The sequence below is a fragment of the Kribbella sp. NPDC050281 genome, assembly GCF_040655855.1.
Lineage (GTDB): Bacteria > Actinomycetota > Actinomycetes > Propionibacteriales > Kribbellaceae > Kribbella.
The window spans coordinates 111,349-152,311 of record NZ_JBFAKS010000022.1; the positions used below are offsets into that span (position 1 = coordinate 111,349).

Annotated in this window: 41 protein-coding genes and 1 pseudogene (1 of these 42 cut by a window edge); 21 read left to right on the top strand and 21 right to left on the bottom strand. The window is 67.9% G+C overall.

What is annotated here, in order from left to right; genetic code table 11:
* Together AB0I34_RS23895 and AB0I34_RS23900 are read left to right on the top strand one after the other, a co-directional pair.
* A protein-coding gene (locus AB0I34_RS23895; protein WP_360448510.1) for an ANTAR domain-containing protein crosses the window boundary here: on the top strand, positions 1-655 show its 3' portion. Its footprint begins 56 nt before the window's first position; the window shows 655 of its 711 coding nt (coding positions 57-711); its start codon lies beyond the left edge, outside the window; its stop codon occupies positions 653-655.
* Positions 652-1,353 (top strand): GAF and ANTAR domain-containing protein, encoded by a 702-nt coding sequence (locus tag AB0I34_RS23900; RefSeq protein WP_360448513.1) that lies wholly within the window; start codon positions 652-654, stop codon positions 1,351-1,353. Before AB0I34_RS23895 ends, AB0I34_RS23900 begins: the two co-directional genes overlap by 4 nt.
* A gap of 214 nt (positions 1,354-1,567) precedes the next feature.
* Here AB0I34_RS23900 and AB0I34_RS23905 read toward each other — a convergent pair whose 3' ends face one another.
* Both AB0I34_RS23905 and AB0I34_RS23910 read right to left on the bottom strand, forming a co-directional pair.
* Positions 1,568-3,934, bottom strand: coding sequence for a phosphoketolase family protein (locus AB0I34_RS23905; RefSeq protein ID WP_360448617.1), 2,367 nt, complete (start codon positions 3,932-3,934; stop codon positions 1,568-1,570).
* 2 nt (positions 3,935-3,936) lie between these two features.
* On the bottom strand, positions 3,937-5,733 hold the full coding sequence (locus tag AB0I34_RS23910) for a thiamine pyrophosphate-requiring protein (RefSeq protein WP_360448516.1): 1,797 nt from the start codon (positions 5,731-5,733) through the stop codon (positions 3,937-3,939).
* Between the two features lie 121 nt (positions 5,734-5,854).
* Between AB0I34_RS23910 and AB0I34_RS23915 the strand changes: the two genes are divergently transcribed.
* The 3 genes from AB0I34_RS23915 to AB0I34_RS23925 are packed head-to-tail and all read left to right on the top strand — an operon-like array spanning position 5,855 to position 7,573.
* Positions 5,855-6,343, top strand: a complete 489-nt coding sequence (locus tag AB0I34_RS23915; protein WP_360448519.1) for a hypothetical protein — start codon at positions 5,855-5,857, stop codon at positions 6,341-6,343.
* Positions 6,307-7,167 carry a cytochrome P450 gene (locus AB0I34_RS23920; protein WP_360448522.1) on the top strand — a complete coding sequence of 287 codons (861 nt, stop codon included), beginning with the start codon at positions 6,307-6,309 and terminating at the stop codon, positions 7,165-7,167. Before AB0I34_RS23915 ends, AB0I34_RS23920 begins: the two co-directional genes overlap by 37 nt.
* Before the next feature lie 43 nt (positions 7,168-7,210).
* Positions 7,211-7,573: a hypothetical protein gene (locus AB0I34_RS23925; protein WP_360448524.1), complete on the top strand. Its 363-nt coding sequence runs from the start codon at positions 7,211-7,213 to the stop codon at positions 7,571-7,573.
* A 240-nt stretch (positions 7,574-7,813) separates the two neighbouring features.
* Here AB0I34_RS23925 and AB0I34_RS23930 read toward each other — a convergent pair whose 3' ends face one another.
* Positions 7,814-8,074: a hypothetical protein gene (locus AB0I34_RS23930; RefSeq protein WP_360448527.1), complete on the bottom strand. Its 261-nt coding sequence runs from the start codon at positions 8,072-8,074 to the stop codon at positions 7,814-7,816.
* A gap of 11 nt (positions 8,075-8,085) precedes the next feature.
* Positions 8,086-8,271, bottom strand: a complete 186-nt coding sequence (locus AB0I34_RS23935) for a hypothetical protein (protein WP_360448529.1) — start codon at positions 8,269-8,271, stop codon at positions 8,086-8,088.
* A gap of 158 nt (positions 8,272-8,429) precedes the next feature.
* Between AB0I34_RS23935 and AB0I34_RS23940 the strand changes: the two genes are divergently transcribed.
* Entirely contained in the window at positions 8,430-8,903 is a 474-nt protein-coding gene (locus AB0I34_RS23940) for a pyridoxamine 5'-phosphate oxidase family protein (RefSeq protein WP_360448532.1), read from the top strand.
* A 94-nt stretch (positions 8,904-8,997) separates the two neighbouring features.
* Here AB0I34_RS23940 and AB0I34_RS23945 read toward each other — a convergent pair whose 3' ends face one another.
* Entirely contained in the window at positions 8,998-9,336 is a 339-nt protein-coding gene (locus AB0I34_RS23945) for a metalloregulator ArsR/SmtB family transcription factor (RefSeq protein ID WP_360448534.1), read from the bottom strand.
* Positions 9,337-9,423: 87 nt separating this feature from the next.
* Here AB0I34_RS23945 and AB0I34_RS23950 point away from each other — a divergent pair, with 87 nt between their 5' ends.
* Positions 9,424-10,551: a cation diffusion facilitator family transporter gene (locus tag AB0I34_RS23950; RefSeq protein ID WP_360448536.1), complete on the top strand. Its 1,128-nt coding sequence runs from the start codon at positions 9,424-9,426 to the stop codon at positions 10,549-10,551.
* 8 nt (positions 10,552-10,559) lie between these two features.
* On the opposite strand, the gene AB0I34_RS23955 is transcribed toward AB0I34_RS23950, so the two are convergent.
* On the bottom strand, positions 10,560-11,240 hold the full coding sequence (locus AB0I34_RS23955; protein WP_360448538.1) for a hypothetical protein: 681 nt from the start codon (positions 11,238-11,240) through the stop codon (positions 10,560-10,562).
* Between the two features lie 209 nt (positions 11,241-11,449).
* Here AB0I34_RS23955 and AB0I34_RS23960 point away from each other — a divergent pair, with 209 nt between their 5' ends.
* From AB0I34_RS23960 to AB0I34_RS23985, 6 genes and pseudogenes are all read left to right on the top strand, one after another.
* Positions 11,450-12,565 carry a sensor histidine kinase gene (locus AB0I34_RS23960; RefSeq protein WP_360448541.1) on the top strand — a complete coding sequence of 372 codons (1,116 nt, stop codon included), beginning with the start codon at positions 11,450-11,452 and terminating at the stop codon, positions 12,563-12,565.
* Positions 12,562-13,281 carry a response regulator transcription factor gene (locus AB0I34_RS23965; RefSeq protein ID WP_360448543.1) on the top strand — a complete coding sequence of 240 codons (720 nt, stop codon included), beginning with the start codon at positions 12,562-12,564 and terminating at the stop codon, positions 13,279-13,281. The genes AB0I34_RS23960 and AB0I34_RS23965 overlap by 4 nt, the downstream gene beginning before the upstream one ends.
* A 309-nt stretch (positions 13,282-13,590) precedes the next feature.
* Positions 13,591-14,019 carry an ester cyclase gene (locus tag AB0I34_RS23970; RefSeq protein WP_360448546.1) on the top strand — a complete coding sequence of 143 codons (429 nt, stop codon included), beginning with the start codon at positions 13,591-13,593 and terminating at the stop codon, positions 14,017-14,019.
* Positions 14,016-14,486: a hypothetical protein gene (locus AB0I34_RS23975; RefSeq protein ID WP_360448548.1), complete on the top strand. Its 471-nt coding sequence runs from the start codon at positions 14,016-14,018 to the stop codon at positions 14,484-14,486. The genes AB0I34_RS23970 and AB0I34_RS23975 overlap by 4 nt, the downstream gene beginning before the upstream one ends.
* Positions 14,487-14,534: 48 nt before the next feature.
* The gene (locus AB0I34_RS23980; RefSeq protein WP_360448551.1) at positions 14,535-14,852 is read left to right on the top strand and encodes an NIPSNAP family protein; all 318 of its coding nucleotides are present in this window, start codon (positions 14,535-14,537) and stop codon (positions 14,850-14,852) included.
* 79 nt (positions 14,853-14,931) lie between these two features.
* Positions 14,932-15,030, top strand: a pseudogene (locus AB0I34_RS23985) (hypothetical protein); the annotation flags it as partial.
* 97 nt (positions 15,031-15,127) lie between these two features.
* Here the strand turns inward: AB0I34_RS23985 and AB0I34_RS23990 are convergent.
* The 4 genes from AB0I34_RS23990 to AB0I34_RS24005 form a co-directional block, all read right to left on the bottom strand.
* Positions 15,128-16,255 carry an FAD-dependent monooxygenase gene (locus tag AB0I34_RS23990; protein WP_360448553.1) on the bottom strand — a complete coding sequence of 376 codons (1,128 nt, stop codon included), beginning with the start codon at positions 16,253-16,255 and terminating at the stop codon, positions 15,128-15,130.
* Positions 16,252-17,307: a ScyD/ScyE family protein gene (locus AB0I34_RS23995; protein WP_360448556.1), complete on the bottom strand. Its 1,056-nt coding sequence runs from the start codon at positions 17,305-17,307 to the stop codon at positions 16,252-16,254. The genes AB0I34_RS23990 and AB0I34_RS23995 overlap by 4 nt, the downstream gene beginning before the upstream one ends.
* Positions 17,308-17,339: 32 nt before the next feature.
* On the bottom strand, positions 17,340-18,746 hold the full coding sequence (locus AB0I34_RS24000) for an FAD-binding oxidoreductase (RefSeq protein ID WP_360448559.1): 1,407 nt from the start codon (positions 18,744-18,746) through the stop codon (positions 17,340-17,342).
* Positions 18,747-18,911: 165 nt separating this feature from the next.
* Positions 18,912-19,646: a BTAD domain-containing putative transcriptional regulator gene (locus tag AB0I34_RS24005; protein WP_360448561.1), complete on the bottom strand. Its 735-nt coding sequence runs from the start codon at positions 19,644-19,646 to the stop codon at positions 18,912-18,914.
* Positions 19,647-19,721: 75 nt separating this feature from the next.
* Here AB0I34_RS24005 and AB0I34_RS24010 point away from each other — a divergent pair, with 75 nt between their 5' ends.
* Together AB0I34_RS24010 and AB0I34_RS24015 are read left to right on the top strand one after the other, a co-directional pair.
* Positions 19,722-19,889, top strand: coding sequence for a DUF1059 domain-containing protein (locus AB0I34_RS24010; RefSeq protein WP_360448564.1), 168 nt, complete (start codon positions 19,722-19,724; stop codon positions 19,887-19,889).
* Positions 19,890-20,050: 161 nt separating this feature from the next.
* Positions 20,051-21,289: a cytochrome P450 gene (locus AB0I34_RS24015; protein WP_360448567.1), complete on the top strand. Its 1,239-nt coding sequence runs from the start codon at positions 20,051-20,053 to the stop codon at positions 21,287-21,289.
* Between the two features lie 80 nt (positions 21,290-21,369).
* Here the strand turns inward: AB0I34_RS24015 and AB0I34_RS24020 are convergent, their stop codons facing one another.
* From AB0I34_RS24020 to AB0I34_RS24030, 3 genes are all read right to left on the bottom strand, one after another.
* Positions 21,370-21,627: a hypothetical protein gene (locus AB0I34_RS24020; protein WP_360448570.1), complete on the bottom strand. Its 258-nt coding sequence runs from the start codon at positions 21,625-21,627 to the stop codon at positions 21,370-21,372.
* Positions 21,628-21,747: 120 nt separating this feature from the next.
* Positions 21,748-22,587 carry an SDR family NAD(P)-dependent oxidoreductase gene (locus AB0I34_RS24025; RefSeq protein ID WP_360448572.1) on the bottom strand — a complete coding sequence of 280 codons (840 nt, stop codon included), beginning with the start codon at positions 22,585-22,587 and terminating at the stop codon, positions 21,748-21,750.
* Entirely contained in the window at positions 22,584-23,528 is a 945-nt protein-coding gene (locus AB0I34_RS24030) for an SDR family NAD(P)-dependent oxidoreductase (protein ID WP_360448573.1), read from the bottom strand. Before AB0I34_RS24030 ends, AB0I34_RS24025 begins: the two co-directional genes overlap by 4 nt.
* A gap of 70 nt (positions 23,529-23,598) precedes the next feature.
* On the opposite strand from AB0I34_RS24030, the gene AB0I34_RS24035 reads away from it, so the two are divergent.
* Entirely contained in the window at positions 23,599-24,519 is a 921-nt protein-coding gene (locus AB0I34_RS24035) for a LysR family transcriptional regulator (RefSeq protein ID WP_360448576.1), read from the top strand.
* Here AB0I34_RS24035 and AB0I34_RS24040 read toward each other — a convergent pair.
* On the bottom strand, positions 24,478-24,843 hold the full coding sequence (locus AB0I34_RS24040) for a hypothetical protein (RefSeq protein WP_360448578.1): 366 nt from the start codon (positions 24,841-24,843) through the stop codon (positions 24,478-24,480). The two genes, AB0I34_RS24035 and AB0I34_RS24040, sit on opposite strands and share 42 nt — an antisense overlap.
* Positions 24,844-25,003: 160 nt before the next feature.
* Here AB0I34_RS24040 and AB0I34_RS24045 point away from each other — a divergent pair, with 160 nt between their 5' ends.
* Positions 25,004-25,456 (top strand): GNAT family N-acetyltransferase, encoded by a 453-nt coding sequence (locus AB0I34_RS24045; RefSeq protein WP_360448581.1) that lies wholly within the window; start codon positions 25,004-25,006, stop codon positions 25,454-25,456.
* A 7-nt stretch (positions 25,457-25,463) separates the two neighbouring features.
* Complete coding sequence (locus tag AB0I34_RS24050) at positions 25,464-26,333, top strand: GNAT family N-acetyltransferase (RefSeq protein WP_360448584.1); 870 nt, start codon at positions 25,464-25,466, stop codon at positions 26,331-26,333.
* Between the two features lie 123 nt (positions 26,334-26,456).
* Here the strand turns inward: AB0I34_RS24050 and AB0I34_RS24055 are convergent, their stop codons facing one another.
* On the bottom strand, positions 26,457-27,407 hold the full coding sequence (locus AB0I34_RS24055; protein ID WP_360448587.1) for a lysylphosphatidylglycerol synthase transmembrane domain-containing protein: 951 nt from the start codon (positions 27,405-27,407) through the stop codon (positions 26,457-26,459).
* A gap of 229 nt (positions 27,408-27,636) precedes the next feature.
* Here AB0I34_RS24055 and AB0I34_RS24060 point away from each other — a divergent pair, with 229 nt between their 5' ends.
* The 3 genes from AB0I34_RS24060 (at position 27,637) to AB0I34_RS24070 (ending at position 33,000) form a co-directional block, all read left to right on the top strand.
* Positions 27,637-29,937, top strand: coding sequence for a CDP-alcohol phosphatidyltransferase family protein (locus AB0I34_RS24060; RefSeq protein WP_360448589.1), 2,301 nt, complete (start codon positions 27,637-27,639; stop codon positions 29,935-29,937).
* 145 nt (positions 29,938-30,082) lie between these two features.
* Complete coding sequence (locus AB0I34_RS24065) at positions 30,083-30,721, top strand: TIGR03085 family metal-binding protein (protein ID WP_360448591.1); 639 nt, start codon at positions 30,083-30,085, stop codon at positions 30,719-30,721.
* Between the two features lie 143 nt (positions 30,722-30,864).
* Positions 30,865-33,000 carry an MMPL family transporter gene (locus tag AB0I34_RS24070; RefSeq protein WP_360448594.1) on the top strand — a complete coding sequence of 712 codons (2,136 nt, stop codon included), beginning with the start codon at positions 30,865-30,867 and terminating at the stop codon, positions 32,998-33,000.
* Positions 33,001-33,084: 84 nt separating this feature from the next.
* Here the strand turns inward: AB0I34_RS24070 and AB0I34_RS24075 are convergent, their stop codons facing one another.
* From AB0I34_RS24075 to AB0I34_RS24100, 6 genes are all read right to left on the bottom strand, one after another.
* Positions 33,085-34,167 (bottom strand): LacI family DNA-binding transcriptional regulator, encoded by a 1,083-nt coding sequence (locus AB0I34_RS24075; RefSeq protein ID WP_360448597.1) that lies wholly within the window; start codon positions 34,165-34,167, stop codon positions 33,085-33,087.
* Positions 34,168-34,177: 10 nt separating this feature from the next.
* Positions 34,178-36,142, bottom strand: a complete 1,965-nt coding sequence (locus AB0I34_RS24080; RefSeq protein ID WP_360448600.1) for a DUF2264 domain-containing protein — start codon at positions 36,140-36,142, stop codon at positions 34,178-34,180.
* A 46-nt stretch (positions 36,143-36,188) separates the two neighbouring features.
* On the bottom strand, positions 36,189-37,097 hold the full coding sequence (locus tag AB0I34_RS24085; RefSeq protein ID WP_360448603.1) for a carbohydrate ABC transporter permease: 909 nt from the start codon (positions 37,095-37,097) through the stop codon (positions 36,189-36,191).
* On the bottom strand, positions 37,094-38,026 hold the full coding sequence (locus AB0I34_RS24090) for a sugar ABC transporter permease (RefSeq protein ID WP_360448606.1): 933 nt from the start codon (positions 38,024-38,026) through the stop codon (positions 37,094-37,096). The genes AB0I34_RS24085 and AB0I34_RS24090 overlap by 4 nt, the downstream gene beginning before the upstream one ends.
* Positions 38,023-39,315, bottom strand: a complete 1,293-nt coding sequence (locus AB0I34_RS24095; RefSeq protein ID WP_360448609.1) for an extracellular solute-binding protein — start codon at positions 39,313-39,315, stop codon at positions 38,023-38,025. The genes AB0I34_RS24090 and AB0I34_RS24095 overlap by 4 nt, the downstream gene beginning before the upstream one ends.
* A gap of 121 nt (positions 39,316-39,436) precedes the next feature.
* Positions 39,437-40,429 (bottom strand): hydroxyacid dehydrogenase, encoded by a 993-nt coding sequence (locus AB0I34_RS24100; RefSeq protein WP_360448611.1) that lies wholly within the window; start codon positions 40,427-40,429, stop codon positions 39,437-39,439.
* Positions 40,430-40,963: the final 534 nt, after the last annotated feature.

The window sequence follows — 40,963 nt, forward strand, 5'->3', positions numbered from 1 at the left end:
GACCGGCGCCGACCAGCCGCTCGAGCGGCGCCTGTGCCGCGCGTACCTGACGATCATGGGTGGGGACGGCGCGGCGATCACCCTGTCTTATACCGACCCCAGCCGAGTCACTTTGTGCACCACCGACGACGTCGCCTCCCGCTTGGAGGATCTCCAAGACGTCCTCGGAGAGGGCCCTGGACCGACCGCCTACCAGACCGAGGCGATCACCTCCGCCGACCTCCGCCAGCGCCCTGGGCGATGGCCGCTGTTCACCGAGGCCGCCCGCGACATCCCGGGCCCGGCCATCCTGTACGCCGTGCCGATGCGTCCGGGTCCGAGCGTGATCGGAGTCCTGACCGTGCATCAGGACGCGGCCGCGGGCCTCCCCGACTATGAGCAGGCACAGTTCCTGGCCGACGCGATCGGCGCGGCGCTGCTCAAGGAATCTCCGTCCTCGGAGTCCCAGCTCCAGTCCGGCCCCTGGTCGACCCGGGCAGAAATCCATCAGGCAACCGGGATGGTGGTGGTACAGCTTCGCGTCGGGCCTGACGACGCCATCGCACTGATGCGATCACACGCCTTCTCCCACAATATCGCCCTGGCCGAGGTGGCCAACCGGATCACCAGCCGCCGATTGCGCTTCTCCGACGGCGCTGAAAGCGAGACCTCATGACTGCCAAGACCGCCTCGCAAGCATTCGTCGATGCCCTCGCGGCCGTCGTACAGGAAGAAGACCTCACCGACACTGTGGCCAATCTTCTGGACAGCTGTGCCGAGCAGACCGGCGCAGCAGCGGTCGGGCTGCTGGTGAAGGACGGGCGCGGCCGGCTGGAGGTGCTGAGCGCCACCTCGCACCAAGTGGCCGAGCTCGAGCTGTACCAGCTGCAGCACGACGCCGGACCGTGCGTCGACGCGGCGCGTGAAGGGACCGCGCTCTCGGCGTACTCCGATGACGACATCACCGAACGCTGGGACACGGTCGGCATAGCGATCGTCGCCGCGGGATATCACGCCGTCCAAGCCGTCCCGTTGCGCTGGCACGGCTTGTTGATCGGTGCGATGAACGCGTTCCACACCAGCCAGGGTTCTCTCGACGACGAGAGCCTCCGGCTGACGCAGGCGTTCGCCGACATCGCGACCGTGGTGATCGTCCACGCGGCCGCGCTGACCAGTTCCGAGCTCGACGAGCGAGTCCAGACGGCTCTCGCCGGACGGACAGTGATCGAGCAGGCCAAGGGAGTCCTGGCCGAGACCACCGGCGCCGACATGGCCACGGCGTACCAGCTCCTCGTCCAACAAGCCCAGCAGAGGCACGCCAGCCTGACCGACGCCGCGATCGAGATCCTCCGAGAGGCCCAAGAACGCCGCTGACGCAGCGCAGCCGGCACTACTCGAGCAGCTGCCGTGCCTGCGCTGCCATGGTCAGGTCCTCACGCGCAGGTACGACGTACGCCTCGACCGGCGATCCAGGTGCCGTGATGACCTGGTCGTCGGCCTCATTGGCCTTGGCGTCCAGCGCGATTCCGAGCCAGTCGAGCCGGCGACAGGACCCGGAGCTTCAGGCTGGACTACCCTGCGTTGACGATCAGGAGGTCCATCGCCACTCACGAACCTCCGGCAGGTCCTCGCCGTACTGGGTGACGTACGCGCGGTGCCGGGTGCGCTGGTCGGCGAAGTACTGCCGGGTTGCCACCGCCCGCGTCCCGAGCGACGGCACCCGGTCGATCACGTCCATGGCCAGGTGGTAGCGGTCGAGATTGTTCAGCACGACCATGTCGAACGGCGTGGTCGTCGTCCCCTCCTCGACGTACCCGCGCACGTGCAGGTTGTCGTGCCCGTGCCGCCGGTAGGTCAACCGATGAATCAGCCACGGATAGCCGTGGTACGCGAAGATCACCGGCTTGTCCGTCGTGAACAACGCGTCGAACTCCACGTCCGGCAACCCGTGCGGATGCTCGGCCGCGTCCTGCAGCCGCATCAGATCGACCACATTCACCACCCGGATCCGCAACTCCGGCAGGTGCTCGCGCAACAGGCTGACCGCGGCGAGGGTCTCCATCGTCGGTACGTCGCCCGCACAGGCCATCACGACGTCCGGATCACCGTGGTCGTTGCTGGCGAAGTCCCACACGCCGACCCCCCGCGCGCAGTGCAGGGCGGCCGACGCCCAGTCCAGCCAGTTGGGCTGCGGTTGCTTGCCTGCGACAACGACGTTGATGTAGTTCCGGGTCCGCAGGCAGTGGTCCATCGTGGACAGCAAGGTGTTCGTGTCCGGCGGCAGGTAGACCCGGACGACCTCCGCCTTCTTGTTCACCACGTGGTCGATGAACCCGGGGTCCTGGTGCGAGAAGCCGTTGTGGTCCTGCCGCCACACATGCGAGGTGAGCAGGTAGTTCAGCGACGGGACCGGCCGGCGCCAGTCGAGCCGATTGATCGTCTTCAGCCACTTCGCGTGCTGGTTCACCATCGAGTCGACGATGTGCACGAAGGCTTCGTACGACGAGAACACGCCATGGCGGCCGGTCAGCAGGTACCCCTCCAGCCAGCCCTGGCAGGTGTGCTCACTGAGGATCTCGAACACCCGCCCGTCCGGAGCAAGGTGCCGATCGGTGTCCCGCCGGCCCGCCAGCCACGCCTTGTCCGTCACGTCGTAGACCGCGTTCAGCCGATTCGACTCGGTCTCGTCCGGTCCGAAGAGGCGCAGATTGTCGGCATTCCGATCGAAGACATCCCGCAGGAACGCACCGAACACCTTCGTCGGCTCGCCGTCCTCCGCGCCCGGCGCCTTCACCGCTACGGCGTACTCATCGACCTGCGGCAGCTCCAGATCCCGGGTCAGCAACCCACCGTTGGCGTGTGGCGACGACCCCATCCGCAGCTGCGGTCCGGGCGCGAGCTCGAGCAAACCGTCAACCGGCCGGCCCGTATCGTCGAACAGCTCCTCCGGCCGGTAGCTGCGTAACCACGACTCCAACTGCCGCAGGTGTTCCTCGTTCGTCCGTACGCCGGACAACGGGACCTGATGTGAACGCCAGGTGTCCTCGACCGGCTCACCGTCGACCGTCCGCGGACCCGTCCAGCCCTTCGGGGTCCGCAGTACGATCATCGGCCACGCGGCCCGGTCCACCGGCTCGGCCGCCGTCCGCGCCTCGCGCTGGATCTCGTCGATCCGATCCATGCAACTGTCGAGCGCCGCCGCCATCGCCTGATGCACCGACGCCGGGTCGGAGCCCTCGACGAAGTACGGCTCGTGACCGTACCCCCGTAGCAGGGCCGTCAGTTCCTCCGCGCCGATCCGTGCCAGCAGCGCCGGGTTGGCGATCTTGTAGCCGTTCAGGTGCAGGATCGGCAGCACAGCGCCGTCCCGCGCCGGGTTGAGGAACTTGTTCGAGTGCCACGACGCCGCCAGCGGCCCGGTCTCCGCCTCGCCGTCCCCGATCACACACGCCACCACGAGATCCGGGTTGTCCGCGGCAGCGCCGTACGCGTGACTCAGCGAGTAGCCGAGCTCGCCGCCCTCGTTGATCGACCCCGGTACATCGGCCGCCACGTGGCTGGGGACGCCGCCGGGGAACGAGAACTGCTTGAACAGCCGGGTCATCCCGTGCTCGTCCCGCGTGGTCGTCGGGTACGCCGCCGTCCAACTCCCCTCGAGCCACGTGTTGGCAACGATCGCCGGACCGCCATGACCAGGCCCGATCACCGACATCATCTGACGTTCCCGCTGCCGGATCACCCGGTTCAGGTGCGTGTAGATCAGGTTGAGGCCGGGCGTCGTACCCCAGTGCCCGAGCAGCCGCGGCTTGATGTGCTCCGGCCGCAGTGGCTCCCGGAGCAACGGGTTCGCCAGCAGGTAGATCTGGCCGACCGAGAGGTAGTTGGCCGCTCGCCAGTAGGCGTCGAGGCCCTCCAACTCCTCGTCGCTCAACGGACGGACGTCGACCTCTGGCATCGTCACGAATCTCCTCCTCGACCGGGCAGGAACTCCTGGACCTTGGATTTCACGCCTTCCTTGATCACGTCGACGCGGTCGGAGTCGCCGCGGACGATCGACTCCAGGGCCTTCTCCAGCTGATCCCAGGTGGCGTGCGGCGGGATCGGCGGTACGGCGGGATCGGTCAAGAACTCGACCACACACGGCCGGTCCGCGGCCAGCGCCTCCTCCCACGCCGGCGCGACCTCGTCGGGCTTGGCCGCCAGGACCCCGGCCAGGCCGAGGCTGCGCGCGTACGCGGCGTATGGGAAGTCCGGCAGTTCCTGCGACGGCAGGAACTGCGGCGAACCGCCCATCGCCCGCAGCTCCCAGGTCACCTGGTTGAGGTCGTTGTTGTGCAGGACCGCGACGATCAGCCGGGGATCGTCCCAGTCATGCCAGTACTTCGCGATCGTGATCAGCTCGTTGATGCCGTTCATCTGCATCGCGCCGTCCCCGACCAGCGCGATACACGGCCGCCCGAGCCGACCGAACTTGGCACCGATCACATACGGCACGCCCGGTCCCATCGTCGCCAGCGTCCCTGACAGCGATCCACGCATATCATCACGGAAGCGAAGGTGACGCGCGTACCAGTTCGCGACCGAGCCCGAGTCGGCCGCCACGATCGCGTCCTCGGGCAAGCGGGGTGACAGCTCGTGGAAGACCAGCTCGGGATTGATCGGGTCCGCCGAGGTGTGCGCTCGGCGCTCCATCACCTGCCACCAGCGGTCGACCTTGCTCTCGATGTCCTCGCGCCAGAACCGGTCGTCCTTGCGCTCGAGCAGCGGGATCAGCCGGCGCAGCGTCTCGGCCGCATCACCGACCAGGTTCACCTCGAACGGGTAGCGCAGCCCGACCATCGTCGGGTCGACGTCGATCTGCACCGCACGCGCCGCGCCGTACTCCGGCAGGAACTGGCTGTACGGGAAGTTGGAGCCCACCACCAGCAACGTGTCGCACCCGGTCATCAATTCGTACGACGGCCGCGTGCCGAGCAACCCGATCGACCCGGTCACCCACGGCAGCTCGTCGGACAGCACATCCTTGCCGAGCAACGCCTTCGCCACACCTGCACCGAGGAGATCGGCGACGGTGGTGACTTCCTCGCAGGCCCCGCGTGCGCCCTGGCCGACGAGGACCGCGACCTTCTCCCCCGCGTTCAGCAGGTCCGCCGCCCGGCGCAGGTCGCCCTCGCCCGGCACCGGCGCCGCCCAGGTCAGATCGAGACTCGACGGGACCATCTTGAACCCGTGCGACGGTCCGACGTACTCGAGCTCCTGCACGTCCGCCGGCACGACCAGCGCCGTGACGGTACGCCGGGACGCCGCGATCCGGATCGCCCGATCCAGAACGTTCGGCAGCTGCTCGGGGACCATCACCGTCTCGCAGTAGTCGGAGGCCACGTCCTTGAAGAGTGTGTGCAGGTCGACCTCCTGCTGATAACTGCCACCCATCGCGCTGCGGGCGGTCTGTCCCACGATCGCCACCACCGGCACGTGATCCAGCTTGGCGTCGTACAGGCCGTTCAGCAGATGGATCGCACCCGGACCACTGGTCGCCGTACACACGCCCACGCGGCCGGTGAACTTCGCGTACCCGACCGCCTCGAACGCCGACATCTCCTCGTGCCGCGCCTGCACGAACCTGGGCTCGTCACCGCCTCGTTCCCAGGCCGACAAGAGTCCGTTGATCCCGTCACCGGCGTACCCGAAGACATGATCGACTCCCCAGTCCCGCAGCCGTTGCAGCATCACATCGGCGACCGTGCTCGTCATCGTGCCGCTTCCCTTCTGTTGGCTCGGTCCCGCCCGGTGCCCGGTGCGCCGCACTTCATTCAGCATGCGCAACGGAGGCCGGGGCACACCGGCGCAGGTAACCCGGCGTTTGCCTCCACCGATGCCGGGACACCGGTCGGCCATGGTGATCCCGCTACCGACGGCCTCGATCCTGGACACCGGCCTGGCCGTGCAGGACGTCCTGCTGCCTGTGGTGGCCGAAGGCGTGATCCTCCGGCGACCGCGGCTGACCCACCTCGCCGAGCGCCTGCACGTCGACGACCGCGCGCTGCGCCGCGTCCGACGCTTGCGTGACCGGTACGGCGACAGCCCGGTGCTGCTCCGGCTGCCGGGCCGGACGGTGGCCCTGGTAACCGCACCCGAGGATGTCCGCCGGCTGCTCGACGAGACACCCGAGCCGTTCTCCGCCGCCACCGCCGAGAAGGTCGGGGCACTCCGCCACTTCCAGCCACACGCCGTGCTCGTCACCGATCCCCCGCTGCGGACTCTCCGCCGCGAGCTCAACGAACACGCACTCGACACCCACCAGCCGTGCATCGGCACGGCCGTCAGATGCTCGGTGTCGTTCGCGAGGAGCTCGACTCCCTGACCGGGACCGTCGGCTGGAACGACTTCCGGGACGTCTGGTCACGCGTCGTACGACGGATCGTGCTCGGCGACGCCGCCCGCGACGACACCGAAGTCACCGCACACCTCGACAATCTCCGCGGCGACGCGAACTGGGCCGAGTTCCGTCCCCGGCGGGGCGCCGTACGCCGGGAGTTCACCCGAGACCTCGAACGGTACGTCGACAAGCGCGAGCCAGGATCACTGGTCGAACTGTTGCCACCAGCAGCCGATGCGTCAGGTCAGGTACCGCACTGGCTGTTCGCCTTCGACGCGGCCGGGATCGCGCTGTGGCGGCTGTTCGCCGTACTCGCGACCCGCCAGGCAATCCGGGAACGGATCGCCACCGAAGCCAAGCACCCCGAGTCCTCGCCACTGCTGTCCGAGGCCGGGGCCGCTGTCCAGGAGTCACTGCGGCTCTGGCCGACCACTCTCGTCATACTGCGGGAGTCGCGAACAGACACCGAATGGAGCGGGCGCTGGGCTCCGGCCGGCACCGAGTTCGCGATCGTGAGTTCGGTGTTCCACCGCGACAGTCAGGCACTGGACTTCGCGGACCGGTTCGAACCGGACGCCTGGCTCGACGGCCGGACCGACGGCGACTGGCCGATCATCCCGTTCAGCGCGGGGCCGGCAACGTGTCCCGGGCAGAACGTCGTACTGCTCACCACCAGTGCCGCCGTCAGCCACGTGGCCGAACACTACGAGCTCGATGCCGACCCTGATACCCGCAGCAGACTCGCCGGGCCGATGCCCACGACCTTCGACCACACCCGCATCCGGATCGGATTCTGGAGGAACTCATGAGCGAACCGCCCCGCCGAGGTCGGCGATCCACCACCGTAAGGAGATGACGACTATGACGGTGAAGCTGAACAAGATCGCGTTCGACCACGCGAAGAGCCTGATCGGGAAGTCGCAGACCGTTCGGGACGAGCGAGACGACTGGAGCGAGCACGCACCGACCGCCAAGCAGGAGAACTCGTACCTCGACAAGCACGGATGGAGCGAATACGGCCAGTGGCATCTCGGAGTCGACACCGAGATGGGTGACGAGACCAAGGGCCACTACAAGTTCCCGTACGGCGACTTCCACCGCGTGCACCGCTGCGGCCTCATCAGCGCCGAATCCCGCGCCGCCCAGAACCACTACGACGACATCACCGAAGCGATCGCGGAACTCCATGAACTCCTCGACGGCGACCACGCCTGACAAAACCACCGCCCTTGTCCGCCGAGCTGATCCCCCGCCGCTCGCGCTCCGGGCCTACGTCGGCCCAACCGGCAAATCCACCAGCGTGAGGTGCCGCGGCTGGGGTGTGTAATCGTTATCCAGCGTCTGGTCGTTCGAGCGCGGAACAGTCTTACGCTGAATGTGGTCGCCTTCACCTCGAAGCCTTCCCCCCGGCTCGGTGAAGGTGGCTCAGCGGGGCCGACCGGTCGCTGGCGATACTCAGGCGAGTGGTTCGTGCCGGAAGGTCCCGCTGTCCTCGACCAGCAGGACTCCTTCGCCCTTGCCCGCAGCCTTGACGGCGTCGCGCCACCGGTCTTCGACCAAGGACCGCAGGCCGATCGCCTCCATGATCGGTACGTCGTCCTGATCGGCGGCGGCCCGCAGGATCTTCAACATCTCGGTGCAACGAACCGCTTCGGTCGAGACGAACGCCGCATACGGCGGCCGCACCCGGTCACCGATCGCCTCGGCATCCGCCACGCCCCTCGGCGTCAGGCGATCACCATCGTTCTCCGTGTGGCGGCGCAACTCGACGTACCGCAGGCCTTCAGTCTGCCCGAGCCGGCCACGACTGCGACACGCCTGCTGTAGACCGTCACCGAGCTGCGTCCGCTCTCAGCGGACACCGCTTCCACGAGCCGATCAGCGGCCAGCTCGTTGATCGATGCAACATCCATCAACCGATGGTCGCACGGCGGCCGTCGGCCGTCATCGATAGGGACTACCCGGGCTCGGCGGGTGACATTGTGGATCGTCGTGCCGAACGCGCCTGGGCGACGATCACGGGTTGCCAGGAGTTGTCGACGTTGAAGCGATCGGCAGCTAGCTTTCCGGGATGGAACCTGTCGCGTTGGCCAAGCACCTGATCGACAGCAATCGATACATGGTTCTGGGAACCGTGGACCCGGACGGTCGCCCGCGAGTGTCGCCGGTGTACTTCTCGCCGGATGGCTACTCAGTCGTCTATTGGGTGTCGTCGCTCGAATCACATCACTCGCGCAACATTGCCGAGCGGCCCGAGGTCAGCATGGTGGTGTTCGACTCCGCGGCGGAGATCGGCAGTGGGCAGGCGGTCTACTTGATCGCCCGGGCAGAGGTGGTCCCGGACGACGAGTTGGAGGGATGTCTCGACACCGTGACCTGGACGCGGTTTCCGGGACTCAGGCAGTTCGCCGCGGCGGAACTGCGTGACCCAGAGGTGCGGCGGCTGTATCGGGCGCGGATCAGTGAGCACTCCATCCACATATCCGGCCGGCACCCGGAGTACGGCACGGGCACTGACCGGCGGATGATCGTGGACCTCTGCTAGACGCCGCTGGTCGAGCGGCACCTCCACCACATGGGCGCATCCAGTAGGGCACCGAAGCCAATCGCGGTGTCGGGTCGGGCACCGCACGTCCTTGTCAGTTGTGCGGTGGTTCGCCGGTCACAGTGTGATCGGCGTGGAACAGGGCCTCCGCGATGACCCGGCGCAAGTGGACACCGCGGATGGAATACAGCGAACGACGACCATCCCGCCGTACGTCGACGGCACCGGACAACCGCAGCCGGGCAAGATGCTGCGAGGTCGCGGGCTGCGACATCCCCACCCGTTCAGCCAGTGTGCTCACATCCAACTCGGCCCCCTCCGCGAGGGCCCACAGCAGCCGCAGCCGGGTCTGGTCCGCCAACAGGCGGAACGTGTCCACGGCCACGACGACCTGGTCGTCCGTCGGAGCGGCCAGCTCCTCGTCCGACTTCATGAATGCATCCATGCGCACATGCGCATACGAGATGGTAACTTGGAGTGTCGGCGCTCCACACCGCGACATTCACTTCGCGAGGTCTTCATGACGCACTCCCATCCCGAGCAGGGCCATGGTCACGGGCATGGCCACGGTCACCACGATGATGCCGGAAACACGCCCGAAAACACCCATGGGCACGGACATGGACACGAGCACGCGGGCGGGCATGGTCACCCGCGCGGGATCCGTTGGCTCCTGCTCTCGATCTTCAAGCCGCACAGCCACGACGCCGCCGACTCCATCGACTCCGCACTCGAGGCGAGCAGCCAGGGCATCCGCGCCCTCAAGATCAGCCTGCTCGGTCTCGGCATCACCGCCATCGCACAGCTCGTCGTCGTCATCCTGACCGGCTCGACCGCGCTGCTCGCCGACACCATCCACAACTTCTCCGACGCACTCACCGCCGTACCACTCTGGATCGCGTTCGTCCTCGGGCGCAGAGTCGCCACCAAGCGCTACACCTACGGCTTCGGCAGGGCCGAGGATCTGGCCGGCGTCTTCATCGTCGCGATGATCGCGCTGTCCGCGATCGTCGCGGGCTACGAGTCGATTCGCCGCCTGATCGAGCCCCAGCCGATCACCAACACCGGCGTCGTACTCGCCGCCGGCCTGATCGGCTTCGCCGGCAACGAACTCGTCGCCGTCTACCGGATCCGGGTCGGCCGGAAGATCGGCTCTGCCGCGCTCGTCGCCGACGGCCTGCACGCCCGGACCGACGGATTCACCTCACTCGCGGTCGTCATCGCCGCGCTCGGCGTCATGGCCGGCTTCCCGCTCGCCGACCCGATCATCGGCCTGCTGATCACCGTCGCCATCCTGGTCGTCCTCAAAGGCGCCGCTACCGACATCTACCGCCGGCTGATGGACGCCGTGGAGCCCGAACTGGTCGAGGCCGCAGACCGCTCACTGCGGGGTGTGGCGGGTGTCCGGGAGATCACCAACCTCCAGCTGCGCTGGACCGGCCACCGCTTGCGCGCCGAGACCAGCGTCACCGTCGACCCCGCCCTCGACATCGTCACCGCCCACGCCGTCGCGGTCGACGCCGAGCACGCGCTCCTGCACGGCGTACCCCGGCTGATCTCAGCCACCGTGCACGTGAGCCCGGCCGGCCACACCGGCGACAAACAGCACAGCACCCTCGACCACCACCGCGAGGCCGTCGGACAGTAGCGGCGTGATCATCCCGGTGACGCTCCCGTCGGCGCGGACATCGGATGCGGTTGACGCTCCCCGACACCGACGACGTGGTGGGCGGCTAGCGCCCAGCCCCACATGAGCGGCAGCAGCGCGTTGCCCATTGACGTCACGTCCGTGATCACGAAGAAGAATGGCAGGAACAGGATCAGCAGCCAGGCCGTCGTTCGCGGCCGGAATCCGCTGCGCACCAGCATGATTCCCAGTACGGCGCCGCCGAGCGCGATGAGCGCCAGGGCCACCAGTCCGGCTCCGAAGAACTGCTCTGTCCACGGCGTGTAGTAGTCACCGACGACCGAAAGCGTCAGGATCGCGTAGGCCGCGAGTTGGACCCGCCAGGCCCACTTCTCGGCGCCCTTGGGCTGGCGGCGCCGGTAGACCAGGTACGCCGCGGCGGCGAAGGCGAGACAGATCGGCAGCCAGATCTTGCCGTAGGTCCAGTAGACGAAGTACGGGTCTGACCAGTCGAGCAGCGGCCGCAATGCGTCCATGGCTGGCACAGCCCAGGCACGGGTGAGCGGATACGCGAGGTCGTTGGGGTGGCTGTTGATCCGGGCCAGCGCGTGCAGCTCACCGGCAACTGTGCCGAAGGCGGCCATTGTCCAGGCGACGAGGCTGATCCGCCGCGCCATGGTCGGGGTGATGGTGGTTCCTGCGTGGTGCATGTTCGTCCTCCCTCAGTCGGCCGGTTCGCCCGACCTCGCTTGCGAACGTACGGACCACGGCCGCTCGCAGTCGTCGTGCGTGCGCAGGACTACCGGTGGACTGGAGCAGGATTTTCGAGTCCTCCGCAGGTAGGACGTAAGGCAGCGCCTCGGGGCGTACCGTCTGAATCGTGAGCCGCCGAAACTGGGCCTTCGACATCGCTGTGGCGATGGTGGTCTTCGTGCTCGGGCAGCTTGAGGCCTGGTGGGGCATCGGTGCCACGCACCGACAGGGCCCGCTGTGGGCCCAGTCCCTCGTGTATGCGCTCACGGCGCTGCTGCTCGTGGGTCGCCGGGTGCGCCCGCTTGCCGTCCTCGTGGCAGTGGTGGCGGTGTACCTCGTGGAGTTCGCCGTGTTCGGCTCGCCCGAGGGTTACGGCGTTGGGCTCGCCCCGCTGGTCGCGATCTACAGTGTCGGGCGATACCTCGCGCCGGCGCGGGCGGCACTCGGGCTCGCGCTGGGCGTCGTCCTCTGGGCCGGCTGGGCGGGCTTCGATCCCATGAACCATGGGCTCTCCGACCGTCTCGACACAATCGTCTGGCTCGCGCCGTGGGTCATCGGCTGGCTGGTCGGGGCGCTTTTGCGGACGAGCGTGCTCTACCGCGAGCAGCGGCGGGTGAATCGTGAGCAGTACACGTCCCGGGCCGTGGCCGAGGAGCGCAACCGGATCGCGCGCGAACTGCACGATGTCATCGGCCACAGTGTCACCGTCATGACCGTCCAGGCCTCGGCGGTGCGGCGCCGGCTCACCGACCAGCAGGCAGCCGAGCGCGAGGCACTCGAAACCGTTGAGGCGGTTGGACGGGAAGCACTCACGGAGATGCGACGGATGGTGGGTGTGTTACGTCAGGAGGGCGATGCCTCGACAGCCGAGGAGCGCGAGCCGCCACCCGGACTTGACCAGCTCGACCGGCTGGTCGGGGAATTCCGGGCCGCCGGCCTACCGGTGGAGCTCACGGTGACTGGTACGACCCGCAGCCTCGCACCGGGTCTGGACCTCACGGCCTACCGGCTCGTCCAGGAGGGCCTCACCAACACGTTCCGCCATGCACCGAGCCCGCGCCAGGCCGAGGTAGCCATCGACTACGGACCGGACCGGCTCCAGCTGGCCGTTCGGGACAACGGCCAGACACAAAGGCCAGGTCATGCCCAACTGATCAAGCCCAGCAACGGCCTGCTCGGCATGCGCGAACGGGTCGCGGTCTACGGCGGTTCACTCGTCGCGCGGACGCGGCCGGAGGGTGGCTTCGAGCTGATGGCCTCGTTGCCATTGGAGCCCACATGAGCCGGCCAGCGCCTCCCGTAGCAGGAGCCGAGGCCGCCGGCCCCATCGGCGTACTCATCGTCGACGACCAGGCGCTGGTTCGGGCCGGATTCAGAATGATCCTCGAGATCGAACCGGACATCACCGTTGCAGGCGAGGCAGGGAACGGCGCCCAGGCGCTCGAACTGACCGCCCAGCTGCGACCCGACATCGTGCTGATGGACGTACGGATGCCCGGCATGGACGGCATCGAGGCCACGCGTCGACTGCAGGCCAACCGCGCCGCCCACTCCCGGGTCGTCATGCTGACCACCTTCGACATGGACGAATACGTCTTCGAGGCCCTTCAGGCCGGAGCCAGTGGATTCCTGCTCAAGGACGTGCAGCCCGAACTGCTGGTCGCGGGAATACGGGCCGTCCACTCGGGCGAATCCTTGCTCGCACCGTCCGTGACCCGCCGCCTCATCGAATCATTCCTCCAGACACCGAGAATGGTTGACACTGCGGCCCGCACTCGACTCGACGCGCTCACCGCACGTGAGCAAGAAACCCTGCGACTCCTGGCCCGCGGGCTGACGAACTCCGAGATCGCGACCACGCTCTACGTCTCAGAGACGACGGTCAAGACACACGTCGGGCGCGTGTTGATGAAGCTCGGCCTGCGCGACCGAGTCCAAGCCGTCATCTACGCCTACGAGACAGGACTCATCAGCCACAGCAACCGACCCAACCTGTGAGGGATGGGACAGCACGATCACTCAACGTGCCATCCAATCACCCGCGCGCTCTTTCCAGCACCGACCACAGAACTTCATGCCGCTTCCCTCGACTGAACGGAACTCGCACTCGTTCCCCCATTGACACATCCATGGGCTAGTTGCCTTAAGCAACTAGCTCGGAGAGATGTACCAGCAGTTGGGCTGGGACTCCGACGCCACAAGAGGCCCGTAGCATCGCTAGATATTCTAGCGTTGCTATTGACTGGAGCACCGCCAAGAGTTAGCGTTGCTAGCGCTAGCAGTGCTAACCCCTATGAGGAGACCGACATGACCCCGCCCGAACACCCGCTCGTTGACCTCTACGTCGAGATGCTCAACACCCACAAGCCGGACTTGGTGGACCGATTCGTCGCCGAGGACTACGTCAATCACAACGACTTCGTCGCCGACGGACGTGAGGCCAACCGGCAGTTCTGGACCGCCTTCTTCACCGGCCTGCCCGATCTGGGCGTCACGATGGAGGACCTGATCATCTCCGGTGACCGCGTCGTGGGCCGCTTCATCTACCGCGGCATCCACACCGGGGACCTGCTGGGCATCCCCGCCAGCGGCAAACCTGTCGAGATGCGCAGCATCGACATCTGGCGCGTCCAGAACGGCATGTTCGTCGAGCATTGGGACGAGCTGAACCTGATGCAGATGTTCCAGCAGATCGGCGCCCTACCGCCGCTCGGCGGACCCGAGACCCAGGCATGACACTGCTCTCGCAACTTGCCGTGCTCTTGGCGATCGTCAGCACGGGAATTGTCTACGGCGCCGACGCCTTCTGTGCGCTCGTCCAGCGATCCGCACTCGCGCGGGTCGATGACAGCACTCTCACCGCGATGATGGGCAACGTGCACCGGTTCGCCGACCGGCGAATGCCCGTTCCCGGAATCCTCGGCATTGTCGCCGCCGCCGCCGCATCCGTGCTCGCCGCGATGGCCGGCCACCCCGCCGGATCAGCGGCCGCGGGAGCAGCATTTCTGCTGCTGGTGGTCTGGGTGTTGCTCTACCTGCGCATCAGCGCACCCATCAACCGCAGACTCACCGCAGCCGCCGAAGCCGGCGAAACTCCCACCAACGCCCGCACCCTGCAACGGGACTGGGACCGCATCATCGTCCCCAGGGCCGTCCTGCAGGGCCTGGCCGTCCTCGCCCTGGGTGTGAGCCTCATCAGCTGACCCGGCACTCCGCTCCATGCAGGCCATACCGAGAGGATTCTGGCGATCGTGTACCAGCTCAGGATTTACACACTGCGCACGGCCGAAGTGCTCCGGGACTACGCGACCGTGCACTGGCCGCGGCACATCCCGAGCCTGCGCGCTTTGGGCGTTACTACACATGGGATCTGGACCGACCACGACGGCGGCGCGCACCGCCTGGTCGCCCTGATCGCGTACCCCGACGGCGCCGAACCCGGCGAGGTCGCCGCCGCGTATATGGCCAGCCCTGAGTTCGCAGCAGACATGCAGGGCTTCGACGTCAGCAATATCCTGAACGTCGAAGAACTGCTGCTCGACCCAACTGCCGCATCTCCGCTGTCCTGACGACCCGGATCCAGGAGCAGATCCGGGACTAGACGAGGCGACCCGGCAGTCCGCGATTGACCAGGTCCGGCGGTCGGAGATGCGGCAGAAGACGCGACAGCCGGTCGCCGCCCATCACGAGGCCGTCAACGACGTACTCGCGTTGATCGACAAGCATGCCGCGTTCACTAGAACCGGCGATCACGGCATCGCCCAGATCGACACCCACGGCCTCATCGCCGCCGCCTTCGACCACTTCTGCCTCAGCACGCTGACAGGTCGGTCTCGTCGTTCGGTTACGGGGTCGGGGTTGCTGATGGTGGGGGCGTTCGCAGTGGTCGGTAGGCGGCCCGGTAGGCACGCGGTCCCATCACTGGGGCCAGCGGGTGGGACAGCCAGGGTGGGAGGCCGGCCAGTCGTGACATCTGGTCGGTGGCGGCCTGGACGTGCTCGACCCGCGGCCGCCGTACCTGTTCCCAGACGGGTCCGACGGTCGACCAGTCCTCGGTCCCGGCGAGTACGTCGGCCAGCACGATCGCGTCCTCCATGGCCATCGCGGCACCCTGGGCCCAGACCGGCCCGGTCGCGTGTGCTGCGTCGCCGACCAGGGTCACGCGGCCGTGGTGCCAGGTTGGGATCCGGACCTCCTCGACTGGTGCGTGGTACGGCGGAGCCGGTGCTGCGAGTGCCTGGGCGATCGCTCGGGTGACCGGCTCCGGGAAGTCGGCGTAGGCGTCGGCAAGCCAGGTCGGATCGGCCGCGGTGTCGCCACCCTGGCTGCTGGATGCGTAGGCGTACACCTCGCCGGGCGCGACCGGGATCAGTAGGAAGGTGCGTCCCCGGCTGGTCCAGGCGGTCCAGCAGTCGACGCCGGGGTCGGCGGTGATGAACCGCCAGCTTGCGGCCGTCATCAGGGAGGGCCGTGGTGCCGCGGGCGCCAACGCCGATCGCACCGTCGAGTGGACGCCGTCCGCAGCCACCACGAAGTCGACGCGGTCCTCGCTCCCGTCGGCGAAGCGGACTTCCACGGAGCCATCCGCCTGCTGTTCCAGGGATGCCACTGCCACGGCATGGTCGACCGAGACACCGGCCGTCAGGGCGTCCAACACCACCTGGTGACGGGCGCAGATCGAGCCGGCCGTCCCCGACCAGAACAGCGCCTCGTCGAGGGCGAACATCAGTCGGCCGCCGGCCGTGCGGTATTCCCGTCGCGTGACCGGCACACCTGCGGCGCGGACGTCGTCGGCGGCTCCGAGCGTTGCGAGAGCCGCGACGGCGTTGCCAGGCAGGTTGAGTCCGAGCCCTGCTGGCGACCGGTGTCGTCGCCGTTCGACGACCCGGCACTCGAGTCCGTGCCGGCCGAGGGCGCGGGCGGTGGACAGGCCGGCGATGCCGGCGCCCACGACCAGGACGGTTCGGCTCATGGCGAACTCTCCACGGCTCGAGGCGCGGCAATCGCGTACAGCGCCGCACAGGCGAGGCCGTCGATCCTGAGGACCTTGCCGGTCAGCGTGACTACAAACGCGGTGTCGCCGACGATCTCGAACGAGGTCGGCCGGTCCAAGCCGTCGACCAGGGGCACGAGACCACCGTACCGGTCCGCCAGGAGGAGGCGGCCGGTGTCCGGTGAGGCGGGCTTGCCTTCGTTCTCGGGGGTCGGCGGCAGGTCCCAGACACCCTGGGACAGCGCGTAGAGCCGGCCAGCCCGGCTCAGCTCGACATCGACCAGCAGGGGTCCGCCGCGGGCCACCTCCTCAGTCGATGACGTGGGCGAGAACCGGATCGTCTTGCCGTCCTCGGGGCGGTGCGGGATGGGCCCTGCCTCGGCGATGTAGATCGTGCGGTCGTGCACCGCTAGTCCGGTCGGGACCACGTTGCCGAAGGCGCGGAGCTGCCGAATGTGTCCGCCTCGGGAGAGGTACAGAAGGCGGTTGTGGTGTCCGTCGGAGACCAGCAAGCCGCCGCCGTACCGCTCCAGGGCGTACTGGACTCCGCTGGCGATGAAGAAGTCCGTCTGAGGTGGATGGGCGACCGACCATGCTCCGACGTCCGCGAGCACAGTTTGGTGGCCGTTGCGGTCGATCCGGTAGACACCGGCGACGACGGCGGGCTGGCCGAACTCGGGTCCGACCAAGGTCACGAGAACGTAGGCCGTGCTACCGAGGAAGACCACGTCCATCGCCCCGCCGATGCCCACCTCGGGGACCGCCCGCGGTAGTCCGCTGGCGAAGGTGGTGATAGCGCCCGTCCGGGGGTCCACCCGCAGCACACGCCCACCCGGGCCGTCGGTCACGTACAGCGCACGGTCGGGTCCGATGGTGCTGCCCGAGCCACAGCCGCCAGCACATCCCGTCGCCGCGAACGTGGCCAGCTCCCGGACGACATGCGGCCGGCCGGCCGCGCTGGAGGTCGTGTTGGAAGCCGCGACCGCCGTTGCCAGCAACACCATCACGGCCAACGCTCGTGCGACGGCCACCCGTGAACCGCCGGGTCGCTTACCGCCGGCGCTCATCGCACTGCCTCGTCCGGCGAGAGGTTCTGGTTGACGTGGAAGGCGTTGTCCGGGTCATAGCGACGCTTGACGTCGATCAGGCGCTCGAAATTCTCCCGGTAGCTGGCGCGCACCCGATCTGGCCCCTCGTCGTCCATCATCATGTTCACGTAGCCGCCGCCGGCCGAGTGCGGATGGAGCGCGTCGTGGTAGGCACGGGCCCACTCGGTCATCGGCTCCAGGTTCGCGGGATCGGGATCCACACCAACGATGACCTGGGCATACCTGGCCTGCCGATGGGCGTACGCCGTCTCGTCGGCTCCGACACGCTGGGCAGCACCGTCGACCGGGTAGAGGTGCATCGTCGACAGCGGCGTCGGGAGCCTGCTTCCGTAGTCGACGTGGATCGCGATCGCGTCGTCGGTGAGCTCGTCGACGAAATCGGTACGCCAGTACCACTGCATCCCCGCGGGCAACAGCGGATCGAAGATCGACTGCAGCGCCGGCCAGGGCATCTCACCGACACCATCGAGCAACGGCTCCAAGGCACGCATCGGCGCGAGGAGCGCGGGGACGTCGGCGGCCGGACCGTTGTAGCACCACATGATCGCAGCCACGGTGCGTCGATGGAGCTCGGCGGGGAAGTCCTCTGCGGGCGGCACCTCGAAGAATCCGAACCAGCCACTGAGGGTGTCCGGCGTCTCGGCGAGGAGCCGGTCGTAGGCCCGCAGGACCTCGCCGGTGCGCTTGATGTCGAACATCATCGGGCCGGCCACCACGTCGCGCACCGGCTGGCCGCGGAACACGAACGAGGTGACGACGCCGAAGTTGCCACCGCCGCCGCGCAGGGCCCAGAACAGGTCGGGGTGCCGATCGGCGTCGGCAGTGACCAGCGTGCCGTCCGCCAGCACCAGGTCGGCCGCCAGCAGGCAGTCGATGGTGAGTCCGAACTGCCGGGCCAGGTATCCGATCCCACCGCCCAGCGTGAGTCCGCCGACGCCGGTTGAAGACACCCATCCGCTGGGAACCGCCAGCCCGAACGGATGGGTGGCGTGATCCACGTCCGCCCACACGGCGCCACCCTCGACCCGAACGAGCCGCTCGGCTGGGTCGACGTGCACGGAGTGCATCGCCGAGAGGTCGACGACGACCGCGTCGTCCCACACGCCGAGGCCACCGGCGTTGTGACCGCCGCCGCGGACAGCGATGGTCAGCCCCCGTGTGCGTGCCAATGTCACTGCGGCCATCACGTCAGCGGTGTCGACGCAGCGCGCGATGATTCGTGGGTGTCGGTCGATGGCACCGTTGTAGACAGAGCGGGCATCGTCGTACCCGGGATCGCCGGGCGCGACCAGCTCCCCGCGGAAACCGGGTATGTCGATCCGGAGGCCGGTGGGTGCTGCGGGCTCTTCGAGCGTGGTCATGATCGTCTCCTGATGCGTTGGGAACGTCGGAAGGCCAGACTCGACGAACTCCCTTGGCGCAACATTTCTCCAACCTTGGCGCGGGTCGGCGCGCGCGAGGATCGGGCGCAGGGGCCGACCACCGCGTCCGACCAGCAAGCACAGCTGATCGCCGGTGCGGCCCGGTCAGATGAGCAATGCCTGGTAAGCGTCCTGCAGGTCGCGACTGGGGTTGACGCCGAGCTCCTCGCGCAGATGCCTTCGCAGTCGCTCGTACACCGCGAGCGCCTCAGCGGTGTTGCCGGCCGCTGCCAGGGAGCGCATCAACATCAGGTGGCCCGTCTCGCGCATCGGGGCGACTTCGAGAAGCTCGCGGGAAGCGCGCTCAGCTCCGGGCAGCTCCGGCCCTCCCAGTTGGAGGCATGCCGAGGCATAGGCCTCCAGGGCCCTGACGCGCACGTCCGCGAGGCGACGACGCCAGGAATCGACCCATGCCAGTTCAACCTCCGGCAGCAGGGTGCGCCGCGCGTTGAACTGCGCGGTCAACGCGCTGAACCAGGCGCGTTGCCACTCACCCGTGGCGATCGCCGATTCCGCCGTATGGAGGGCCGCGAACGCGGTCTCCACGTCGACCCGGGTGTCGTCGGGGAGTGCGATCGCGACCTCTGTCCGGCCGCGGATGAGGTCACTTCCGACCGTGGTCCGCAACTTTGAGATGAGGACGCTGAGAGCAGCCCCCGCCGAGGCCGGCGATGTGTCCCCCCAGAGCGCGTCGACCAACGCGTCCCGGGTCACCGGGTGTGGCCGGGAGAGCACGAGGTACGCGAAGAGCACCCGGGTCTGACGACTCGGAAACTCGGTCGTGACCCCGGGACTCAGCTCGACGACGAACGAGCCACAGAGCTGGATCCGGGCTGCCATGGAATCGACAGTAACGCTTCTCCGAGTCGCTCCCCCAGGCGATAACGTGAAGTGCCCACGCAGGAGCGGAGACCCATGACGACGCGGCAGGTGCGGTGCGAGTGCGGCTACACGGTGCAAGGAGCGACCGACGAGGAGGTGATCGAGCGGACCCTCGCGCACGTTGCCGCAGACCACCCCGACCTGGCGGCCGCGGAGACCGCCGACGACATCAGAGGCTGGATCGAACTGCTGCCCGAGTAGCCCTCGTCTCTCCGGATCAGGGCCGTTGACTCCCGGCGGGTGACGTGATGGCCAGGTGGCACTTACGGAGCGTAGGCTGACGACTCCCCTTCGGTCGGGCGGCGACATGAGTTGCCAGCGGGGCGCGACGAAGGACTGATCGTCATCTGTGGAGGAGCGCAGTGAGCGACGCCGCCATGCCCGCCGTGGGTTGCCCCGAGTTCGACCCCTTCCAAGCACACCGCAACGATCCGTACCCGCTGTTCAAGCAGCTGCGCGAACAGTTCCCTGTCGCCCCGAGCCAGACGCTTGGTGGGGTCCAGTTGGTGACGCGGTACGACGACATCGAGCGCATCGCGGCCGACCCGGAGACGTTCTCGTCGGTCGGATCGCTGCCGGTTCCGGTGGCGGGCAACGTGCCGGAGGTGATCGCGGCGCTGCCGGAGTTCGCAGTGGATCCCGATGTCGCCAGCGGTGTCGAGGTCGACGGCGCCCGGCATGACCGGATGCGTGCGACGATTCAGCGTGCCTACCGCGGTCCCCGCGTGAGTGCCCTCGCCGCCGACGTGGAACGCCACGCCAACGCTTTGCTGGACCAGGTCGCCGGCGACGGCCGGGCGGACCTGGCCGCGGTGTACGCGCACCCGTTGGTGAGCCGCGCGACGAGCATGCTGCTCGGCGTACCGGAGGACTACCACGACCGGTACGAGATCTGGGCGCACTCCATGGCCGCGATCCTGACCCCGACGGCGCCGGTCGAGCAGAAGCTGCAGGCGGCCCGGCAGCTCCACGACTATCAGGCGTTCGCGCTGGATTGGCGCGACCAGCGGCGCAAGGCGCCCACCGACGACGTGTTCTCCACCTTCGCTGCTGGCGAGGTGGGAGAGGCCGAGCCGCTGCACGACAACGAGTTGCTCTACACGATGCTGCTGCACTGGGTCGCCGGGTACGACACGACCCGCAACGCCATCCTGTCCACGCTGTACCTCATGCTGCGCCACCCCGGTCTGTGGGAGCGTGCCACTGACCCGCGCGAAGCCGAACACATCGCCGAGGAGGCGCTGCGTTTCGAGGCGCCCCACCGGGGCCTGATGCGCGTCACCACCAAGCCGGTCAGCATCAGTGGCACCGACCTCCCGGCCGGCACACCGCTGCTGCTGATGTTCGCCTCCGCGAACCGCGACGCAACGGCGTTCGCCGACCCCGACCAGTTCGTCGTCGACCGGCCGAACGCGAAGCAACATCTTGCCTTCGGCAAGGGTCCCCACGTCTGCCCCGGCGCAACGATGGCCCGCTACGAGATCCGCACCGCAGCCCGCGTCGCGGCCATCCGCCTGCCCGGCGCCGAGCTCGCCAGCGAGCCGGAATGGCGCGCGGACTACTTCTTCCGCGGACTGACCGAACTGCACGTCACCTTATGAGCGACCTGTTGACAGGCCTTCCGACCGAGCCAGCCGGCAACCCGAACGCACATCTCGGACTGGCGTAGCGCCTTGACGCCTTACGGGCCGAGCGTCAGCGCACCCTGAGCTGTGATTTCATCAATCGGCTGACGGTGAACGGTAGAGGCATTCCTGGCGGTCAACACGACGATGGCGGAGGCGAGGGAGCGCTCCAGGGCAGCCGATCGCCGATGCAGGCGCGCCAGGATCGTGCCGCCATCCAACGCGGCTAGCTGCATGCCTCCTGCGTCGTCGGGATCGATGTCCGAGGGCACCCGACCGTGGTCGCGGGCGCGCGCCACCGAGCCAGCCAGCACCGCCGCTGGACTGGTCCTCCTGGCCGCTCCGCAGTACGCCGCACGCCGCCGTTGTCGCCGACCTTCTCGACGCCGTCCGCGGCCACACCAACGCCGGTCCGCAGCAGCTCGTCGCCCAGTTCAGGGAGCCCAGGGTAGGACCTTGCCGTAGCGGATGAGTTGACCGTAGGCCTCGGGAGCGAACGGCTCCAATGCGAGGTCCAGCAGCGGGACGGCTGCCTCGGCCGGAGTTGGGGCGGTACTGACGTCCCACCAGAGGGCGGAGGTGGGAGTGTTCATCATCCCGGGGCAGACGGCGGCCACCAGGATGCCGCGGGCGAGGTCGTCCTCCCGGCGCTCGTGGGCCATCGCGCGTACGGCGGAGACCTGGGCGATCTTGGACGGGATGTTGATGAAGCCAGGCCATGCTGTGGCCCGGTCGCTGCCGTCCTTGACGAGGTCGCGCCAAGCGGCGACCTCCTTGTCCACGTCCTCCAGGGAGGTCAAGCCGTCGAAGTGGTGATGCAGTACTGGCGCCAGGTAGTGAAGGGTGCCCAGCGAGCTGGCCACCACGAGGAACCGGCCGTCGTCGCGGAGCAGGGGCGCGAAGGCCCGCAGCATCCGCGTCGTCCCGAAGTTGTTCGTTTCGACGTAGGTGTCGACGATCGCGCGCGGGTCGTGATCCGGGCCGACGCGCATGACGGCGTTGTTGAACACGACGTCGAGGCCGCCGTGCCGTTCTTTCAGTCGTACGGCGAGCTTGTCCGCGGCACCCGGATCGGACACGTCCAGGACCTCGGCGCGAACCCGGGCTCCCCCGCCCGGGACGGCATCGACAGCGGCGGTCACGCGGTCGACGTCGCAGCCGGTCAGGTAGACGGTGTCGGTGGGTGCCAGGCGACTGGCGAGTCCCTCGACCAGCGCCAGCCCCAGGCCCTGGGTAGCGCCGGTGACGAGGGCGACCTTCGGTGTGGTGGTCATCGGTTCTCCCGGGAGTGTTGGAGCAAGGTTTCGGACAGGGTCCACAGGCGCTGTGCGCCGTCGGGGTCCAGGGCGTAGCGCGCCACGCCGTGCAAGGGTGGCGCGTCGCCGCGGTGGTCGATCGTCTCGGTCTCGTTGCAGTCGACGAAGTAGCGTCCGCCGATGCCCTCCAGCTGAGGCGAGGTGGCCAGCAGGACCGAGGTCGCCGCGCCTTGCTCCGGCGTCTTGAAGAGCTCAGGCGGGACCGTGCCGGTGCCGCGGCCACCGGTGTGGCGCTGCAGGTTGGTGTAGATGGCACCCGGCATCAGGGCGTTCGCGGTGATGCCGTCACCGGCCCACCGGCGGGACGCCTCGACCGCGAACAGCACGTTGGCGGTCTTGGACTGGCCGTAGGCCAGCCACGGATCGTAGGGCCGGAACGCGAAGTTCATGTCGTCGAAGACAATCGGCGAGAGCTGATGCCCGCTGGAGCTGACTGCAACAATGCGCGCGGCACCGTCGGCAGCCAGCGCGTCGTGCAGACCGGCGGCGAGGGCGAAGTGACCGAGGTGGTTGGTGGCGAACTGCAGCTCCCAGCCCTGTGACGTGTACTGCTCGGGAGCCGCCATCACGCCGGCGTTGTTCACCAGAATGTGCAGCGGCCCGTCCCAGGCCGCCGCGAACGCCGCAACCGATGCCGTGTCGGTCAGATCCAGTTGCGCGACGCGCAGGGTCGTGCTGCCGGTGGTCGCAGTGATGTCCTTGGCAGCGCGCTCGCCGGCCTCGATGTCGCGGACCGCCAAGGTGACCTCGGCGCCGGTAGCGGCCAGGCCACGCGCTGTTTCCACACCAAGGCCGGACGACGCCCCGGTCACCACCGCACGCCGGCCGGACAGATCGATGCCCGCGGCAACCTCGGCCACGCTGCTGGCGAAACCGAACGGAGTCTTGATCAGGTTCATACCGCCACGCTAGGCAGCCGGAAGCCATGCCACCAACGAAAGATTGTCAACCATGGTATGCGTATATGTCATGGCCTTCACCGATGCTTCACTGACCGCCCTCCGAGTGTTCCGGGAAGTGGCAGAGCGCGGCACGCTCACCGCCGCGGCCACTGCCCTCGGCTACACGCAGTCCGCGGTCTCCCGGCAGATCGCGTCCCTCGAACGCGCCGCCGGAACGCCTCTGCTGGAACGGCGTCACGACGGCGTCCGGCTCACCCCCGCCGGGCGAATCGTCATACGCCGGGCAGCCACGGTGATCGACGAGGTCGACGCAACCGCGCGGGAGCTGGTCGGCCTACCCGAGGAGCAGGGCACCGTCCGGCTCGGCTGGTTCGCCAGCGCAGGTGCGTGGCTACTCCCCCGGGCGCTGGACGCGTTGCGCCAATCTCATCCGGCCATCACCGTGATCACCCGCGAGGGCAGCACCCCGGCCCTCGTGCGGGCGCTACGCGCCGGCACCCTGGACATCGCGCTGGTGGCCTCCGCACCACCGTTCCGTCCACTCGACACCGAAACCCCCGCGCTGGAATTGCAGACGCTGACCGAACGCAGCCTCCGCGTCGCCATACCTGCTACACATCCGCTCGCCCGCGCCGAGTTCGTCGACATCGCCGACCTGCGCGGGCAGGCCTGGATCGCCGGCCCGGGCGGCGAGCACTTGATGGGAGTGTGGCCGGGTCTCGACGAGCGGCCGCGGATCGCCCACACCGCCCGCGACTGGCTCGCGAAGCTCAACCTGGTCGCCGCCGGCTGCGGGATCACCACCGTGCCCCCTACCTTCTCCCACGTGACACCGCCCGGCGTCCAGATCCTCCCGGTCCGCGGCGGCCCTGCCGAGCAGCGACGCATCCTGCTCGCACGACTCCCCCGACAACTCCCCGAGCCGGTCGCCCGCCTCGCCGCCGCACTACGCACCGCCGCCATCGAAACAGAGCCGCCTGCAGACTGACATGCTGCTTCGAACCCGACATCTGTGACGGCTGATCGTCCCGGCGAATCCGTGGGAGACGAACTGCGCCATCAGGTCGCGGTTGCCGGCCGGAAGATCCGCGCTCGCCATGAAGGCCAGGTACTCGACCACACCGCTGGTCGCCCGGCGCAGCGCCTCGTCATTGGACGGCTTCTCGACCGCTCGCCACCGCTCCTCGCGCTGATACACCTCGGCCGGGTCAGCCTCGGGGACCGTCAGCAGGAGATCGAGCGGACTGCGAAACCGGTTGTAGAACGTCGGCCGCGTCACCCCGGCCGCCTCGGCGACTCTGATACGCGACACCGGCCGCTCGGCGGCAAGACGCAGTACGGCGTCCGCCCGATCAGCCGACGCAGGAATTGCGCGCGCGAAGCGATCGCCGAGATCGTGTAACGTCTCGCGCCCTCTGTGACACAGACATCTGGAAGAGCCAAAGCCACGCCGACAGCCGGAGTTCGCCAAGATGATGGTGCATCGCTACAACGGGGACCGGGATCTGCTGCGCCCGCTCTTCCGGGAGGCCGACGACTCCGAGCAGCAGCTCGATGCCTACCTCGACCTCGGCGCCGTGTTCGTGGCCGAAGACGACGGCGAGATCATCGGCCACCTACAGCTGATCACCGGCGACGACGTCGAGCTGAAGAGCATGGCCGTCGCCGAGTGCCGCCGTGGCACAGGCGTCGGCCGGGCTCTGGTCCGAGCAGCGCTCGAACACTGCCGACAGAACGCGGCGAAATGTCTCCTCGTTGCCACAGCTGCAGCCGACATCGGCAATCTGCGCTTCTACCAGCGTCAAGGCTTCCGCATGCTCCGGATCGAACGCGACGCGTTTGTGCCTTCGACCGGCTACCCCGATGAAATCGTCATCGACGGCATACCACTACGCGACCGCGTCTGGCTCAGCCAGGACCTGTAGGAGCAGCATGAAAACCGAACGGACACCACTGTTCTGCGACGCTGATCTGGCGCAGCGGATCGAGCTGGCCGAATCCAAGCTCATCGAAGCCACCGCCCTCGCCGCCCACCGCCGCCTCGGCAACGGCCGGGGGTTCGTGATCCCGATCGCGGGTGGACTCGCGAGCTTCGCCGACGACGACTCGCCGTTCAACAAGGTCGTCGGGCTGGGATTCGGCGGCGTACCGACCACCGGCGAGCTCGACGAGATCGAGCACGCGTACGCCGCCATGGGCACGCCAGTGCAGGTCGAGCTACCACACCTCGCCGACCCCGGGATCGGCATCGCCCTCAGCCGACGTGGATACGAGTTGGAGTCGTTCGAGAACGTTCTCGGCATCACCATCCGCAACGCCGTCGACAACAGGTACGACGCCACGCTGCCCGACGGAATCGAGATCCGGCCGAGCGGCGACCAGGAGCTCGACGTCTGGCTGAACGTCATGGCCGACGCAGTCGCCGTACCAGACACACAAGGAGTGCCGTGGCGCGAGGAGTTCCCGCGCGACACCTACATCGAAGCCGAACGCGACGCCGCAGCAGCGGACATCAGGCGTTACATCGCCCTACTGAACGGCGAAATCGCGGGCGGTGCCGGGCTCCGCACAGCAGACGACATCGCCCAGTTCGCCGGCGCCGCAACGCTCCCCGCACACCGCCGCCACGGCATCCAGTCCGCTCTCCTGTTCACGCGCCTGTCCGATGCAGCTGTCGCAGGCTGCGACGTCGGCGTGATCACCACCCAACCCGCCTCGAAATCCCAGCAGAACGCCGAACGTAGCGGCTTCACCCTTCTCTATACCCGCGCCGTTCTGGTGAAGCACCTCGACGCCACCTGAACGACATCGACGGCTACCGGCACCAGGCGAATGCTGACAATGGTGTGATCGTTGCGGCCTCCACCACGTACAAGGTTGACGGATACGAGTACGGCGCAGGTCGCGCGAGTGTCCTGGGCTTCTTTATGCCGGGGCGACGCGTCGACCCCGATCTGGTTGTGACTGCGCGTCACGGGTGCGGGTGTCGGGCCCGGTGCGGCGTCGGCCGAGGATCACCACCAGGGCTCCGGGGAGGGTGGCGATCAGGGCGAGTACGCCGTACACGACCGCAACGGTGACGCCCTCCGCCGGGCTCAGACCGACCCAGCCGAGGGCCCACGCAGCGGCGCCCTCGCGCGGGCCCCAGCCGGCGATGTTCGTCGGCAACGCCGACGCCATCAGCACGACCAGTGCCAGTGGCAGCAGCCGAGCCGGCGACACGTGCGACCCGGTCGCCCGCACCGCGATCATGAACACGGTGGCGTGACCGAGGACAGCGACGGCGGAGGCGAGCAGGATGCCAGGCCAGGCCCGTGGCGCGAGGACCGCGTCGCGGAGGTCGGTGGTGAAGCCGCGTGCGATCCGGGCCGGGAGGCGACGCGGGTCCAGGCGCAGGAGGACGGCGACCAGCGCGATCCCGGCGACGACCGCGATCGGCAACGCGACCAAAAGCTGAAGCGAGCCGGCGGTCCAAGGCAGCAGGAGCAGCACGACCACTGTCAGCATCAGCTGTACCGCGAACCCCGACGATCGTTCCCATGCGACGGCCCGCAGGCTCCGGCCCACGTCGCCGACGTCGCGCCCGTGGCGCACGGCCCGATGCACATCGCCCACCACCCCGCCGGGCAGCGTGGCGTTGAGGAACTGGGACCGGTAGTAGGCAGCCACCGCGGTCCGCAGCGGCACCTCGATGCCGAGTCCGCCCGCGACCAGCCTCCACCGCCACGCACAGCACAACGTGGTCAGCGACGTGATCGCCAGGGCAGCGAGGAGCGGCCATCCGGTCGTCAGCCGGAGCCCGTCGACCAACGGGCCGGCGCCCACCCGCCACGCGAGGACGGCGAGGATCGCCGCGCCGCCCGCCAGGCGTACCAAGGTCCAGATGTTTCGGCTGATGGCGGTGGCTCCGATTCTCCGAGTTGGTCCCCCTCACAGTGATACGGCTGTCACCGGGCGCCGGTTCACCCGGCGATCTCCGTCAGCACGACCGACAGCAGCGCGACCAGTGACAGACCGGGCCGCAGACGCCGGTCCCGCCCCGTGAACCGATGCGACACCTTGCTCGTGTGATTGTTGTTGTCGTACCCCCAACGACGGAGGCACCGTGCGTCTGACTCAGGATCGAGTGCGCAGCCGCATCCTGGTCGGCCCGCTCACCGGCTTCGCCTGCCTGCTCGTGCTCCTCGGTGGGCTCGCGGCGACCACCGGCCTCGGCGTCGCCGGCTGGGCGACGGGCGTCGCCTGCGGAGCCGGCCTGGCCGGGCTGCTCGCCCACGCACTGGCACGTCACCGTCGTGACGGTCTGCGGCCGGCGGACAGGGTGACACTGGCTCGCGCGGTCCTCGCCTGCGGGGTCGCGGCGCTCACCGCGGACTCGCTCGGCCGCCAGGCGCCGGTGGCGATCCTGGTGGTTGTCTCGTCGGTGGCGCTGGTCCTCGATGGGGTGGACGGTCAGATCGCCCGGCGGACCGGCACCGCTTCGGCATTCGGGGCGCGCTTCGACATGGAGGTCGACTCGTTCCTGGTTCTGGTCCTGAGCGTGTACGTCGCGCCGACGACCGGCTGGTGGGTGCTCGCGTTGGGCGCGGCCCGCTATGTGTTCGTGGCCGCCGGCTGGGCGCTGCCGTGGCTGCGCGGTTCGCTCCCGCCCCGCTACTGGGCCAAGGTCGTTGCGGCAATCGTCGGCATCACGCTGACCCTCGCGGCGTCCGGCATCCTGCCCGATCCTGTGAACACCGTCGTGCTGCTGATCGCGCTAGGACTGCTGGCCGAGTCGTTCGGCCGTCACACCTGGGGGCTGTGGCGCCTGGCCGGCAGCCCGCGCGCCCATCGTGGCACCGTGACCTCGGCGCTCGCGGTGCTCCTGGTCTGGGCTGCGCTCCTCGTGCCGGACCACACCGGCGACCTGTCGCCGGCCGCCTTCCTCCGGATCCCGGTCGAGGGCCTCGTGTTCGTCGTCCTCGTGGTCGTGCTGCCGCCGAGACTCGCGCACATCCTCGCACTGGGCGGCGGCCTCCTCATCGGCGTGCTCGCGATCCTGCGGTTGCTCGACAGAGGCTTCTACTTCGCCTTCGACCGCCCCTTCCACCTCGCCTATGACACGGCGTACGCCGGCTCCGCACTGGCCCTGCTCGGAGACTCGATCGGCCGCGCCGGCGCCTTCGCAGTCATCATCGGAGCCGGGCTGCTCTGCCTGGCCCTGCTCGCCCTGCTGGCACTGTCGGCGGCGCGACTGGCTCGGCTCGTGGCGGGACACAGGCGGCGGTCGATCCGGATCGTCGCCGTCCTGGCGGCGATCGCGATCTTCCCGGCACTGATCGGCATCCGGCCGGAGTCGCAAGGACACATTGCGTCCGCCGCAGCGGCTCGGCTCGCCACGCAGTACCGTGACGATCTCCGCGACCAGCAGGAGTTCAGTCAGGCGCTCGTGCATGATCGATTCCGCGACACCCCGGACACCGACTTTCTGACCGGCTTGAAGGGCAAGGACGTGCTCCTGGTCTTCGTCGAGAGCTACGGGCGCACCGCGCTCGATTCGCCGGTCGTCGGGTCGGCAATCGAGGCCGGAGACCGGCGACTGCAGCAGGCCGGATTCTCCTCGCGTAGCGGCTTCCTCACCTCGCCGACCTTCGGCGGCCTCAGCTGGCTGGCCCACTCCAGCCTGCAGTCCGGGCTCTGGGTGGACAACCAGCGCCGGTACGACGACCTCGTCACCCAAGACCGGGTCACCCTCACCGACGCGTTCGGTCGCGCGGGCTGGCGGACCGTCGCCGACGTACCGTCGAACGACACGGACTGGCCGGAGGCGACGACCTACTACCACTACGACCAGGTCTACGACCGCCGGAACGTGGGGTACGCCGGGCCGTCGTTCAGCTACGCCTCGATGCCGGATCAGTACACCCTGGCCGAGCTCCAGCGCAGGGAGCTCGACAAGCCGAACCGCGCTCCCGTCATGGCCGAGGTCGACCTGGTCTCCAGCCACACGCCCTGGGCACCGCTCCCCCGGCTCGTCGACTGGAGCCAGGTGGGCGACGGCTCGGTCTTCGACTCGATGCCGGCCGAGGGCGACTCGCCGGACGACGTGTGGCGGGAACCGGACCGCGTGAAAGCCGCCTACGCACAATCCATCGCGTACTCGCTCGACGCAGTGACCTCGTTCGTCCAGCAGCTCCACGACCGCAACCTGGTGCTCGTCCTCCTCGGCGACCACCAGCCGGCCAGCATCGTCTCCGGCGATGGGGCGAGCCGCGACGTGCCGGTGAGCATCATCGCCGCCGACCCTGCCGTGACGGATCGGGCCGCGGACTGGGGTTGGCAGGACGGGCTGCGGCCGAGCGGCAGCGCACCAGTCTGGCCCATGGATACCTTCCGGGACCGGTTCCTCACCACCTACAGCCACTAGCCCTCGCCCACCTCCGTCCGCCCACCGCGACCAATCGTCTTGCGGCAGACCCTCTGGACTGCTGGACTGAGCGCGTGACAGGTTGAAACCTGCACCATGCAGTAGTCCGCCTGCGTCAATGGAAATGCGGGGTGTGCGGCGCGACATGACATGGGTCGAATGGGAGCGACGCTCCTTCGTTGTCGACTTCCGAGCCGCAGATCCCAACGCGCCGACGCTTTGTGCAGGCTGGACGACGCGACATCTGTGCGCACACCTGGTTCAGCGCGAGCATGCGATCCTGCGCAACGTCTGGGACCAGGTGACCACGAAGACGCCCGGCGAGGAGCGGTTCATGCGGCGGCTCGTCGACGAAGCCGCAACGCCGGACGGATACGCCGCGCTGGTCGACAGGTTCGCGGCAGGACCTTCTCGACACTCGCTGATGGGTCGGTTCGACGAGGCCCTGAATCTCGTGGAGTACGCCATCCACCACGAAGACCTCCGCCGCGGATCGGGTCCGGTTCCGCCTCGCGACGCGCCTCCGGCCGAGCTCGACGAGATCTGGCGTCGCGCCCGGCCGATCCTCAAACGGGCCTACCGGAAGGCGCCCGTCGGGGTCGAGCTCGCACCCCAGGGCAGTGCGGTCACTGCTGTACGGAGCGGGCCGAGCACCGTCACCGTGGCCGGCCCACCTCTCGAGGTCCTCCTGCACGCATTCGGCAGACGCAGCGCCGCCGCCGTACGGGTCGACGGGTCACCCGACGACGTGAGCTCGTTCACCCGATGGGCGACCCAAGCCTGAGGTGCCAGGGATGCGAACCGCGACGCCGGCCGTGATGCAGCCTCACCTTCGCCGCTAGGCGAGTCGGCAGCTCCGAGTCATTCACAAGCGCGCACGGTGTCGTTCCGGTCCGCCGGGGCCGATCAGGAGAGTAGCGTTCGGACATGGTCGCTGCTCTGGGAAGGCTCGTGGTCCGCGCCCGCTGGTGGGTCATCGCCGCCTGGATCGTGGCCGCCGTAGTCATCGCGATGACAGCCCCCGCCCTGCAGTCCACGCAGGACCAGTCGGAGTTCCTGCCCGGGCACTACGAGTCCGTCAAGGCGCTCGCCGTCCAGCAGGCAGCCTTTCCCGAGCGCGGTGAGATCGGCGCGATCGTGGTCTTCGACCGCGAGGACGGCGGCGAGCTGACCGAGGACGACCAGGCCAAGGTGTCCTCCATCGCCGAGCAGCTCAACACCAAGGGCTATGACAATCTGGGCACTGCGACCGCTACCCCGGCGACCGACAACGGGTTGGTGCAGGCGATCTTCGTGCAGGTCAAGCCGGGCAAGAACGCCTTCGACCCGGCTGCGATCGAGGACGCCCGGAGCCTGCGCGCCGACCTAGAGCCCCTGGTTGAGGGGACCGGCCTCCGCTCGGGCGTGACGGGCCCGGCGGCCCAGTCGCTGGACTCCCAGGAGGCGTCCGAGCAGGCGCTCGTCGTGGTCAGCGTCGTGACCCTGTTGCTCATCGTGGTCCTGCTCGCACTGATCTTCCGTAGCGTCATCGCGTGCGCCCTGCCCATCGTGACCGTCGCCCTGGTCGGGACGACCGCCACCGGGCTCATCGCGGTGGCGAACGAGGCGTTCGACCTCAAGGCCGACAGTTCCATTTCGGTGATCTTGTTCATCGTGCTGTTCGGCATCGGGACCGACTACATCCTGTTCTTCCTGTTCCGCTACCGGGAGGCCTTGCGGCTGGGCTTCGACGGTCGAGGTGCGGTGTCCCACGCTGTCGAGCGGGCCGGTGAGGCGATCGCCTCCGCCGGCGGGGCGGTCATCATCGCCTTCATGGCGATGGTGCTGTCGTCCCTGAGCATCTTCCGCTCGATCGGACCGGCACTGGCGATCGCGGTCGCACTGGCCGTGCTCGCGGCGTTGACGCTGGTCCCCGCGGTCGTCGCAGTCCTGGGGCCAAGGGTCATCTCCTGGCCCTCGAAGAAGTGGATGGTCGATCCCGAGGCCACCCGGTTCCGCGCCATCGGGCGGTCGGTTGCCGCGCACCCGGTCCGCTTCGCCGTCGTCTCGGCAGGGTCGCTCGCCGTCCTGTCGTTGTTCGCCCTCGGGTTCAACCCGACCTTCAACTTCTCCGACAGCAGCACCGAGAACACAGAGTCGGGCCAGGCGCTGATCACCTTCCAGAAGGGCCAGCCCAGTGGTGCCACCGACCCCACAACGGTGCTGCTGCGCTCTACAGGCGGCCAACGACTCGATGATGCCGAGCTCACTGCGTACGCCGCCGAGCTAGGCACCGCAGACGGTGTCGCGTCGGCGGCGCTGGCCGCCCGCACCGATGACGTCGCGGTGTTCACTGTCGTTCTCTCCGACGACCCCACGTCCGACGCGGCGATGGCCAACGTCGAGGGTCCCGTGCGCGACACCGCGCACTCGGCGGCGCCGGACGGGACCGAGGCCCTCGTCGGCGGCACCACGTCGATCTTCGTCGACCTCGACGACGCGATGGCGCGCGACTACTCGATCGTGTTCCCGGTCGCGGCCGTGCTGATCATGATCATCCTGGCGTTGCTGCTGCGCAGCCTCGTCGCGCCGTTCTACCTCATCCTCTCGGTAGGCCTCGGCTTCACCGCCAGCCTGGGTGCGACGGTGCTGGTCTTCCAAGGCCTGTTGGGACAGCCGGGGCTGATCTTCATCCTGCCGATCTACATCTACCTCTTCGTGGTCGCGCTGGGCACCGACTACAACATCTTGATGGTGGCGCGCCTGCGGGAAGAGGCACGGGGAGGGCTCGAGCCGCGGCCCGCGGCGGCCAAGGCGATCGAGCATGCCGGTCCGACAGTCGCGGCCGCCGGCTTGATCCTCGCCGGCACCTTCGCCTCCCTGATGTTCGCCGAAGGCACGTTCTTCAAGTCCTTGGGCTTCTCGTTCTCCCTCGGCATCGCCATGGCGGCCTTCGTGATGGCGCTCTTCCTGACCCCGGCGCTGACCGCACTCATCGGGCACGCCGCGTGGTGGCCCGGCCACGGGGACCAGGCCACCGACACAGTCGAGGAACCCGCCGAGGGGCGCGTCCTGGAGAGCTGACCCACCGGGATCGGTCTGGTGGCCGGCCGCTTCAGCGGCGAAGGCTTGGATGAGGTAGCCCGCGAAGCGGCCCCTTCCCCACGATCATCGCGGTTGTCGTTCGGTGGATATCAGCGGGCGGACCGAGGTGCGGATGACGATGTGGGTGCCGAGGAGTTGACGCTCGCGACCGGAGCCGGGGGCAGGACGTTCCATTGCGAGCCGGACGGCGGCCTTCCCCATCTCCTCGTGCGGCATGTAGACGGTCGTGAGCGGCGGCCACAGCTCCTGGGCGACCGGAATGTTGTCGTAGCCCACCAACGAAACGTCGTCAGGCACCCGCAGGCCTTTCTCGCGCAGCGCGGCGAGCGCACCCGACGCCATCACGTCGTTGTGCGCGAAGATCGCCGTGAACTCCAACCCGCTGTCGAGGGCCTGCTGGCAGCCCTGGAATCCTCCGCTGCGGTCAGCACTGCCGGCGATCCGCAACGACGGATCGACGTCGGCACCGAAATCGTCGTGTGCCTGCAGGTATCCCTCGACCCGGCCGATGGTGGTCGTGGACCGTTCCGGCCCGGTCAAGGTCAGGATCCGGCGGTGACCCATGGATAGCAGGTGACTCGTCGCGGCGTACGCCCCACCGCGGTTGTCGTACTCGACGACAAGGGCTGGTACGCCGGCCGCGAGCGGGGGACGGCCGCAGAGCACGAGTTGGGAGCCGCGAGCGTGCAGCGCCCGGGCGTGCGCGGCCATCCGGCGCTCGTAGTCCGCGGTGATCTCCACACCGCCGACCAGGATGACTGCCTCGACGTCGTCCTGCTCCTCGAGCCATGCGAAGACCTTCTCCTCGCGCCGCAGCTCGCCGCCGGTGATGTACACGGAACTGAGGCGGTCGTAGTCACCAGCGGCCTCCGCGACGCCAGTGGCGACCAGGCTGCGCAGTGGGGACACGACGTCCGACACCACCATCGCGATGAGGGACGCGGAGGTGTTGCGTTTCGGTAGCCGTGGAGCGACGACATAGTTCAGCTCCTCCACCGCCCGCAGAACCTTGGCCCGGGTCGATTCAGCGACCGGGTAGTCGCTGGTCAGTGCGCGAGAAGCGGTCGCGACCGAGACCTCGGCGCGCCGCGCCACATCACGTAGCGTCGGTCCGCTCCGGCGCGGACTGCCCTCGATCTCGCTCATCCAGTACTTCTTACCTGATTCCAGCGAAGATTGCGTTCAGGTCGAACGCCTGTCGCTCACTACCCCAGTCGACACTGACGACCGAGCCATCGACGGCCGTATCGACGATGTCCTCCACCGGTACGCCGCTGAGCGACGCGGCCGCCACGTAGACCGAGCTCTCCGGCGACGTCGTGCCCACCAACTCGGGAACAACGGCCCATTCGCCATACGCGGTGCCGTACGAGGCCGACGCCGTACCCGCCGCATTCCAGCCGTGCAGGCCGACGAGCCTCGATCGGAGTCCACTCGCCTCGACATCGACCGTCAGTCGTCCGGTCACAACCTCGAAGTCGGACGGGTGCGGCGCCGCCACGGCCCATCCTCCGAGCCGGACCGGCAGGGACGGCGGAATCCAGACGAACCGATGGATCCGCACCTCGAGTGGTCCCTGCACGGCCGTGAGGCTCTCGATCCGCGCGGACGGCAGCACGGGCCCACCGTCAGCGGTGTCGCTGCCTTCCCAGGGCGAGAACCGCGGGAACCTCGGCGTGTGCCAGGAGGCGATCCAGTTCTCGCCGGAGGCGACCTTGTGCATCCTTCGACGAGCGCTCCAGACGCGTCGGATCCGCACCTGCATGTCGTTGTCTGCCGGGTCGTGCAGGGACGTGGGGCCGGTCCGGGTGGAGTACCCGAACCGCGCGTACAGCGGGTCGGGAGCGCCCGCATCGGCGGCGTCCGGCTTCAGGTGATCGCTGCCGTGGTTGTGCACCCTGACGAGGCCGTCGGCGGCCGTGTTCTGGATCAGCAAGCCGACGTCCAATGCTTGCACATAGTCGTCGGTGTCTCCCGGGAGCGCGGCCTCGTTCTCTGTCCATACCGGATGGTCAGCCGGGAGCATCAATGCGAGAAAGCCCTTCGACGCCCAGTACGGCGAACCAGGCCCGGAGTACCGCTGGATCGTCGGCAGGTGCTCCTTGTGCCAGCCGAGGGACAGTACGCCGTTGTCCGTGATGGACCCGCGTTCGACGAAGTACCGCAGGCCGGCCGAGACGACACGCCGGGTCTGCCCCGGACTCAGCGGTGTGCGGCCGACCGACTCGCCGAGGGCGACAGCTGCCAACGTCGCCGTGCGATAGGTCATGCTTCGCCCGTAGTACAACGGTGCACCGTCGCGATCGAAGGTCCGGCCGAACGACTGCAGGAACTCCTCCAACCGATCCCCGTAGCGCTTCTCGAGCTCGGCGACGCCGCGTAGGCGTGCGTGCAGAACCGGGTAGAGATGCATGGCCCAGCCGACGTAGTGGTCGAATGCGTCACCGGCGCCGTCGGAGTACCAGCCCTGTCCGCGGTACCAGACCTCGATCAGCCCGAGCGCGCGATCGAGCACGTACCGGGTCTGGTCGTCTCCCCGGCTAACGCCTTCGAGGAAGCTCGCGATCGTCGCGGGGAACAGATACCAGTTGTTCGGCGAGGGCTCCCGCTCGATGGTGTCCCGGAACCAGTCGGCCAGACGATCCTGTTCGTCCGGCTTGAGCCTCCCCCACGTGTCGTCCTTGGTGAGATGGAGGCTGAGCGCGATCCCAGCTGCCTCGACGTGCGGTTGCCCATCGCGTCCGACATGTCCGACGACCGGCCACGACTCGTTGTCATCGGCACCGATCGTGCGGGTGCCGGCGACCAGGCCGTCGACGTACTTCTGCAGATGGCCGTTGCGGTCCGCTCCTCCGGCGTGAAGGAAAGCGGCCAGCAGGAATGTACGGGCGAATCCCTCCAGACCGTCCGTTGCGGGTCCTTGCTGCGACGGACGGCCTGGAAAGTTGATCCGCGCCCCTTCCGGAGAGCGGTAGGCGTCGGCCGACGTCAGCAGATGGTCGGCGACCGCGATCCAGTGGTCTCTGGTGAGACCGGTGTACGGGCTCAGCGTGCGGTCCTCGGCAGGCAGTACCGAGGCGAGAGGTCCGGAGACCTGCAGCGGAGGCAGTACGGGTTTCATCGGGAACCTTTCGTCCGGAACGCACTCTGGTCGGTGGGAACCGCGGTCATCCCTTGATCCCCGACGTCGCCATACCCGCGATGAAGTATCGCTGACCGAAGACGAACAACAAGATCATCGGGAGCGTGGCCAAGGCGGACATCGCCATCAGGAACGGCCACTGCACATTGCCCTGCCCCTGGGCGAAGGTCGCCAGTCCGAACTGCAGCGGGCGCAGGCTCTCCGAGCTGGTCGCCACCAACGGCCAGATGAAGCCGTTCCAGGCGGACTCGACATTGAAGAGGGCGATCGTGACGAACGCCGGCGCAGCCAACGGCGCCATGATCCGGAAGAAGATGCCGATCTCCGACACCCCGTCGACCCGGGCGGCATCGGCCAGCTCGGCCGGCAACGAGACGAAGAACTGCCGCGCCAGGAAGGTGTACAACGGCGCGGAGACGAACGGCACGATCAACGCGGCCCAGGTGTTGAGCCAGCCCGTGCCGCCGTTGCCGAAAATGTCGTTGCCACCGGCCAGCGGTACCCGGCGAACGACCAGGAACAACGGCACGATCAATACCTGGAACGGCACGATCAACAACACGATGAAGTAGTTCAGGATTCCCTTGCGTCCGCGGATCGGCAACTGCGCCAGCGCATACCCTGCCGCCGTACAGAAGAAGAGCACCGGGATGGTCTGTCCGACCACCACGATCACGCTGTTGCGGAAGTACGTCGCGAACGGCGCCGCCTTGAGCGCGTTCACGTAGTTGCGCCACTCGATCTGGTCGGGCAGCCAGGAGAATCCGTTCACCTCGTTGAGGTTCTTGAATGAGGTGAGGAGCATCCACACGAACGGCACGATCATCAGGAATCCCGCGACGGCCAGGACCACGACGAGCAACGCCTTGGCCGGCGAGACCGACGTACTGCGGGTCGCGCTTCCACCGGTGGTCGTGGCAGTGGCGCTGCTCATAGGTCCTCCCGGTTGCGCAGGCTCAGGCGGCCGAGGCTGATCAGGATGCCGACGAAGACCAGCATGATGACGGTCTCCGCCGAGGCGTAGCCGATGTGCAGCCGCTCGAACGCGTTGGTGAAGATGTCGAAGGTCAGCACGTTGGTGGCATTGGCCGGTCCACCACCGGTGGTCACATAGATCAGGTCGAAGACCTGGAACGAGCCCGCGATGGACGTGACCAGGACGAAGAAGTGCACCGGGCCAAGGCCTGGCCAGGTGACGTTCCAGAACGTCTGCCACCTGGATGCACCGTCCAGCGTCGCCGCCTCGATGAGGTCCTGCGAGATGCTCTGCAGCGCGGCCAGGTAGATGATCATCTTCGCGCCCAGCCCTTGCCAGACACCGACGACCATCAGCGCCGGCAGTGCGACGTCGGGGTCAGTCAGCCACCCCGATCTGGCCAGGCCGAAGAACGCCAGCACCTGGTTGCCGAGGCCGGCGGCCGGATTGTAGATCCACAGCCAGACCGCTGCGACGGCGACCGTCGAGGTGACCACCGGGATGTAGAACAGCGTCCGGAACAGCCCTCGGGCCGGGATCTTCTGGTTCAGCCCCAGAGCCACAGCCAACGACAGAGCCACCGGCACGACGGCGATCGTGTACAGCAGCGTGTTCTTGACCGCATTGACGAACTGCGCGTCCTGGAACAGATCGAGGTAGTTCTTCAGCCCGATCCAGTCGCCCTGCCCGGCCACTCTGGCGTTGGTGAAGCTGAGGTAGACCGCCATCAGGCCAGGGATCGCGATGAAGATCACCGAGTGCACCAGGGAGGGTGCCAGCAGCAACCAACCGGCGCGGGCCTTGGCCCCTTCGACGCCGCTGTGGCGACGCCGGGACGGGCGCGGGCTCGTGGCGACGACCGGCCGTTCGATGGTCTGGGTGGTCATTTGCGGGCCACGGTGTCGAGTTCCTTGAGCACGTCCTGAGGCGACTTGCGGCCGAGGATCACCTCGTCGAGCGACGGACCGAACTTGGCCCGGAAGTCGAGGAAGGTGGCTCCGCCGTACTCGAAGACCGACTTGTCGAGGTTCTTCCAGGCGAACGACCCGGCCGGGTTCGACTTCACGAACGCGCTGTCGCCGGCAGTGCTGCTGATCGGAACACCGACGTCGAGCTTGGAGATCGCCTCCTGCGACTTCTGATCCTGCATCGCGCGGATGAACGCGAGGGCTGCCTGCGGGTACTTCGTCCCGTCGCCGACGGCGGCGACTCGACCACCGACGTACATGACCTCCTTGGCGTCCTTCAGGTTGAAGTAGACGAGATCCTTGCACTTCTCGCCGATGCCCTGCGCTTTGGTCGAGCAGTCGACGTACGGACTGGCGAAGCCCATCGCGGCCTCCCCGGTCGTGACCAGCGCGGTCTTCGCGGTGTTCTGATATCCGTACGTCGAGGACTTGTCGACACTGACCATGTCGTGGATCTGTTGCAGAGCGTCGATCCCGGCCTGACCGTTGAAAGCGGGCTGGCCGTCGGCGGTGAACATCTGGCCGCCCTTGGCACCCATGAACGCGACGAACTGCTGGCGATAGTTGCTCGCGGGTGCCCAGAAGTCGAAGCCCGTGCGGGTGATCTGGCCCTTGCCGTCGCGCTTGGTCAGCTTCTTGGCGTCTTCACGGAGCTCCGCCAGTGACTGCGGCGGCTTGGTGGGGTCCAGTCCGGCTGCGGCGAACGCACTCTTGCTGTAGGCAAGCAGCCGCGGGTTCGCCACGATCGGTACGGCGTACAGCTCGTCGTCGAACTTCATCGGCGGAACGAACGCCGGATAGACCGACTTCTCCAGGTCCTCGGTCTTCACTCCGAGCTTGGTCAGCGACTGAATCGCTCCCAGGTCGGCCAACGGCTGCACCCAGCCGATGCCGGCGCTGACCACGTCGTAGTTCTTGCCGGCCGCGAGCGAGGTGGAGATCTTCTCGTTCAGGTTGTCGTACGGCACGAAGTCCGGCTCGACCTTCATCTGCGGATACGTCTTGTGAAAGATGTCGACGATTCCCTGGAAGACGGCCTGGCCCTCGTTGTTCGCCGGGAAGTTCGGAACGACCACCCGCAGGGTGCCGGTCGCGGTGGCCGGATCCTGTCCCTCCTCGGCCGTGTCACCACCGGAGGAACAACCGGCGACCGCGGCCATCGCGACGGCCAGAGCCGCCGAGGCCGCGATCTTCAGTCCTCGCTGCATCACTCTTCACCACTTCCTGTCGGCGACCGCACCAGCGGTTCGGTAAACGCTTCCCGACACCATAGGCGTTTCTAGTATCGTTTCGCAATATCTCGGTCATGTCCCTGAAACAGAGAGACGGTCAAGCCATCAGGTCGTAGGTGTCCGGAAGCACTTCGTGCCGCAGGTCGAGGCCGTTCAGGTAGCGCCGGATCTCGTCGATGACGATCGCTCCCTGGGTTCGCCGGGAGTGCCAGGTCCTCGCCCCGAGATGCGGGGTCAGCAGTACGTTCGGCAGCTGCCACCACTCCGAGTCGGGTGGCAACGGCTCCTCGTCGAAGACGTCGACTGCCGCGCTCAGGCGCCCACTGCGCACCTCGTCCAGCAGCGCATCGGTGTCGACCAGGGCCGCGCGGGCCGTGTTGATCACCAGTCCCCCGTCCGGAATCAGCGCCAGAGTCTGTGCGTCGAGCATGTGCCTGGTCTCCTCCCGCACCGGAGCATGCAGAGCCACCACAACCGACTGACTGACCAGCGTCTCCAGCGGGACCAACCTCGCGCCCAGGCTCTTGGCCTCTTGGTCATCCAGATAGGGGTCATAGACCAGGACCTCGGAGCCGGCCGCCACCACCAGCCTCAGATAGGCGCGTCCGACCCGGCTGGCGCCGACTACGCCGACAGCGGCGTCCGCGAGTGTCCGCCCCAAGCCGAAATCGGCTCCGGTCCAGTCGTGCGTGCCGACCATGGCCCGATCGATACGGTCCAGATCGCGCAGCCGGGCAATCGTCATGTACAGCGCGAGCTCGGCAACGGACTGCGCCATCCCCGCAGACGCCTGGCTCACCCGCACACCACCAGACAGCAATCCTTGTGGCGCCAGCGCACGGATCGTCCCAGCGCTGTGCACTACGAGCCGCAGGCGATCCTCGAGCCCGAGCCGCTCCGGCAACGGCGCAGACCCCCAGCCAGTGATGAGCACCTCCGCCCGCAGCCTCGCGTCACTGTCACCATCGACGCTGCCGTCGCCCCTGCGGACGAGACGCCCGATCCCCCTCAGCTTCTGCTCGATCCCATCGCCGAAGAGCTCGGCTTCCAGCGCGCGAGGCAGGTCTACGTACACGACAGGCAGAACCATGAAGGCCCTTTCGATGCAGTAACAGATAGAAACGTTTCTACATCGGCGACGATAACACGGCTCATGCTTCCACCCGACGAGCACCGGTCACGGCCCCGCGTTTCGGTACGACGGCAGTCTCGCTGCCGTGGGAGCGGCTCGACGGCGAGCTCCAGGACCACGCTCTCCTGGTCATCTGGTCGACAGCCAGCACTGTCGGAGTACCTCGGACACCACGACCCGGGGCTCACGCTGCAGATGTACGCCCACATGCTCCCGTCGTCCTACGGCCGGGCCAGGCAGATCCCTTACAGATAAGGGGCTATTTAAGCTCGGCTGACGTCTTGCCGAGGAGTCTGCGGGCGACGATCAGTTGCTGGATTTGCTGGGTGCCTTCGAAGATCTCGAGGATCTTCCGGGTACAGGCGATGGCAGACTGGCCTTCCACCCCGATCTGCCTCTGACCTGACCCTATGTGGGCCGGGCGTGGGCCGTGCCCCCTTCCCTGCTCAGTCCGGCGAACGTACGTTCCCGGTGATATCTACGAGCTCGGGA

Excerpts from the sequence above, each read along its gene's own strand:
- AB0I34_RS23960 (WP_360448541.1), top strand. The coding sequence starts at position 11,450 with ATGGTGGTCTTCGTGCTCGGGCAGCTTGAGGCCTGGTGGGGCATCGGT.
- AB0I34_RS23900 (WP_360448513.1), top strand. The coding sequence starts at position 652 with ATGACTGCCAAGACCGCCTCGCAAGCATTCGTCGATGCCCTCGCGGCC.
- AB0I34_RS24065 (WP_360448591.1), top strand. The coding sequence starts at position 30,083 with ATGACATGGGTCGAATGGGAGCGACGCTCCTTCGTTGTCGACTTCCGA.
- AB0I34_RS23950 (WP_360448536.1), top strand. The coding sequence starts at position 9,424 with ATGACGCACTCCCATCCCGAGCAGGGCCATGGTCACGGGCATGGCCAC.
- AB0I34_RS24010 (WP_360448564.1), top strand. The coding sequence starts at position 19,722 with ATGACGACGCGGCAGGTGCGGTGCGAGTGCGGCTACACGGTGCAAGGA.
- AB0I34_RS24045 (WP_360448581.1), top strand. The coding sequence starts at position 25,004 with ATGATGGTGCATCGCTACAACGGGGACCGGGATCTGCTGCGCCCGCTC.
- AB0I34_RS24075 (WP_360448597.1), bottom strand. The coding sequence starts at position 34,167 with ATGAGCGAGATCGAGGGCAGTCCGCGCCGGAGCGGACCGACGCTACGT.
- AB0I34_RS24100 (WP_360448611.1), bottom strand. The coding sequence starts at position 40,429 with ATGGTTCTGCCTGTCGTGTACGTAGACCTGCCTCGCGCGCTGGAAGCC.
- AB0I34_RS24035 (WP_360448576.1), top strand. The coding sequence starts at position 23,599 with ATGGCCTTCACCGATGCTTCACTGACCGCCCTCCGAGTGTTCCGGGAA.
- AB0I34_RS24000 (WP_360448559.1), bottom strand. The coding sequence starts at position 18,746 with ATGACCACGCTCGAAGAGCCCGCAGCACCCACCGGCCTCCGGATCGAC.
- AB0I34_RS24080 (WP_360448600.1), bottom strand. The coding sequence starts at position 36,142 with ATGAAACCCGTACTGCCTCCGCTGCAGGTCTCCGGACCTCTCGCCTCG.
- AB0I34_RS24090 (WP_360448606.1), bottom strand. The coding sequence starts at position 38,026 with ATGACCACCCAGACCATCGAACGGCCGGTCGTCGCCACGAGCCCGCGC.
- AB0I34_RS24070 (WP_360448594.1), top strand. The coding sequence starts at position 30,865 with ATGGTCGCTGCTCTGGGAAGGCTCGTGGTCCGCGCCCGCTGGTGGGTC.
- AB0I34_RS23915 (WP_360448519.1), top strand. The coding sequence starts at position 5,855 with ATGCCGGGACACCGGTCGGCCATGGTGATCCCGCTACCGACGGCCTCG.
- AB0I34_RS23990 (WP_360448553.1), bottom strand. The coding sequence starts at position 16,255 with ATGAGCCGAACCGTCCTGGTCGTGGGCGCCGGCATCGCCGGCCTGTCC.
- AB0I34_RS24030 (WP_360448573.1), bottom strand. The coding sequence starts at position 23,528 with ATGAACCTGATCAAGACTCCGTTCGGTTTCGCCAGCAGCGTGGCCGAG.
- AB0I34_RS24085 (WP_360448603.1), bottom strand. The coding sequence starts at position 37,097 with ATGAGCAGCGCCACTGCCACGACCACCGGTGGAAGCGCGACCCGCAGT.
- AB0I34_RS23945 (WP_360448534.1), bottom strand. The coding sequence starts at position 9,336 with ATGAAGTCGGACGAGGAGCTGGCCGCTCCGACGGACGACCAGGTCGTC.
- AB0I34_RS23955 (WP_360448538.1), bottom strand. The coding sequence starts at position 11,240 with ATGCACCACGCAGGAACCACCATCACCCCGACCATGGCGCGGCGGATC.
- AB0I34_RS24005 (WP_360448561.1), bottom strand. The coding sequence starts at position 19,646 with ATGGCAGCCCGGATCCAGCTCTGTGGCTCGTTCGTCGTCGAGCTGAGT.
- AB0I34_RS23905 (WP_360448617.1), bottom strand. The coding sequence starts at position 3,934 with ATGCCAGAGGTCGACGTCCGTCCGTTGAGCGACGAGGAGTTGGAGGGC.
- AB0I34_RS23925 (WP_360448524.1), top strand. The coding sequence starts at position 7,211 with ATGACGACTATGACGGTGAAGCTGAACAAGATCGCGTTCGACCACGCG.
- AB0I34_RS23940 (WP_360448532.1), top strand. The coding sequence starts at position 8,430 with ATGGAACCTGTCGCGTTGGCCAAGCACCTGATCGACAGCAATCGATAC.
- AB0I34_RS23975 (WP_360448548.1), top strand. The coding sequence starts at position 14,016 with ATGACACTGCTCTCGCAACTTGCCGTGCTCTTGGCGATCGTCAGCACG.
- AB0I34_RS24095 (WP_360448609.1), bottom strand. The coding sequence starts at position 39,315 with ATGCAGCGAGGACTGAAGATCGCGGCCTCGGCGGCTCTGGCCGTCGCG.
- AB0I34_RS23935 (WP_360448529.1), bottom strand. The coding sequence starts at position 8,271 with ATGGATGTTGCATCGATCAACGAGCTGGCCGCTGATCGGCTCGTGGAA.
- AB0I34_RS24025 (WP_360448572.1), bottom strand. The coding sequence starts at position 22,587 with ATGACCACCACACCGAAGGTCGCCCTCGTCACCGGCGCTACCCAGGGC.
- AB0I34_RS23970 (WP_360448546.1), top strand. The coding sequence starts at position 13,591 with ATGACCCCGCCCGAACACCCGCTCGTTGACCTCTACGTCGAGATGCTC.
- AB0I34_RS23965 (WP_360448543.1), top strand. The coding sequence starts at position 12,562 with ATGAGCCGGCCAGCGCCTCCCGTAGCAGGAGCCGAGGCCGCCGGCCCC.
- AB0I34_RS23910 (WP_360448516.1), bottom strand. The coding sequence starts at position 5,733 with ATGACGAGCACGGTCGCCGATGTGATGCTGCAACGGCTGCGGGACTGG.
- AB0I34_RS24050 (WP_360448584.1), top strand. The coding sequence starts at position 25,464 with ATGAAAACCGAACGGACACCACTGTTCTGCGACGCTGATCTGGCGCAG.
- AB0I34_RS23920 (WP_360448522.1), top strand. The coding sequence starts at position 6,307 with ATGCTCGGTGTCGTTCGCGAGGAGCTCGACTCCCTGACCGGGACCGTC.